Below are 56287 nucleotides of genomic sequence, written 5' to 3'. Positions count from 1 at the left end.
AGACCAGCCTCAAGACCGCCACCGGCGACATCAGCGTCGGCCGCGCCCTCGGCCTGCTCACCGCCCGCACCGCCCACGGCCGCATCCGCGTCGACACCGCCGTCAGCGGCACCCTCCACCTGGAGAACGGCTACGGCAAGGTCGGCATCGGCATCGCCGAGGGCACCGCCGCCTGGCTCGACCTGCACACCAAGAACGGCGTCGTCCGCAACACCCTCGACGCCGCCGACGGCCCCGACACCACCGACACCGTCGTCGAGGTCCACGCCCACACCAACTACGGCGACATCGACGTCCACCGCGCCTGACCCCCCGGACACTCCCGGCACTCCCGACACCCCCCCGCGAGGAGCCCCCATGACCGACGCGATCACCGCCGACCGGCTCGTCAAGAGATACGGCGAGGTCACCGCCCTGGACGAACTGAGCTTCACCGTCCCCACCGGAACCGTCCTCGCCCTCCTCGGCCCCAACGGCGCAGGAAAAACGACCACCGTCCGCGTGCTGACCACGCTGCTGCGCCCCGACGCCGGCCGCGCCACCGTCGCCGGATGCGACACCGCCCGCGACGCCCGCCGCCTGCGCGCCCTCATCGGCCTGTCCGGCCAGTACGCCGCCGTCGACGAACACCTCACCGGCGCCGAGAACCTGGAGATGATCGGCCGCCTCTACCACCTCGGCGCCGCCCGCAGCAGGGCCCGCGCCCGCGAACTCCTCGAACGCTTCGACCTCGCCGGCGCCGCCGACCGCCCCGTCAAGGGCTACTCCGGCGGCATGCGCCGCCGCATCGACCTCGCCGGCGCCCTCGTCGCCGACCCGCCCGTCCTGTTCCTCGACGAACCCACCACCGGCCTGGACCCCCGCGCCCGCGCCGCGCTCTGGGACACCATCGCCGACCTCGTCGCCGCCGGCACCACCCTCCTGCTCACCACCCAGTACATGGACGAGGCCGACCGCCTCGCCGACCAGATCCTCGTCGTCGACCACGGCCGCGCCATCGCCCGCGGCACCGCCGACGAACTCAAGGACCGCGTCGGCGGCAACCGCGTCGAACTCACCCTCGCCCACGCCGCCGACCTCGACACCGCTCGCCAGGCCCTGGCCTGGCACGCCGTCGGCTCCCTGCGCACCGCCCCCGAGTCACTGCGGATCACCGCCCCGGTCAGCGACGGACCCGAGGCGCTCCGCCACGTCCTCGGCGCCCTCGCCGACGCCCGCGTCACGGTCCGGGACGCAGGCGTGCGGCGCCCCACCCTCGACGACGTCTACCTCACCCTCACCGGAAACCCCGCCGCCCCCACCAGCGGCCAGGCCCAGGAGACCACCCGATGAACGCCCTCGCCCTCCCCTTCGCCGACGGCTGGACGATCGCCCGCCGCAACACCCTGAAGATCCGCCGCTCCCCCGACCTCATCGGCTCCGCGATCATGTTCCCGATCGTGTTCGTGCTGATGTTCGCCTACGTCTTCGGCAGCGTCATCGACGTCCCCGGCATGTCCTACCGCGAGTTCCTGCTCCCCGGCATCTTCGTCCAGGCCGTCCTCATGAGCGCCCAGATCACCGGATACGCCCTCACCCTGGACCTGCGCAACGGCATCTTCGACCGGTTCCGCTCCCTGCCCATGGCCCCCTCCGCCGTGCTCATCGGGCAGACCGTCAGCGACCTGCTCATGAACGTCGCCAGCCTCGTCGTCATGACCGGCATGGGCCTGATCGTCGGCTGGCGCGTCCACACCTCACCGCTCGAGGCCGCCGCCGGGTTCGGTCTGCTGCTGCTGTTCGCCTACGCCTTCTCCTGGCTCACCGCGACCGTCGCGCTGGCGCTGCGCACTCCCGAGAGCTTCAACAACATCGCCACCATGGTGTCGTTCCCGCTCATGTTCATCTCCAACGCCTTCATCGACAGCTCCAAGCTGCCCACCCCGCTGCGCGTCATCGCCGACTGGAACCCCGTCTCCACCTTCACCGCCGCCGTCCGCGAACTGTTCGGCAACACCAGCACCGCGATGCACACCTCCGGCGCCTGGCCCATGCAGCACCCCGTCCCGGCGTCGCTGCTGTGGATCGGCGTCATCCTCGCGGTGTTCGTCCCGCTGGCGACCCGCCTCTACGGCAGGACGGTCGGCACCTGACCGCACCCTCCGGCGCCCTCACCCCGCCGCCCCGCGACCGCCCGACGAGGGCGGCGAGGGACAGGTGGGGTGCGAGCGTTTCCGCCCCGACCCGCGCGCCCGCCGCATCCCCCTCAGCGGGCGGTGCTCTCCATCAGCGCCGCGAACTCCTCCAGCGAGATCTTCCCGTCGTGGTTGCGGTCGGCGGCCACGACCACCTCCACCGCCCGCGTCTCGGTGATCCCCTCCCCCAGCGCCCGCATCAGGTTCTTCAGCTCCGCCGTCGAGATGTAGCCGTCGCCGTCCACGTCCACCAGCTCGAACGTCGCCCGGTACTCGTCCGCGTTCGCCATCGCCTGCTCCTCTGGGTGATCAGATGGGAGCGTCGACGGTAACACCGCCACCGGCCTTTACACAGTAAGGTCCAGGTGGGCCGCGGGCTCCGCCATAATCGGACGGGTGCGCCGCTCGTACGCGTTCCTCGACCACCCCGGCCCCATCCCCTTCGCCCACCGCGGCGGGGCGGGCGGGCGGCCCGAGAACTCCATGGCCGCCTTCCAGCGCGCCGCCGACCTCGGCTACCGCTACTTCGAGACCGACGCCCACGCCACCGCCGACGGCGTCGTCGTCGCCTTCCACGACCGCACCCTGGACCGCGTCACCGGCCACACCGGCGCCATCGCCCGCCTCCCCTACGCCGAGGTCGCCAAGGCGCGCATCGGCGGCACCGAGCCCATCCCCCGCCTGGAGGAGATCCTCGGCTCCTTCCCCGCCGCCCGCGTCAACATCGACCTCAAGGACGCCCCCGTCATCGGCCCCCTCGCCGAGGTCCTGCACCGCACCGCCGCCTGGGACCGGGTGTGCATCACCTCCTTCTCCACCCGCCGCCTCGCCCAGATGCGCGCCCGCCTCCCGCTGTTCACCGACCGGGACGTGTGCACCGCGCTCGGCCCCCGCGGCCTCATGGCGCTGCGCGCCCGCTCCTACGGCGGGCCCGCCGCCAAGCTCGTCCGCCTCGCCGCCACCGGCGTCGCCTGCGCCCAGGTCCCCTACGGCCTCGGCCCCGTCCCTTTCGTCACCGAGGCGTTCGTCGAGCACGCCCACGCCCTCGGCCTGAAGGTCCACGCCTGGACGGTCAACGACCCCGCCGCCATGGAACGCCTCCTCGACCTCGGCGTCGACGGCATCATGACCGACGAGCTCGTCACCCTCCGCCACGTCATGGCCGCCCGCGGCCTGTGGCCCCACACCGTCCACCACGACGACTGACCCCCTGCGCCGCCCCGTCCCGGCCGATGCGATGTCGGTGCCGCCTGCTTGGATCGGCCCCATCGGATCACGCCCCCCGGCATGGAACCGGAGGGCGCGCGAGCGTGGAGGAGCGGCGGATGAACGACGAGACGGCGCGGCTGTGGGAGCTGGTGGAGGCGGCGTGGGCGCCGCTCGGCCCGGAGGTCGCCCAGGCGCGGCAGGAGCTCGCGCGGCGGACCCCCGAGCCCGGCGACGAGCTCTACGGCGCGCCGCCCTTCTCCCTCGTCGACGACGCCCTGAAGGGGTTCCTGGACAACCTCGCCGACCTGAGCCGCGACCTGTCATCGGAGGAGCTCACCGCCCTGGACCGGGCGGTCGAGCGGCTGCTGTTCGACATCGACCGCGCCGACGTCCACGCCGTCACCGACGGCTCCGACGACGGCTTCCTGTACGCGCGCGGATTCGTCGTCGCGCTGGGCCGGGAGTACTACACCGCCGTGGTCCGCGATCCCCGCATGGCGATCCTGGACGCCTACTGCGAGAGCATGTGCTACCTCTTCTTCCACGTCCACCACGAGCGGTTCGGGGACTTCCCCGACACCGGATCGGGCATCACCCGCGAATCCTTCTCCAACCCCGAAGGATGGGCCGCCTGACACGGGACCCGCGCGCCGCCCGGCTCACGGCGCGAAGACCGTACTGCACAGCGCCACGTGCACGGCGGTGCCGCCCAGGATCGACAGGACGGCGTCGCGCCGCCACAGGTGCGCCGCCACCGTGAACGCGAGCGCCAGCGCGGCGGGCACCGCCCGGTCCGGGACGCCCGGGTCCAGGTCGCGCAGCGTGTACACGGCGAGGATCACCATCACCCCCACCGGCATCGCCGCGCCCAGGTAGGCGAGCAGGGGGCTGGAGCGCAGCGGCGCGAGCACGGCGAACGGCAGCGCGCGCAGGCTCCACGTCACCGCGACGGCCGTCGCGACGGCGGCCAGCAGGTATCCGGTGTCAGGCACAGGCACGTCCAAGGTCGGTCACGGGCAGATCCAGGATCAGCGCAAGTGGAGCGCGGGCGCACGTCAGGGGCGGGAGGGGTGGGAGGGGCAGGTCCACGGTCAAGACCCGGCGCGGCGCAGGGCGCGGCGGGCCAGCAGAGCCGCGGTGAACAGGGCGAAGGCGGCCGGCAGCATCTGCCCCGGCAGGACGAGCCGCGCCGCCAGCGCGCACGCCCCCGCCAGCACCGCGCCCGCGACGTCGCGGCGGCCCGGCGCGGACGCGCGGAAGGCGTCCAGGGCCAGGACGGTGAACAGCGCCGTCACCGCGAAGTCCAGCCCGGCCACCCGGGCCGGGACGACCGTCCCCAGCAGCGCCCCCGCCGTCGCGCCGCCCGCCCAGTACAGGTGGACGAACGCCTGGAGGCGCAGGACGCGCCCGCCGCCGAACGACGCCGCGTCCGTGCCCGCCGCGACCGCGTACGCCTCGTCCGACAACGCGAAGGTGCTGTAGAGCTTCCCGAGACGCCCCCGGACGCGGTCCAGGGGGAACGACAGCGCGTAGAAGACGTGCCGGAAGTTGACCAGGAACGCCGTCATCGCGACCGTCCCCAGCGGCGCGGACACAAGCACCAGGCCGAGGAACAGGAACTCCAGCGAGCCGGCGTAGATCAGCCCGGAGAACACGCTCGCCCACCACCAGGCCAGCCCCGAGTGGGCGACCAGCACCCCGAACGCCACCCCCATCGGGACGGCGCCCAGCCCCACCGGGCCCGAGTCCGCCAACCCCTGCCGCAACCCACGGCGTAGCGCGGGAACCGGCACCGTCCGCACCGTCACCATGGGAGCAATTCTAGAAAGAATCGCGCCTTATATGATTTCGACCTATGACGCTAGAATCGTCGAATGAGCAATGAATATGAACTTGACGCCATTGACCGCGAAATTTTGTTGCAGCTCCAGCGGGACGGCCGGTTGACCAACGTGGAGCTGGCCCGGCGGGTCGGGCTGACGCCGCCGCCGTGCCTGCGCCGGGTGCGGCGGCTGGAGGAGGCCGGGGTCATCACCGGCTACCGGGCGCGCGTCGACCCCGAGGCGACCGGGCGCGGGCTGGAGGTGCTGGTGTCCATCGAGGTGTCGGTCAGCGACCTGCGGACGCTGGAGGGGCTGGAGGCCGCGATCTCCGCGTGCGAGGAGGTCGTGGAGTTCCGCCGCGTGTTCGGCGCGCCCGACTACCACCTGCGCGTCCTGGTCGCCGACCACACCGCCTACGAGACCTTCCAGACCACGAAGATCATCTGTATCCCGGGGGTCGCCCGGGTGATCTCCCAGCCCACCATGAAGAAGATCAAGGTGACCGACTGACCGCCCCCGGCTCAGGCCAGCCCGGCGTCGTGGGCGAGGAGCGCGATCTGGGTCCGGTTGTCCAGGCCGAGCTTGTCCAGGACGTGGGAGACGTGCGCCTTCACCGTCGCGACCGTCATGAGCAGCTCCGCCGCGATCTCGGCGTTGCTGCTGCCGCGCGCCACCGCCACGGCCACCTCGCCCTCGCGCGGGCTGAGCGCGGCCAGCGCGTCCCGCGCCCGCTCGTAGGCGCCCGCCTGCACCGCCGCGCGCTCCATCAGCCGCCGCGTCACCCGGGGCGACAGGATCGGCTCGCCCTCGGCGACCCGCCGCACCGCCTGGACGATCCGGTCCGGCGGCGTGTCCTTCAGCAGGAACCCGCCGGCGCCCGCCCGCAGCGCCCGCAGGATGTTCTCGTCGGCGTCGAACGTGGTCAGGACGATCACCTCCGGCGGGTCGGGGCGGCGGCGCAGCCGGGCGGTCGCGGTGATCCCGTCCACGCCCGGCATCCGCAGGTCCATCAGCACCACGTCCGGGGCCAGGGCGTCGGCGGCGGCGGGCACCTCCGCGCCGTCGGCGGCCTCCCCCACGACCCGGATGCCGTGGATGCCGTCCAGCATCATCGCCAGCCCCGCCCGCACGAGCGCGTCGTCGTCGACGACCAGCACCCGCAGCGGGCGCGCCGCGCGGTCCTGAGGGGCCTGGCCAGGGGCGGGTTCGGGGGCGTTCACGCGGGCCATGGTAGCCAGGCGCGCACCCGGAACTCCCCCGCCGCCGTCCCGTGGTCCAGCCGCCCGCCGGCCAGCCGCACCCGCTCGGTCAGCCCGACCAGCCCCGTCCCCGAGCCCGGCACCGCCGGTCCGGGCGCCGCCGGGTCCGGCAGCGGGTTGCTGATGTCGATCTCCAGGCGGCCGCCGGGGCGGCCCTCCAGCGCCACCTCCACCGGCTGGCCCGCCGCGTGCTTGCGCGCGTTGGTCAGCCCCTCCTGGACGACCCGGTAGGCGGTGCGCCCCGCCGCGGCCGGCAGCGCGCCCGGGTCCACGACCCGGTCGCTGAGCCGGACGAGCCCGCCCGCGTCGCGGGACTCGGCCACCAGCCGCGGCAGGTCGGCCAGCACCGGCTGCGGCCGCCCGCCGACCCCGCCGTTACCCTCTCCCGCGCCGTCGTCGTCGGAGCGCAGCAGCAGGATCACCTCGCGCAGCTCGTCCAGCGCCTGGTGCGCGCCCGCGCGCACGACGCCCGCCGCGCGCGCCAGCTTCTCCGGCGGCGCGTCCGGGCGGTACTCCAGCGCCCCCGCGTAGGTCGCCAGCAGCGACAGCCGGTGCGCGAGGACGTCGTGCATCTCCCGGGCGATCCGCGTCCGCTCCAGCATCCGCGCCTCGGCCACCCGCCGCCCCTGCTCGGCCTCGGCGCGCGCCGCGCGCTCGCGCAGCGAGGCCAGCAGCGCCCGCCGCGCCCGCGCCAGCGCGCCCCAGCCGACCAGCGCGCCGTAGGCGACCGTGATCAGCCCCAGCCACCAGGCGTAGGAGATGCCGCCGCTCGGCCGCCACAGCCCCTGGACGGCGTGGCCCGCGACGCCCGCCGCCGCCAGCGCCGCCGCGACCGGGAACCGGCGCCGCTCGGCGGCCCACAGCGCGCCGAGCGTCGCGGGCGGGGTCGCCGCCGGGGACAGCGCCGCCAGCACCGCGAGCGCCAGCGCGCCCGGCACCGGACGGCGCGCCACGACCGGCAGCAACGCGCACCCCGCCGCCCCGGCGGCGATGTCGGCCGCCATGACCGCGCCCACGACGCCGGACTGGCTGCGCGCCCCGATCGTCACCGCCACCAGCACGGCCATCGCGGCGACCGCCGCCGCCACCGCGCGGCCCCGCACCCGGTCCGGAGCACTCCCGGGCGGCGCGTCGCCGAAGGTCTCGCTGTTCACGGGGCCAAGCTAGCCGCCGGACGCGCCCGCCCGGCACCTACCAAAGTCGAACCCGCCCCCCGTCCCCGGGCTGACCCGCCGCCGACGGGCGCCCGATGCGCGGGGCGTCCCGTCCCGGCGACGCTGATCCGCATGAGAGACCCCCAGCGTCACCGAAGGAGCGAGACCCCATGCCGTACGGGTATCTGATCACCGTGGCGGTCGCGGGGTGGTTCGTGTTCTTCGCGCTCGTCCCGCTGCACGGCCGGTTCCTCGGCCGGGTCAGCTTCCGCTCCGGCCTGGTCGTCAACGAGCTGCCGTTCGCGGCGCTGGCCTGGCTGTGGCTGTCGACGGCGGTCGCGGCCGCGCAGGGCGACCTCGCCACCCCCGCCGCCCGCGCGGTCACCGCGGCGGCGGTGCTGGCCAGCGTCGCACTGGCCGTCATCGCCCGCCGCTCCGCCCGCGCGCGGCCCGTCATCGACCAGGCGCTCACCACGGGCCTGGGCGTGCCCGCCGCGACCGCGCCGCTCACCTGGCGGCGGCGCGCCGCGCTGCTGCTGGCACCCCTGCCGGTCCGGCCCCGCCACGTCCAGCGCGTCAGGAACATCGCCTACGGCCCCGCCGACAAGCGGAACCTGCTCGACGTCCACCACCACCGGTCCCGCCCCACGGGCGGACCCATCCTCATCCACCTGCACGGCGGCGGGTTCACCGGCGGACGCAAGGGACGCGAGGCGCGGCTTCTGACGCACCGCCTCGCGAGCCGGGGCTGGATGTGCGTCAGCGCCACCTACCGGCTGCGGCCCGGGTCGCGCTACCCCGACCCGCTCGTCGACACCAAGCGGATCATCGCGTGGGCCCGCGCGCACGCGGCCGAGTACGGCGCCGACCCGTCCCGGGTGGTCGTGGCGGGCAGCTCCGCCGGGGCGCACCTGGCCGCCATGGCCGCCTTCACCCAGGGCGATCCCGCCCTCCAGCCCGGCTTCGAGGACGCCGACACCTCCGTCGCCGCCGCCGTCTGCCTGTACGGGTACTACGGCGAGGTGTACGAGGACGGCCCCGCGACCTCGGCACTGGAGCGCGCCCACGACGGCGCGCCGCCGTTCCTCGTCGCGCACGGCGACGCCGACACGTGCATGCCCGCCGAGGAGGCCCGCGCGTTCGCCGCGCGGCTCCGCGCCGTCTCCCGCGCGCCCGTCGTCCACGCGGAACTGCCCGGTGCGCAGCACTGCTTCGACCTGTTCCGCTCCCCGCGCTTCGAGGCGCTGGTGGACGGGATCGAGGTCTTCACCGCCCACGTCCTCGCCGGAGGCGCCGGGACGGGCAGGAAGGACGGGGTCAGCGGCCGAAGCCCGGCGGACGCGGCGGACCGCCGGGACGGTACTCCGCCGCGATCCGCAGCGGCGAGGGCTGGACGCGCTCCGGCGGCGCCCCCGCGGCCGGACCCGTCTGGGTGAGGTCCAGCCGACCGGCGCGCAGGCTCTCCAGCAGCTCCAGGTCCTCCGCGGACACCAGGGCCGCCATGACCTTGCCGCGGCGCGTCAGCGCGACGCGCTCGCCCGTATAGGCGACCCGGTTCACCAGGTCGGCGAACTCCTTGCGTGCCTCGGTCACCGGCTTTTCCACGCTGTTCATCGTATAGCGAACCTCCCTGGTCCTCCCCCTGTGACGGCGGTACGCTCCGTACACGTACAAAGCGTACGTTCTGTACAGTTGATCTTGAGGAGGCTCCGGTGTTCCACACACCCGGCAAGGACCGTCCCGGACACGCCTGGACGGCAGGTCCGGCGGGTCCGCCCCGGCCGGTCGAGGCCGAGCGGCGCGCCGAGACCTACGTCGGCAGGTCGTGGGCGAAGGTCGCCGAGGCGCCGCAGCTCGCCGAGGCGCAGCTCTCGGAGCGGCTGCTCGCGCAGCGGATCGTGTTCCTCGGGTCCGAGATCGACGACCAGGTCGCCAACCGCGTGAACGCGCAGCTGCTGCTGCTCGCCGCGCACGACGCCGACCGCGACATCACGATCTACATCAACTCCCCCGGCGGGGTCGTCGACGCCGGGATGGCGATCTACGACATGATGCAGTTCGTCCCCAACGACGTCTCGACGGTCGCGATGGGGATGGCCGCCTCCATGGGGCAGACGCTGCTGTGCGCGGGCACGGCGGGCAAGCGGTTCGCGCTGCGGCACGCCCGGGTGATGATGCACCAGCCGCACGGCGGGATCGGCGGCACCGCGTCCGACATCAAGATCCAGGCCGAGCAGTCGGTGTACCTCAAGCGGGTCCTCGCCGAGCGGACCGCGTTCCACACCGGGCAGCCGCTGGAGCGCATCGAGGCCGACGCCGACCGCGACCGTTGGTTCACCGCCGAGGCGGCCCGCGAGTACGGCTTCGTCGACCACGTGATCGACAGCACCGACCGGGTGGGGTCGTGACGCGCGGGGCGTACGGCGGGCGCGGGGCGTACGGCGAGCAGGGCCGCTATCTCGTCCCCTCGTTCGTCGAGCGGACGGCCTACGGGGTCAAGGAGATGACCCCCTACAACAAGCTGTTCGAGGACCGCATCGTCTTCCTCGGCGCGCCCGTGGACGACACCAGCGCCAACGACGTCACCGCGCAGCTCCTCGCGCTGGAGGGGATGGACCCCGACCGTCCCATCGCCCTGTACATCAACTCGCCGGGCGGGTCGCTGACGGCGATGCTGGCGATCCACGACACGATGCAGTACATCCGGCCGCCGGTCGAGACGACCTGCGTCGGGCAGGCCGCGTCGGCGGCGGCGGTGCTGCTCGCGGCGGGCGAGCCCGGTAAGCGCGCCGCGCTGGTGCGCTCCCGGATCATGCTGCACGAGCCGTCGATCGAGGTGTCCCGGGGCCAGTCGAGCGACCTGGAGATCCAGGCGCGGGAGGTGCTGCGGCTGCGCGAGCAGACCGACGCGATCGTGGCCGCCGCGACCGGCCGCGACCCGGCGACCGTCCGCCGCGACCTGGACCGCGACCGCTACTTCACCGCCGAGGAGGCCCGCGAGTACGGCCTGATCGACGAGGTCCTCACCACCCGGGCCTAGCGTCCCGGGCGGCCGGGCGCCGCGGCGGTCCGACGGGGGCGCGGGGAGCCGACCGGAAACGGCAGGGTTGGATCGCGCCGGGACCGGGAATCTTGTCACCGCAATCAGCGTTGGTCAGGGCAAGACCGCAAGCCCGTCTGGGAGGCACGTGACGATGGCCGAGCGCGCACTTCGCGGCACCCGGCTCGGAGCGACGAGCTACGAGAACGATCGCAACACCGATCTGGCCCCTCGGCAAGAGGTGGATTATACCTGCACGAAGGGCCACCGGTTCACCGTGACGCTCGCCGCCGAGGCCGAGGTGCCGATGACATGGGAATGCCGCAGCTGCGGCGCCACCGCCCTGCGGGTGGACGGCGAACTGCCCCAGGCCAAGAAGGGGAAGCCGCCGCGCACCCACTGGGACATGCTGATGGAACGCCGGACGCTCGAAGACCTGGAGGAGGTCCTGGCCGAACGCCTGGAGATCCTGCGCGCGGGGCGCAGGAAGTCCGCGTGATCGGCTGAGCGCCTCGCGGGACGGGCCCGCACCGCCGACAGGGGCGGTGCGGGCCCTTCCTGTCCGCCACTAGGTAGGGGTCAGCGACCGCGCTGCCGCCCGCCCAGGCGGGGCAGCACCAGCCCGGTCTCGTAGGCGGCGACCACGGCCTGCACGCGGTCGCGCAGCCCCAGCTTGCGCAGGACGCGGCTGACGTGGGTCTTGACCGTCTCCTCCCCCACCACCAGCCGCGCCGCGATCTCGGCGTTGGTCAGGCCCTCGGCGACCAGCCGCAGCACGTCGGTCTCGCGCGGGGTCAGCGCGTCCAGCGCCGCCGAGGGCGGGCGGGGCCGCAGCCGCGCGAACTCCCCGATGAGCCGGCGGGTGACGGCGGGCGCCAGCAACGCCTCCCCCGCCGCGACGACCCGCACCGCGTCGAACAGCCGCTCGGTGGTCACGTCCTTCAGCAGGAACCCGCTGGCGCCCGCGACCAGCGCGTCGTAGACGTGCTCGTCCAGGTCGAACGTGGTCAGCATCAGCACCCGGGGCGCGCCCTCGGCGGCGGTGATCCGGCGGGTGGCCTCGATGCCGTCCATCACCGGCATCCGCACGTCCATCAGCACCACGTCGGGGCGGTGCTCGCGGCACGCGGCGATCGCGGCGGCGCCGTCGGCGGCGGTCCCGGCGACGGTCAGGTCGGGCTGGGTGCCCAGCAGCGCCCCGAACCCGGCGCGGACGACCTCCTGGTCGTCGGCCACGACGATCCGTATCCGATCGGTCACGGCAGTGTCCCCTCGCGGTCCGGGCCGAGCGGGAGGCGGGCCTGGACGAGGAACCCGCCGACCGGTCCCGGGCCCGTGCGCAGGTCCCCGCCGACCGCCGCCGCCCGCTCCCGCATGCCGAGCAGCCCGTGCCCGCCGCCCTGAGACGCCCTCTGAGGCGCGCCCGGCGGCGGTCCGGGGCCGTTGTCGCGGACGCTGACCAGCAGCTCGTCCCCCGCGTAGTCGATCTCGACGTCGACGGCGGCGCCGGGCGCGTGCCGCCGCGCGTTGGTCAGCGCCTCCTGGACGATCCGGTACGCGGTCAGCTCCACCCCCGGGTCCAGGGCGGCGACCCGGCCCCGGACGATCAGCCGGCCGCCCGCCGCGCCCGCCTCGCGGATCTCGTCGACCAGGTCCAGGAGCTGCTGGATGCCGGGCTGCGGGCGGCGGGTGGGCTCGCCGCCGGCGTCCTCGCGCAGCACGCCGAGCAGCCGCCGCATCTCCGCCAGGGCCGTCCGGGCGGTGTCGCCGATGGCCAGCAGCCGCCGCGCGCCCTCCTCGGGCATGCCGGGGACGGCCAGCCGCGCCGCCTCCGCCTGCACGGGGATCATCGATATGTGGTGCGCGACGACGTCGTGCAGCTCGCGGGCGATGCGGGCGCGCTCGCCGCGCGCGGTGTGCTCCAGCAGCGTGTGCTCGAACTCGCGGCGGGACGCCTCGCGCGCGGCGGCCTCGGCGCGGCGGCGGCCGATCCGGCGGCGGGCCAGCACCGTCCACACGGCGGCCAGCGCGACGAGCCCGGCGACGGCCGGACCGCGCAGCGGCACCGAGGCCGGGACGACCGCCGCGCTGATCATGGCGGCGGCGGCGCCGGCGCGGTCGCGGGCCAGCGCGAGCGGCAGCGTCGCGCACACCGCCAGCAGGATCGCGGGCGGCAGCAGCACACCCGAGTCGCCCGCGCGCGCCACCGCCTCCCCCGTCCCGGCCGCCGCGAGCACCACCCCCGCCACCGGCCACGCGCCGCCCGGCGACCGAAACGACCGGAACGGCCAGAACGACCGGTTCGGCCGCCGTCTCCAAGGTTGTGCGCGCACGCTGCCATTGTGGCGTTTCCCGGGAGGCACGGGCGTCCCTCCGGTGGGGGACGGCGGCGCCGGGGCGTCCCCCGCCCCGGGGACGCCCCCTCCCCCGCCCCCGGCCGCGCGGGACGGCCCTCCCGCGTGACGACCCGGCGGGCCCGGAGTCCGTAGCCTCCGGTGGCATGGAGGCAACCATCGAAGTGCGGGGCCTGCGCAAACGGTACGGGTCAAGGCTCGCCGTGGACGGCCTGTCGTTCACCGCCGCGCCCGGGCTGGTCACCGGGTTCGTCGGCCCGAACGGCGCGGGGAAGTCGACCACGATGCGGATGATCCTCGGCCTGGACCGGCCCGACGAGGGCGCCGCGCTGGTCGGTGGGCGGCCCTACCGGTCGCTGCGGACCCCGCTGTGCCATCTCGGCGCGATGCTGGACGCGTCGGCCGTGCACCCCGCGCGGCGCGCCCGCGACCACCTGCGGTGGCTCGCCCACGCGAACGGGATCCCGCCCCGCCGGGTCGGGGAGGTGATCGAGCTGGCCGGGCTGGGGAGCGCGGCGGACCGTCCCGCCGGGGGGTTCTCGCTCGGGATGCGGCAGCGGCTCGGGATCGCCGCCGCGCTGCTGGGCGACCCGCCCGCGATGATGTTCGACGAGCCGGTGAACGGCCTGGACCCCGAGGGGATCACCTGGATCCGGGGGCTGCTGCGGTCGCTGGCCGCGCAGGGCCGCGCGGTGCTGGTCTCCAGCCACCTGATGAGCGAGCTGGAGGGCGGCGCCGACCACCTCGTGGTGATCGGCCGGGGCCGGGTCGTCGCCGACACCGGCGTCGCCGAGCTGCTGGCGGCCGCGTCCGGCGGGCGGACCGAGCTGCGCACCTCCGACCGGCGGCGCGCGATGACCGTGCTCGCCCGCGCGGGCGCCGAGGTCGCGGCGGGCGGCCCGGACGCGGTGACGGTGTCCGGGCTCCCCGCCGAGCGGATCATCGCGGAGCTCACCGGCGCGGGGGTGCCCTTCACCGGGATCGCCGAGCACCGCGCGACGCTGGAGGAGGCCTACATGGAGCTGACCCGCGACGCGGTGGAGTTCCGGGCCCGCACCGGCGGGGAGGCGTCGTGACCGCGTCCTACCGCAGCACCGTCCTGGAGCACGCCCGCGACGGCTTCGGGCGGCTGCTGGCGGCCGAGTGGACCAAGCTGGCGAGCGTCCCGCGCTGGCGGCTGACGCTCGCGGCGGCGGTGCTGCTGACCGTCGCGGTCGCGGTGCTGACCGCCGCCGGGTCGCAGAGCACCGGCGGCGAAGGCCCGCCCGCACGGCTGGACCCGCTCACCGACCAGGGCCGCATCACCTACCAGACCCTGCCCGGCGACGGCACCCTCACCGCCCGCGTCACCGCGCAGCGGGGCGGGGACGCCTGGGCCAAGGCCGGCCTCATCATCCGGACCGACCTGCGGAGCGGCGCCCGCTACGCCGCGATCGCGGTGACGCCGGGCCACGGCGTCCGGCTGCTGACCGGCTACCGGAACGGCGGCCCCGGCGGCGCGCCCGCGACGCCGCCGACGTGGCTGCGCCTCACCCGCGCCGGGACGACCGTCACCGGATACACCTCCCCCGACGGGCGGTCCTGGCGGCGCGTCGGCGCGGTGGAACTCGACGCGGCGGGCCCGGCCCTGGCGGGGCCGTTCGTCGCGGTGCCCGACCGGATCGAGGTCGAGCGGCGGTTCGGCGGCGAGTCCGTCTCGGGAACCCCCGCCGACACCCGCGCCTCCTTCGACAACGTCGCCCTCACCACCGCCGGGGGCACGCCGGTCGTCGGGCCGTGGCGCGACCGGGGCGGCGCCGGCGGGCCCGCCGCGCCCGACCCCGGGGAGACGACCCGGTCCGGCGGGACCGTCGCCCTCGCCGGGTCCGGCGACATCGGGCCCGACGCGTTCACCGACGACGTCACCCGCACCACCCTCACCGGCGCGCTGGTCGGGCAGGCCGCGGTCGTCGCGCTCGCCGTGCTGTTCGTCACCGCCGAGTACCGGCGCGCGACGATCCGCCTCACGCTCGCCGCCAGCCCGCGCCGGGGCCGGGTGCTGGCCGCCAAGGCGACCGTGATGGGGCTGACGGTGTTCGCCGCCGGGCTCGTGGCCGCGTTCGGGTCGCTGCTGGCGGCCCGGCCGGTGCTGCGCGCGCACGGGACGGCGCCGCCGCCGCTCACCGACCCGGCGGTGCTGCGCGCCGCCGCCGGCACCGCCGCGCTCATGGCCGTCGTCGCGGTGCTCGGGGTCGCGGTGGGCGCGATCCTGCGGCGCGGCGCCCCCGCGATCACCGTGGTCCTGCTGGTGCTGCTCGTCCCGCAGATCGTCGCGACGGGCCTGCCGGTCTCGGCGGCGCGGTGGCTCCAGCGGCTCACGCCCGCCGCCGGGTTCGCCGTGCAGCACACCGTCCGCCGCTACGACACCCCGATCGGGGCGTTCGCCGGGCTCGGCGTCCTGTGCCTGTACACCGCCGCCGCGCTCGCCGCCGCGACCTGGCTGCTCAGGCGGAGGGACGCGTGACGCGGGCCCTGCGCGCCGAGTGGACCAAGCTGCGGACGCTGCCGAGCACCGGATGGCTGCTGGCCGCGCTGGCCGCCGTGACCGTGCTCGGCGGCGCCGCCCTCACCGGCGCCGTCGACACCTCGCACTGCCCCTCCCCCGCCGGATGCGCGGAGGACACCCCGCGCCTGGCGCTGTCGGGGGTCCGGGTCGCGCAGGTCGCCGCCGTCGTCCTCGGGGCGCTGGCGGTCGGCGGGGAGTACGCGACCGGGACGATCGGCGCGACGCTCACCGCCGTCCCCCGCCGGGCCACGGTGCTGGCCGCCAAGGCCGCCGTCGTTTCCGGCGCGGTGGCGGCGTCCGGGGCGGTGGGGGTGCTGGGCGCGGTGGCGGCCGCGCGGCTGATCCTGCCGCGCAACGGGTTCACGCCCGAGCAGGGGTATCCGCTGCTGTCGCCGGCCGACGGCGCCACCGCCCGCGCCGCGCTCGGGACCGTGCTCTACCTGGTGCTGACCGCGCTGCTCGCGCTCGGCGTCGGCGCCGCGCTGCGCGACTCCGCCGCCGCGATCACGGCGGTGCTGGCGCTGCTGTGGATCGTCCCGGCCCTCGCCTCGTTCGTCGCCGACGACGCCTGGCAGCGGCGGCTGGAGCGGTACGCGCCGATGACCGCGGGGCTGGCCGTCCAGTCGACGCGGTCGCTGGAGCGGCTGCCGATCGGCCCGTGGGGCGGCCTCGGCGTCCTGGCCGCCTACGCGGCCGTGGCGCTGCTGGCCGGGGGCGTCCTGTTCGCCGCCCGCGACGCGTGACTCAGGTACGGGACGGGTGGCCGCCGTCAGCGGAGTCGGCGGGCTCGGCCGGTCCGGCCGGTTCGTCGTGGATGACCTCGCCGCGCACGACCGGGCCGCGCGGCGCCGGGCCCGGCTCGCCCCCGCTACCCCGGGGCGGGCCGAACGGGCCGCCCCGCAGGTCGCCCAGGCCCCCCATCCCACCGATTCCGGGCGGGAACGCGGCGGCCCGCGCCTCCATGCGCCGGACCCGCCGCTCGGCGTACCGGTGCAGCGCCCGCCGCACCAGCGGACGGGTGAAGGGCAGCACGAACGCGAACCCGAGCACGTCGGTGACGAAACCGGGGGTCAGCAGCAGCACGCCGCCGATCATCACCAGCGCCGCGTCCGCGAGCTCCCGGTCGGGCATCGCGCCGCGGCCGAAGGTCTCCTGGAGCGCCCGCCACGCGCGGCGGCCCTCCCGCCGCACGATCCAGCCGCCCAGCAGGGTCTCGGCGACCAGCAGCGCGAGCGTCGGCCACGCCCCGATCTCCTGGCCGACCTGGATGATCACGTAGATCTCCACGGCCGGCAGCAGCAGCAACGCCAGGACCAGTACGAGCAGCATGGCTCCATCTTCGGGTAGCGGAACGTCCTCCGCCCTGTTCAACGCCGAAACGGCCCCGAACGTTTCCCGCCCGGGGCAGGGGCCGCGATGGGAGTCGGAGGCGGGGTCAGCCGCGGCGGCGCAGGCGGCCGGTGCGGTCGGTCACGCCCCACTGGGTGATCCGCAGCGCCGCCTCGGCCATCACGTCCCGGCTCATCTTGCTCGTGCCGTGGACGCGTTCGACGAAGGTGATCGGGACCTCCACGACCCGCAGGCCCTGCCGCAGCGCCCGCAGCGCCAGGTCGATCTGGAAGCAGTAGCCGCGCGACTCCACGCCCTCCAGGTCGATCTTCTCCAGCGTCGCGGCGCGGAACGCCCGGTAGCCGCCGGTGGCGTCGTGCAGGGGGAAGCCCAGCATCAGCCGCGCGTAGGTGTTGGCGCCGCGCGACAGCGCCTCGCGGCGCTTGGGCCAGTTCAGCACCTTGCCGCCCGGCACCCAGCGGGCGCCGATCACGAGGTCGGCGTCCTCCAGCGCCGCGAGCAGCCGCGGCAGCTCCTCGGGCTGGTGGGAGCCGTCGGCGTCCATCTCCACCATCACGTCGTAGCCGTGCTCGGCCGCCCAGCCGAACCCGGCGATGTAGGCGGCGCCCAGGCCGTCCTTGCCGGTGCGGTGCAGCACCTTCACCTGGTCGTCGGCGGCGGCCAGGGCGTCGGCGAGCTCGCCGGTGCCGTCGGGGCTGGCGTCGTCGACGACCAGCACGTCCACCGGCGGCACGGCGGCCCGGACCCGGCCGACGATGTCCTCGATGTTGTCCCGCTCGTTGTAGGTCGGGATGATCACGAGTACCCGGCCCAGGTCGGCTGGGATCTCCATCGGCGTCAATTCCCCTCGTTCTTTCTGGACGATGACCACGCGGCCGCGCAGACCGCGCCGAGGCCCAGAGCGGCGAGGACCCACTCGGGCGCCTCGCCCAGCCGGTCCGACGGCGTCCGGGACGTGCGCGCCGGCACCCGGGCGACCTGGATGTCGGGGGCGAACTCGCGCGAGCGGGCGAGCATCCGGCCGTCCGGCGCGACGATCGCGCTGATGCCGCTCGTGGCGGCAACCAAGATCGTACGGCCATGCTCGACGGCGCGCAGCCGCGACATCGCGATCTGCTGCGGCGGCAGGCTGGTGCGGCCGTAGGTGGCGTTGTTGGTCTGCACGACCAGGAGGTCTCCGCGCGCGACGTCGCGGACCTCCTTGTCGTAGGCGACCTCGAAGCAGATCACGTCGCCGATGTCGACGGGCCCGAGCCGCATCACGCCCGACCGCTTCCCGCGGGCGAAGTCGCGCGGGATCCGCTCGAACCGCGTGATCAGTTTGGTGAGGACGTCGCGGAAGGGGATGTACTCCCCGAACGGCACCGGGTGCCGCTTGACGTAGTAGTCGCCGGGGCCGGTGCGCGGGTCCCACACGATGCCGCGGTTCTCGACCTTCTTGCCGTCGGGGGTGTCGGTGAGCGCGCCGACCAGCACCGGCACGCCGATGTCGCGGACGGCGCCGTCGATCGCGGCGTAGGCGTCGGACTCCTTGTAGGGGTCGAGGTCGCTGGCGTTCTCGGGCCACACCACCAGCTCGGGCCTGGCGACCTTCCCGGCGCGGACCCGCTCGGCCAGCTCGTGGGTGCGCTGCACATGGTTGTTCAGGACGGCCTTGCGCTGGCCGAGGAAGTCCAGCCCGAGCCGTGGCACGTTCCCCTGGATCACCGCGACGGTGACGGGGCGTCCGGCGGTGGGCGTCGGGATCAGCGCGCCGCCGCCGACGACCGCCGCGATCCCGGCGAGGGCCAGCGCGACCGGCGCGGCGGCTCGGCGCGCCCACGCGGCCGTTCCCCCCGCGCTCTCCGGCGCGTCCGGGTCGGCGGCGGGGCGGGCGCGCAGGACGGCGACGGCGGCGTAGGCGAGCAGCCCGCCGACCAGCGCGGTCAGGAACGACACCAGCGGCGCGCCGCCGAGGGAGGCGAAGTGCGTCAGCGGGGTCGCGGTCTGGCTGAAGGCCAGCCGCGCCCACGGGAACCCGCCGAAGGGGGCCCGGCCGCGCAGCGCCTCCTCGGCGATCCACAGCCCGGCGGTCCACACCGGCCAGCCGGGGAGGCGGGTGACGACCGCGATCCCGGCGCCGAGCGGGAGGAAGTAGGCGGCCTGGACGAGGCTGAGCAGGATCCACCCGTCCGGGCCGATCTTGGCGATGCCCTCCAGGACGGGCAGGAAGAACGCGGCGCCGCAGACGAACCCGAGCCAGGCGCCGGTGCGGGGCGCCTGCCCGCGCAGCGCGAGCGTGAGCAGCGCGACGCCGACCGGGCCGAGCGGGGTGAGGTCGGCGGGCGGGAACGCCGGCCACATCACCAGGCCGGCGGCCAGGGCGAGGAGGGTGCGGGGCCAGCCCGCGCGGCCGCCACCGCGCACGCGCGCCAGGCGTCCGCGCACACGCGCGAGGCGTCCGCGCAGCCGCGCCAGGCGTCCCGGGGCGGCGCCGTCGCCCGGCACGGCGGCCGGGGGGCGTTCCGGGAGGGTCTCCTGGGCCAACTCGACACCTCGTTCGCTCGGTCTGCTCGCGGGAACGCTACCGGCCCGCGCGCGTCACGGCGACCGGGACCCGGGTTCGCCGCCCCCACCATCATCGCGCGCCGGACGCGGACCCGCGCCGTCCGGCGGCGGGACAGGGCCTCACCAGGGGCGGGAGGAGGAACGGCCTCGTTCGGGACCGGGCGGGAGGCAGCGCGCACGGCGGGCACCCCGGGGGTACGGCGGGTACACGGAAGAGGGCCCGTGACACCCATCGGGCCGGAGTCGCCCCACAGGCGGTGAGAACGAGGCTCCGTTTTCTACTGGATGTCCGGGCCCTTCCCGGGTCCAAGCCCCCGCGCGATCGGGCGGCTCCCCCCGGACGCGTCTTCCGGATCACCGCACTGGCTCGGACGGGCGGGGCGTGATCCGCGTGATCCGTGTCCGTCCCGTCGCGGCGCGGTGCCCGGTGGCGCCTCGGGCGGCCGATCGGTGAGTCCCGTGCTGGACTGCTGCAAAGCTACCGGCTTCCACGGCCTTGTCAACCGCGGCATGTTCTGCGGCGACTCCGTGTTTCCCCAGCTCAACACCATGATCGCGATGTTCGGGCAGTTCGCTCAGCCGCCGGGGGCGGGAACGACGACGGTTCCGGTCGCGGTGACCACGGTGATCGGCTCGGCGAGGACCTCCGCGGCGGAGGGCCCGCGGTCGGGGCGGCCCCGGCACACCACCCGCGCCCGGAACTCCAGCGTGCGGCTGCGGGTGCCGACGCGGGTGACGACGGCGGTGGCCTCCAGCACGTCCCCGGCCCGGACGGGCGCGCGGAACTGGACGTCGGAGTAGGAGGCGAACAGGCCCTCGTCGCCGTCGGTGCGTATGCACACCTCCGTCGCCACGTCCCCGAACAGGCCGAGGACGTAGGCGCCGTCGAGCAGGTCGCCGGCGTAGTGGGCGTGCGCGTAGGGCACGTAGCGGCGGTGGGTGACGGTCAGTCCCTCGCGCGGGTCGCTCATCCTTCGTCCTCCGGTGCCGTGTCGTGCGGGGCGTCGTGCGGGGTCTCGGGCGGGGTGTCGGGCAGGAGGGCGTGGACGAGGTAGCTGGCCACCTCGGCGGGCGTGGTGCCCCTGCCGAAGATCCGGTCGACGCCGAGGTCGCCCTCGGTGACGGTGTCGAAGCGGGGGCCGCCGGCGACCAGCAGCGGGCGCCCCATCCCGGCGGCGACGGCGGTGGGGTACTCGGCGTGGAACGCGGCGGCCATCTGCTTGGTGTTGTGCACGTGCGCGTTGCGCTGGGTGACGACCTGCGAGACCAGGACGGCGTCGGCGTCCACGGCCTTGGCGCGCTCCACCAGTTCGGCGACGGTGACCTGGGCGCCCATGTTCACCACCTGGATCTCCCGGTAGTACTCCAGGCCCTTCTCCCCCGCGAACCCCTTGACGTTGAGGATCGCGTCGATCCCGACGGTGTGCGCGTCGGTGCCGATGCAGGCGCCGACCACCACCAGCCGCCGGTTCAGCGCGCGGCGGATCGCCTGGTTCACCTCCGGCGCGCTCAGCAGCGGGTAGGCGCGCTCCTCCGGGGCCGGGATGGAGGCGTAGTCGATGAGGTGCCGCGTCCTCCCGTACACGATGAAGAAGGTGAAGTCGGGGCCCATCGGCTTGGCGTGCACGACGCTGGCGGGGTCCAGGCCCATCTTCCCGGCGAGTTGCAGGGCGGCGGCGTCGGCGCGCGCTCCGGCGGGGACGGGCAGCGTGAACGACATCTGCACCATGCCGTCGCCGGTGGTGTCGCCGTAGGGGCGGATCACCTGCCGGGTGTCGGCGGGGTCGGCCGGGGCCTGCGCGCCGGGTGTCTGGACGGTCACCACCGCCCCCTTCCCAGTCGTGTGCGTCTCGGTCGCGTGCGTCTCGGTCATGCGGGCACCTCCCGCGCCGGGTCGTGGGGGTCCTCGGTGTCGAGGATCTCGATCGCGGGGTTGAAGTAGCCGTCGGCGTGCGGGACGACGCCCTCCAGGCCCTTGCCGCCGTCCGGTGGGCGCCGGGTGACGCCGAACGTGCCCTCGGCGATGGCGGTGAGCAGCCCGTCGTCGCTGATCCGCTCCAGCAGCTCCACCGACTCGGCCAGCACCCGCCGCGCCCGCTGGACGAGCATCCCGTCCGGGCGGGGCACGAAGTCCTCGGCGAGCCCGCCGCAGGCGTCGCGGACGTAGCGGACGTTCTCCAGCGCCAGGTCGCGGTCCGACAGCCAGGGGGTGTGGATGCCCTCGGTCATCATCCCGATCAGGATGATCGACTGGCCGGTCATGACGCCGGCGAGGTTGAAGAACGCGTCCAGCAGGTAGCCGGCGAAGATGTTGCCGGTCATGTGCTTGGTCGGCGGCATATACTTCAGCGGCGCGTCGGGGAACAGCTCGCGGACGAGCTGGGCGTGCGCCAGCTCCAGCCGGAACGACTCGGGCACGGCGGGGTTGATCTCGAAGGCGTGGCCGAGGCCGAGCTGGGCGTCCGACAAGCCCGCCTCGTGCCCGAACCGCTCGTTGAGGAGCTGGCTGACGACCACGGTGTGCGCGGCGTCGACGGCGTCGGCGGTGGTGAGGTAGTTGTCCTCGCCGGTGTTGATGACGATGCCGGCGCGGGCGTGGACCTGCCGGGAGAACCGCTGGTCGATGAAGGTGCGGCGGGGGTTGATGTCGCGGAAGATGATCCCGTACATGCAGTCGTTGAGCATCATGTCCAGGCGTTCCAGCCCGGCCAGCGCCGCGATCTCGGGCATGCACAGCCCCGAGGCGTAGTTCGTCAGCCGGACGTAGCGGCCGAGCTCGCGGGACACCTCGTCCAGCGCGGCGCGCATCAGCCGGAAGTTCTCCTGGGTCGCGTAGGTGCCGGCGTAGCCCTCGCGGGTGGCGCCCTCGGGGACGAAGTCCAGCAGCGACTGCCCGGTGGAGCGGATCACCGCGACGATGTCGGCGCCCTCGCGGGCGGCGGCCTGCGCCTGCGGGATGTCCTCGTAGATGTCGCCGGTGGCGACGATCAGGTAGATCAGCGGACGCGGCGGCCCGTCCCCGGGCGGGCCGCCGGGGGGCAGCTCGGCCAGCAGCCGGTCGCGTTCGGCGCGGCGGCGGTCGACGCGGGCGATGCCCTCGCGGGCGGCGCGGCGGGCGGCCTCGCGGGCCTTGGCGGCGTCGGCGCCGCCGGGCAGCCGGAAGCGCGCGCGGCCGCCGGCGGCGTCCCGGGCGAGGTCGGCGAGGGAGCCGTAGGGGCCGTTCAGCAGCGCGTCCCACACCGGCAGCGCCAGGCCGTGCTCCAGCCCGGTCTGGGACGCGACGGCGTCGGCGAGGTGGTTGGCCCAGGGCCGCCCGCCGTCGTCGGCGCCGGCCAGGCCCGCCAGCCGCAGCAGCGCCCGCTCGACCGAGACCGTGGTGTGGGAGCGGGCCATGTCGATGATCGGTTCGGCGGCGCGGGCGGCCAGCCGCCGGGCGGTGCGCACCGTCTCCGGGTCCAGGTCGAGCTTGCCCTGCGGCGCCATCGCCGTCTCCCCTCACGCAGCCGCGCCCTCTCGGGCCGGTCCGAACAATCGTCCGTGTCGGCGAGTGTCCTACGAGAGATCTTCCGGCATTCACCCGGCAATCCGCAAGAACTCGCGGTCTCCGCCCGCCGCGGATCGTCGCGGGACGCCCTCGCCCGGCGGCGCATGACCCTGCCCGTCACTTTCCCCTTCCCTGACCGTCGGGTCACCTCACTGCGAGGTGAGGACCCGGCCAGAACATGCCGTATTGGCACACTCTGTGTTATTAGAATCACCTCACGTAGCGGTGGGTAGCCGCGCCCGGCCGCCCACCGCGGGATCCCCCCGGGAGCAACATGATCATTTCCATTGCGGCGGCGGCCTGCGCGGTTGCGGTGGTCCTCGTCGCGAGCCGGCTCGTGCGGCGGCTGCGGCACGGCGTCGAGGACCCCGACCCCGACGGCCCCACCACCGGCCACACCGGCGGGATGCTGTCGGCGCTGTTCCTGCTGGCCTTCGCGATCGCGATCGTCGTGCCCTGGACCACCGCGGACTCGGCCCGCACCAACACCTACACCGAGAGCCAGGCGATCGTCGAGGCGTACTGGGCCGCGAGCCGGCTGCCCGCGCCCACCGGCCCGCACGTCCAGGCGGGCCTGCGCGCCTACACCGCCATGGTCCGCGGCCCCGAGTGGCGCCTCATGCGCGACGGGCGGCTCAGCGCCGACGGCTGGACGCGGCTGGAGAACATCCGCCGCGAGGTCATCGCGCTCAAACCGGCCAACGACGAGGCCAAGGACGCGCGCGCCGCCACGCTGGACCAGCTCGCCCAGGTCTCCGCCGCCCGCCACCAGCGCGCGGCCGACGCCCGCACCAGCCCGCCGGCCGGGCTGCTCGCCGTCACCCTCATCACCGGCGTCGCCGTCATCCTGCTGCCCTTCATCTCCGGTGCGCGACCGCGCGGGATGACGCTGATCCCGCTCGGGATCATGGCCGCGCTCCTGACCATCGGCGCCTACCTCACCATCGACATCTCGCACGTGTTCGACGGTGCCCTGGCCGTGAAGCCCGACGCGTTCACGAGCCTGCAAGACGAACTGCAACGCATCTCGGGAGGTGGATGATCATGCGCCGACTGCCCGTCCTGGTCCTGCCCGCCGCCGTCGCGGGAACGCTGGTGTTCCCGCAGGCCGCGCTCGCCGCGGGTCCCGCGACCGGCCACCCCGCACCCGCCCGCACCACACCGGACGACCCCGCACGCGACGCCCCGGAACGCGAGAGCCCCCCGGCCCGGACGCCCGCTTTAAGCACCCCGAAGCAGACGGCCCCCAAGCACAAGGCCCCCAAGCACAGGGCCCCGAAGCACAAGGCCCCGAGCCGCACGGCACCTAACCGCACCGCACCTAACCGCACCGCGCCGGAACGCGATCGACCGGAAAACGGTCGGCCAGGAAACGGCCATCCCGGACGACTCGGCACCGAAACCGGCGTTTCCGGAACCGGCCACTCCCCGCACAGCCGCCCCGGCACCGGTCACTCCGAAGGCGAGGGCTCCCCGGCACCGCTCCCCCGCCGCAGCACCCCCCGCACCGCACCCCGCCAGGAACCCGGGCCCGGCCTCCCCCTGCTCCCCGGCGCCGGAGACGACCGGTCCGAAGGCGACGGGATCGGCCTCGGCCTCGGGCTCGGGTTGGGGCGCGGTCTGGGCCTCGGGCTGCGCCTCGACCTCGGGCTGGGGCTGAACGTCTGCCTCGACGTCCACCTCATCCTGCACCTCAGGGTCGGCATCGGCTCGCGGGGATGCGCGCAGCCGCCCAAGCCCCCCGAACCCGAGCCGCCCGCGCCCGAACCTCCCGTCCCGCCGGAGCCCGAGCCGCCGGTCCCGCCGTCACCGGAACCGCCCTCGCCGGAACCGCCGGTGCCGCCCACTCCCACGCCGCCGACGCCGGTCCCGCCCACACCGGCACCGCCGTCACCGCGGCCGCCCGTGCCGCCGGTCACCGCGCCGCCCGCCGCGCCGCCCCGGATCGCCCCCGTCGTCCCCGTGGCGGTGCCCGCCGCGCCGACGCCGCCGGCCGCGCGGCCCAAGCCGAAGCCCCCGGCGCGCGCCACCGTCCAGCACGTCACGCCGCGGGCGATGAAGGTCCCGCCGCGCCGCCAGGCCCCGCTGGACGCCCCGCTGGTGCTGATCGTCATCGCCGTCATCGTCAGCGCCGGCGCCGCGATCGCGTTCTCACGCTGAGCCCGGCCCCCCGCGTCCCTCCCAGGGGCGCGGGGGTCAGGCTCCCTCTGACCAAGGAGGGACCGGCGGTGACGTGCGCGCCGCCGCCGACCGGTCCCGGCCGCACCCTCGTCGCGCCGACGGTCACACCGCCGTGGGCGGACAGACCGGAGCCGCTGAGCAAGGCGGACCGCCGCATCGGCGCCAGCCCGACCTCGGCGCCCCCGCCCGCGAGGTCGTCGCGGTCGTGCGGCGGCTCGCGGCCGCCTTCGCCGCCGAGGACCCGCGCGCGTTCCCCGTCAACGAGGTCATCGTCCGTCTGCCGTCCGTCCCCTGTGCCCGCTGCCTCGCCATGCTCGCGATGGTCGAGTCCGGCGGCGACGCCGTCCAGGACACGCTCGCCTCGGTCACCGGCCGCGTCCTGGAGAGCGTGTCGCTGCCAGCGGGGCCGCTGACCGTCCGCAGCCGCGCGCTCGGGTTCGCGGTGTTCAGCCACAAACGCGGTCGGCCGCCGGCAACGCCCCCGCCGCCGAACCGGCCGGACGCGCCGCCTGCATCGACAACGCGTGCGCATTCCGCCGCGAGCGCCGCGTCTCGCCCCCGTTGCAGGCCGACCCGCCGCCGTCACCGCGCCGCCGGGCCTGTCGATCGCGCACCGCTATCTGCCCGTCCGCGCCGGCGTCGGCGGCGACTCGGGGGCCCACGGCGGGGCACCCGCCGCCGCTGCTGGCGCGGGCCGATGGCGCCGCCCGGCACCTCGGCGTCCCGCACGGGTCCGCTCGGGGTGTCCGACGTCGGGCGTCCCGCCGCTTACGAGCAGGTCGCCGCGACCTTCCCGGCCGACGCGATCCTCGCCTGTGCACCGGCGGTCTCGTCGAGAGCGGCCACCGCCCGGCTCACCTCGCGGGCGCCGTTGCTGGGGGGCACCGGCGACGGCGTCCTGGCTCTGCTGGGCGGGCAGCGGGGCCAGGACGACATCGCACTGCTGCTGGTGCGCTCCGGCTGAAGTGGCCGCGCTACGCGCGGGTCACAGGCCCGGGATCTGGTGGTTGCGGAAGGCATCCACGAAAAGGGCGTGGTCGGTGCGGACGACCTCGGCGTAGCCGGTGCCGAACGCCACCATCGCCTCGACGAACGCCGACTCGTCCGGGCCGATCACCGAGTCGATCGCGTCCTCGACCTGGAACCCGACCAGCGTGTGGTCGGAGTCGCTGTCGGACACGCAGTGGATCTTGGCGGTGGCGCGGCCCAGGTCGTCCAGCACCGAGAGCATCTCCTCCGGCTCGGTGAGGCCGCCCCAGTCCAGGTCCTCCTCGTAGGGCGACAGCTCCTGGACCACGTACCCGACCCCGTCGATGCGGGTGTGGCCGAGCCAGGGGTCGGTGTTGGCCTGCAACGCGCGCCGCGACACGGCCGTGCGGTGCCCGTGGTGCTGGAAGTACTCGCGGATGCGGGCGTCGTCGACGACGCGGCTCGGCGCGGCGACGTTGCCCTGCTTCATCGACAGCACCACGTCGTTCTCCAACGCCTGCGTGCTGCCCTCCACGAGGATGTTGTAGGCCGACAGGCCCGCCGAGCCGATCCCGAACCCGGACGCGCCGACGATGTCCTTGATCTCGTAGGTGAGGCTGCCGAACCGCTTCTCCGCCGGGATCGTGTTCAGGTAGTCCTGGTAGGCGGCCTCGACCTTGGCGCGCTCGGCCGCCTCCAGCCGCCGCACGCCGGGCCGGTCCCGGAACCGGCGCTCGTGCCCGTCGATCACCGTCATGCCCTCCAGCAGCCCGATCCGGGTGCCCGACATCGCGGCGACCAGCACGTCCCGGACGTAGCCGTCGGCGGTGTCGAGGGTCAGCGCGAACCGGTGGTCGCCCTCGTGCGCCGCGAACCCGCGCACCTGGTCGACGTAGGCGCGCACGTAGGTCTCGATCAACCGGCGGATGTCGGCGTCGGAGATCGCCTTCTGCCAGGCCAGCAGCGCCAGGCTCGCGACCAGCCGCTTGACGTCCCAGGTGAAGTGCCCGACGTAGGCCTCGTCGAAGTCGTTGACGTCGAACACGAACACGCCGTCGTCGTTCATGTAGGTGCCGAAGTTCTGCGCGTGCAGGTCGCCCTGGATCCAGACGCGCCCGGTGCGGTCGTCGGCCCACGGGTCCTCGTCGTGGACGATGTCGGCGTAGAACAGGCACGCGCTGCCCCGGTAGAACGCGAACGGGTCCGAGGCCATCTTGCGGAAGCGGCGGCGGAACTCGGCGGGGCTGCGCTCCATCAGGTCCGAGAACGCCTCGACCAGGACGTCCACGATCTGCGCCTGCCGCTGCTTGCGGTCCCGGCCGCGCAGATCCTCGGTGATGCTCGCCATCAGCCTGACTCCTCGAATGCTCGGATGACCCCCCGCCGGGGCGTTCCGGTCATTGTGCCCGAACGTCGTCGCCTGCCGTTGACGAACGCCGACTGGCGCGGCCCGACCAGCGACAACCCCGCGGGCAGGGGGCCGGCCGCGTGTTTAGGGCCGGGGAGGGGGGAAACGTGCGGATGCAAGGTCGGCCGTCGTCAGCAGGGCGCGGTAGGGAGTCGAGCGGGTGGGGGCACCGACCGCGTGCTGCTGAGTTGGACGCGCCGCTGAAGTTCGACGAGGGAGCACCATGGGCAAAGCCGCCGCACCCACCGATCTGCCGGCCCGCTCCTGGGGGCAGGCGGCCAAGCGCGCCGCCGGCGAGTACCAGCGCGACAACCTCTCGGACTGGGCCGCCGCCCTCACCTACTACTCGGTGCTGTCGATCTTCCCGGCGATGCTGGTGGTGGTGTCGGTGATCGGGCTGGCGGGCACCTCGGTCACCAACGACCTGATCGACAACCTCGGCTCGATCGCGCCCGGCGCGGTGAAGAACCTGCTGACCAGCGCGCTCACTCAGCTGCAGGGCAGCCGGGGCGGGGCCGGGATCGTCGCGCTGATCGGCCTGCTCGCCGCCCTCTGGTCGGCATCGGGATACGTCGGGGCGTTCATGCGCGCCGCCAACGCCATCTACGACGTCCCCGAAGGACGCCCGTTCTGGAAGACGCTGCCGACCCGGCTGGCCATCACGGCGGTGTCGCTGGTGCTGCTGTCGGCCTCGGCGATCGCGGTGGTGGTGTCGGGGCCGATCGCCCGCAAGTTCGGCGACATGCTCGGCGTCGGCTCAACCGCCGTCACGATCTGGAACATCGCCAAATGGCCGGTCATGCTGATCGTGGTCAGCCTCCTGTTCTCGCTGCTGTACTGGGCGGCGCCCAACGCCAAACGCTCCTTCCGCTGGGTCACCCCCGGCGGGGTGCTGGCGCTGGTGGTGTGGCTGGCGGCGTCCGCGCTGTTCGCGCTGTACGTGGCGAACTTCGCCAACTACAACAAGACCTACGGCAGCCTCGCCGCCGTGATCATCTTCCTGGTGTGGTTGTGGATCACCAATCTGGCGATCCTGCTGGGCGCGGAGATGAACGCCGAACTGGAACGCGGCCGGGCGATCGCCGAAGGGCAGCCCGCCGACCGCGAACCGTATGTGCGGTTCCGCGACACCCGCGGGTTCAGCGAGGAGGAACGCCGCGAGGCCGGCCTGGACGGCACGTCCCGGGGACGGCACGGCGCCACCCGCCCCTAGCCGCCGGACGCCCGGGTGCAGTTCATCGCGCGTCCCCGGACGGCTCGCCAAGGAGAGGTTCGAGACGTGCGGCGGTCTGGCGGTACCGGCCGACCGGGACGAGGTGAACGCCGTCGAAGGCACCGCTGTCCCGAATGGCCATGACGTGGTCACAGGCGGCGGCGACCCCGGCGTCGCGGTCGCTCTCCACGGCCTGGACGAGCGCGTCGGGGATGGCGATGTCGGGGATGACGCCCGCGAGGTTGCGGGCCATGGCCGCGCTGGCGAGGACCATCACGCCGGCGTAGACGGGCGTGTCGATGGTGACGGTCTCACGCCATCGCAGCAGGTCGTCCAGGCTGTAGCTGACCTGGGCGAACACGAAGTCCGCCTGCTGCTTCCACGGGGGCAGGGGCCGCAGGCCGGAGGCGACACCGATCTGGAACTCGGGCCGCCCGGCGAAGACGGGGTCGGAGGCGGCGGCACGGGCCTGGTCGAGCATGGCGCGAACGGTGAGTTGGCCGGTGCGGTCGCCGGAGGTGGGCTTGTCGCCGTAGACGAACAGGAAGCGCTGGACGCCGTAGGCGGCCGCGGTCAGCAGGTCCCGCTGGAAGCCGAGCAGATTGCGGTCGCGGGCGTTCAGGCACGCGATCCCGGTGGCGCCCATCGACTGCACCTCGTGCGCGACGGCGACGCTCGACACCGTCGCCCGCCCGATGTGGTTGTCGGGGATCAGGAACGCGTCCGCGACGCCGTCCAGGACCCCGATCTGGTGCCGTACCCGCCGAAGATCCGGCCGGGTCGGCGGCTCGATCTCGCACACCACCTCGAACGCACGTGTCATGCCCACACCTTAGGAGGCTCGATGGTCACCGCCAGCCGGACGACGCGGGTCCGGCGAAGAGCAGGGCGGTCAGGGCGATGGCGGCGCCCGCGGCCGCGATGGCGGGTGCGGGGCCGCTGAAGGTCGCGAGCGTTCCGCAGAGCAACGGGGTGAGTCCCTGACCGGTGGTCAGGCCCGTGCCGCGGAGCACGAACAGGCTGCCGCGAAGCCCCTCCTCGACCGAGTCGATGAACACGGCCTGGACGCCGACGGGCGCGCCCAGTCCGATGGAGGCCGTTCCGAAGGCCAGCGCCGCCCCCCACAGCGGCGGGTGCACGATGAACACGAGCAGCGGTAACCCGGTGAGCGCGCAGAGCGGGAGCACCAGGCGTTCCTGGGCGCGGGCCGAGAACAACCGCCCCACCGTGGCGTTGCTGATGAGCATGCCGATCGGAAGGGCCATGAGGACCCAGCCGACGGTGCCGCCGCGGCCGCCGCGGTCCCTGGCATAGGGGATGACGAGGCTCTCCGCGCCGACCAGGAGCCAGACGGGAATCCACTGCACGAGCAGGAGGGAGCGGACCCGCCGGTCCCGCAGCAGCGCGACGTTGTTCCGCCAGCTCCGCCCCAGCAGGGAACGCGCGGGTATCGACACGGCCCGGGGAGGATGGTCCCTGAGCCCGATCCGGATCACCAGCGCGCCCAGCAGGTAGGAGACCAGAGTGCAGGTCAGCACCCCGCGCGGCCCGGTCGCTTCGAGCATGACGCCGCCCAGGCCGAGCGCCGTGAGCTGCGCGCCCGGCGAGGCGAGGTTGAAGATGCTGCGTCCCAGCACGTACCGGTCGGCCGTCAGCAGGTCGGGAAGGAGCGCCTCCCTCCCGGCCCTGAAGACGGGCTGCAAGGACGCGGCGGCGGCGACCACGGCGATGTCTCCCGCCGGGGGCAGGCCCGCCACGACGAGGACGGCGGCCACCGCCGCCTGGGTGAGGTCCCCCGCCACGATCAGCACGCGCGGGCGGAGGAGGTCGGCGAGGCTCCCGAAGGCCGCCCCGCCCATCACCTGCGAGAGGAAGCCCGCTCCGAAGGCGATCGACGACATCAGCGCGGAGTGGGTGCGGTCGTAGACGAAGACGGAGAGCGCGAGGATTTGCAGCGCCAGCCCGGCCGAGCCGAAGACCGAGTCCAGGAACAGAAGCCGGAACTCCCCGATCGCGAAAACGTCGCGGTACCGGGCCTGGACGCTGGAGTCGTCGGCGGTCAAGGCGGTCAGGCCTCGATGCGGTCAAGGGAGCGCGTGAGTTCGTCCGCCAGGCCGGCGATCTCGGAAGGGCACTTCAGAATCGCGGGCTGGTAGACCAGGGCGCCCTCGAAGGTGTTCGCCGACTCGAAGACCGAGACATGGACGGGGCGTTTGATCGTGCTGAGCGCGAGTTCCACCCGGGCCGCCCTGATCTCTCCGAACCGCAGGGATTCGTCCAGCGCCGGATGAAGGGCGAGGCTGACCTCGTACGGTGAAATTCGCGCGCCGTCCGGACAGAGCGCGTCGCGGACGAGTTCGAACGGGCATTCCTGGTGCTCGTAGGCGGCGAAGGCGGCGGCCCGTATCTTCCTGACGCCTTCCTCCATCGATGCCGGGACGCCCCCTTCGGGCTTCAGCAGCAGCGTGTTCCGGAAAAGGCCGACCACCTGGTCGGATCCGGGTGCGACCCGGTTGGCGACCGGGCCTCCGATGACGATGTCCTCCCCTTCCGAGAGTTCCGCCAGAGCCGTCCGGAGATGCGCGGCCACCACCATATAAGGGGTCGCCCGCTCCCGCCGGGCGTACCTCCGCAGCCGCGACGTCGACTCGGGGCCGAGCCGGAACGGGACGACGACCGGCGGCGACGCCGTGAGTCGATCGTGTGTCGCGTCCTCGGCCAGCAGGCCATGGGTGCATACACCGCCGAGCCGCTGTTTCCAGAAGTCGAGGGCCGCGGCGAACTCCCCCGCGGCGATCCGCCGGGCCTGCCCGGCGGCGAACTCGCCGTACTGGAAGGGAACCGGCGCCAGCCCCGGTTCCTCGCCCCTCGACAGGGCGCCGTAGACGGCGCCGAGCTCCCGGTGGACGAGGGTGATCGACTGGCCGTCGACCGCGATGTGGTGGTAGACGAAGACCAGGTGGTCCCGGGCTCCGCCGCGCAGCAGCCAGACCCGCATCGGAGCCTCGTCGGCCAGCGCGAACGGCACCTCGTTCCGCCGTTCGGCGAATTGCCGCGCACCGGTCGCGTCGCCCTCCAGGATTTCGACGACCGGCGCGCCGTCGAATACCGCCATGTCGAGAACCCGTCGGACGACCTTCTCGCCGGCGCGGTGGTAAACGGTCCGCAGCGCGTGATGCCGGTCCAGAAGGAACCTCATGCTCCGTTCGAGAAGCCCGGCGTCGACCCGGTCGGAGAGCTCGAAGCAGAAGGTGGCGTTGTTGGCCACGGTTTCCGGATACCGCTCCTGCAACCGCCAGAGCGCCTTTTCCTGGACCGACGCCTCCAGTGTGTCTGCCGATACCGCCGGCTCGGCTCGCCGCTGCCCGCTGCGCACCAGGTCCACATAGTCGGCAAAGGTCGAGGCGTCGAAGAACGCCTTCAGTGAGATGGTGACCTCGGTGGCCGCCCTGGTCCGCCCGATGAGTTTCAGTGCGGCCAGGGAGTCCCCGCCGCACCGGAAGAAGTCCTGCGCCGCGACGGCGTCCTCGAGGTCCAGGACCCCCGTCCAGATGCCGGCGAGCGTCGCCCCGAGCTGGTCCATTCCTGTCCCCTTCCCGTTCCCCTTCACATTCCTTTTCACAGCGTGCACGGCATCCGTGTGACCCGCCGGTTCCGGTCCGTCGGGTTGAGGTTGAGGTCGGAGAGCACCTGCGCCGCGCCGACCTCGAAGTCCGGCGCCCGCGTGAGCAGTTCCGTGACGAGGGCGCGCACCTGCACCCGGGCCACGTTCGCGCCGAGGCAGTGGTGCGGGCCCCCACCGCCGAACGCGACATGGGGGTTGGGGCTCCGGAGGATGTCGAACCGGTCGGGGTGGTCGAAGACGGTCTCGTCGCGGTTGGCGGACCGGTAGAACAGCGCCACCCGGTCACCGGCCTTGATCTCCTGCCCGGCGAGGGCGGTGTCGGCGGTCGCAGTGCGGCAGAAGGCGCTGACCGGGGAGGCCCAGCGGATGCTCTCCTCCACCGCGCCCTCGATGCGCCCCTCCAGGTCGGCGAGCAGCAGCCTCCGCTGGTCCCGGAACTCGGTGAGCGCCCGCACCGTCTCGGTCGTCGTCCGGCGGGTGGTCTCGTAGCCGGCGACGACCAGGAGGACGAAGAAGGCCTGGATCTCCGCGTCGTCCAGCCCGCGCCCGTCGAGTTCGGCCTGGACGAGCGCCGTCATCACGTCGTCGCGGGGCCGGCGGCGGCGCTGCGCGGCGGTGTCGGCGGCGACCTCGGCCAGCCCGCCGATGGCGTGGGCGAGGGCCTGCATCGGCGTGCGGTCGCCCGCGACGAAGGGGTCGGTCAGCCCGAACATGACCTCGATGAGGCCGCCGACCACCGGCCGGTCGCCCTCCGCGACGCCCATCATGTCGCAGATGGTCGCCAGGGGCATCGTCGAGGCGACCCGTTCGACGAAGTCGAACTCCTCCCCCGGCTCCAACCCGGCGATCACCCGGTGGGCGTTCGCCCTGATCCTCCCCTCGATCATCCCGACCCGGCGCGGGGTGAAGGCGGCGCTGATCAGCCTCCGCATGCGGGTGTGCTCGGGCGGGTCCATGCCGAGGATCGACTGCGAGGCCGCGAGCAGCTCGGGGTGGCCGCCCTCGAACATCACCCCCTCGGCGGAGCGGAACAGCCGGGCGTCCCGGCTCACCGCCTGCACCTCGGCGTGGCGAACCAGCGCCCAGTAGCCGGTCGTCCACTGGTACTCCAGCGGCATCCCACTGGGCGGCGGCCCCTGCCAGGAGACCGGCCGCTCCCGCCGGAGGGTCGCGAAGGCCGCGTCGCGGTCGGCCGGGCCGGCGGCCCAGAACTCGGGGGCGGACAGGTCGATCATGCCGGGACGTCCCCTTCCGCGGCGAGGCCGCCGATCGCCTCCAGGACGTGCGCGAGCAGCGCCGCGGCGTACCCCTCGGGGTACCGGTCGGCGTCGGCGCGGACGTCGACGGCGAGGCTGTCGTCCTCCTCGTGGAACTCGACGAGGATCGGGAGGCTGGTCCGGTCGTAGACGTCGTCGCGCGTCACCCGCACCCCCAGGTCGCGCAACCCGTCGGCGAGGCGGAACCTCAGGTAGTTGAAGGAGATCTCCATCGGGACGTCGCCGACCAGCTCCTTCAGGTCGGTGAAGGGGAAGCGGCGGGCGGCCAGCAGCCCGGCCTCGCCGTCGAAGGCGGCGCGGGCCAGCCGGCGCCACGGGCCGTCGCGCAGCTCGACCGGCAGCCAGTTCAGGAACAGCCCGACCATCCGGTCGGCGGACGGCAGCTCGGGCCGCCCGCTGACGCTCATCCACAGCAGGCTCCGGTCGCCGCCCCGCAGGGCGGTGACGGCCCGGCCGGTCACCGCGAACAGCAGGCTCTTCATCGGCAGCTTCCACCGGGCGCCGTGGCCGCGCAGCCGCTCGAGCATGGCGGCGGGCACGATCGCGCGTTCCAGCTGCGGAGTTCCGGTACCCGCGCGGTGGGCGGCGCCGGCGCTCGGCAGCCGTCCCGCGAGGCCGGTGAGCAGGTCCCGGACGGCCGGGTCGTGCAGGGCCTGCCGCTCCAGCCGCGCGTACTCGGCGAAGGACGGCACCGGCGGCAGGTCGAGCGTGCGGGACTCCAGCGCCGCCGCGTAGGCCTGGATCAGCTCCAGGGCCAGCACCGACTCGCTCCAGCCGTCCATCACGGCGTGGTGGAAGGCGTAGGCGAGCCGGAACCCGCCGCTCGGGAGCGGGTGCGCGTGGAAACGGATCAGCGGCGCCGTCTCGACGTCGAACGGGGCGCGCAGCTCGGCGGCGCTCGCGGCCGTCCCGATCGTCAGCAGCGGCGACACCTCGGGCAGGACGACCACCAGCGGGTCGGGGACGGCGGCCAGGTCGACTCGGGCGCGCAGGAGTTCGTGCCGGCCGGTCACGAACGCGATCGCCGACCGCAGCGCCCGCTCCTCGAAGGGCAGGTCGATCTCGCGCGAGACGACGTCGACGTAGTGCGCGCCGGAGCTCATGAGGCTCTCGTAGATCAGCCCGAGCTGCATCCGGGTCGCCGGCCAGGCCGTCGTCGCGTGCAGGGCGGTAGACTCGGCGGCGACGCGCGCCGCGGTGAGCTCCACGCACAGGTTCCGGATGGTCCGATGCCCGAACAGGAGCTCGATGGTGAGCGGGACGCCGAGGTCCTCGGCCGCGCCGACGATGCCGATCGCCGAGATCGAGTCGCCGCCGAGCGCGAAGAAGTCGTCCTCGGGCCTGATGCCCGGCCGTCCGAGGACGCCCTCCCAGATCTCGATGAGGGTCTTCTCATGCGGCGAGACGGATTCTCGCGCGGCGGGCCCGTCCGGCGGCGCGGACGGCTCCGGCGCGCTGAGCGACAGGGACGCCCTGTCGATCTTGCCCGTGGGGCCCAGCGGAAGGCGGTCGTGCGCGAGGTAGCGGGCGGGCGCCATGTAGGAGGGCAGCGCGGCCTCGGCGGTCTTCCTGACGGCCTCGAGGTCGGCGGTGGTCACCACGTGGGCGACCAGGGCGCCCTCGGCGAGGACGACGCAGGCCTCGGTGACGTCCGGGTGCTGCTCCAGGACGGCCTCGACCTCGCCGAGCTCCACCCGGTGCCCGCGCACCTTCACCTGGTTGTCGGCCCGGCCGATGAACCTGATGATCCCGTCGGCTCCCAGCTCGCCGAGGTCCCCGGTCGCGAACATGCGGCCGCCGGGTTCGCCGGCGAACGGGTCCGGCCGGAAGCGGTCCGCGGTCAGCTCCGGACGGCCGTGGTAGCCGCGGGCCAGCACGTCCCCGCCGATGTGGATCTCTCCGGTCCCGCCGGGCCCGACCGGGGACAGCGCGGCGTCCAGGAGGTAGAGGCGGGCACCGGGGATCGCCCTGCCGATGGGGAGGCGGACCGTGCCCGCCGCCACCTCCTCCATCGGGTGGGCGCTCACCAGAGTGCTGGCCTCGGTGGGCCCGTAGGCGTTGCGCAGTAACCGGCCGCTGCCCTCGGCTCGCCGGGTGTACTCCGCGGCGCGCTCGGCCGACATCGCGTCGCCGCCCACCACCAGCTGCCGGACGCCGTCGAGGGCCTCGGGGCGGCTGGTCACCATCGCGTGGAACAGCGCGGGCGTGAGCAGCATCGTCGTGACGCCGTGCTCCCGCAGGGTCCTCGGGAGGCCGTCGATGGCGCGGTAGGACGTCGCCGGGGCGAGGACGAGGCGGGCGCCGTTGGCGAGGGCGCCCCAGATCTCGAAGGCGGACGCGTCGAACGCGAGCGGGGCGAGCTGGAGGACCACCTCCTCGGCCCCGAACCGCACATAGGTCTGCGCCGGGTCGACCAGATTGGCGACCCCCCGATGGGTGACGTCGACGCCCTTGGGCGTGCCCGAGCTGCCCGAGGTGTAGATCACGTAGGCGATGGAGTCGGGATGCGCCGGACCCGGAAGCTCCACGGCGGAGGGCATCTCGGCGGCGGGATCGGCGGCGAACTCGGCGCCGCTCACCCGCAGCTCCTTCGCCCTGTGCGGGAAGGCCGCGCCGCCCGGGGCGGTGACGAGGTGCGCGGCGCCGGAGTCGTCGAGCATGTACCGCAGCCGGTCCGGCGGGTAGTCGACGGGCAGCGGGACGTAGGCGGCGCCGGCCAGCCAGGTGGCGATCATCGCCATGACCGCCTCGGGCGACCGTTCGAGGTGGAGCCCGACGCGGTCGCCGGGCCGCACCCCCTCCTCGCGCAGCCGCGTGGCGAACCCGCGCGCGGCGGCGAGGAGGGTCCGGTAGTCCAGGCTCTGCTCCCCCTGGACGAGCGCGGCTGCCTGGGGACGGGCGGCGGCCGCCGCGGTGATGCGGTCCAGCACCAGCGGGGGCCGAGCCGAGATGCTCACTGTGCTCCTCCTGAGGTGAACGTGATGGGCAGGCGCGAGTATCCGTGCAGGAAATTGGAGTAGACGGGCAGGGCGGGCCCCGCCGGGTGGATCCGCCCGGCATGGCGGACCAGCGCCCGGAGCAGGCCCTTGAGCTCGATCCGCGCGAGCCGGGCGCCCAGGCAGGTGTGCGGGCCGAACGCGAAGGTGAGGTGGAGGTTGGGGGCGCGCCCGAGGTCGAGGGCGGCCGGGTTCGCGAAGCGGGCCGGGTCGAAGTTCGCGGCGATGTTCCACACGGTGACGATCTGGCCGGCCGCGATGGAGTACCCGCCGAGTTCGCGGTCGCGGGTGGCGACGCGTCCGCCGTGCATCGCCGGTGACGTCCAGCGCAGCAGTTCGTCGACGGCCGAGTCCACTCCCACCTCGCCCGAGACGAGCCGCCGCCATTGGTCGGGCCATTCCATCAGCGCTTTCACCGAACCGGTCATGGCGAGCCTGGTCGTCTCGTCGCCGCCGAGCAGCAGCGAATAGCAATTAAGCAGCAGTTCCCCCTGGGTCAGGCGGAGGGGCGGCCTCATCATCTCCTGGAGAAGGCCGAGAAGGCTGTCCGGCGACCGCGCCTGGTTCTGTTTCGTCAGGCGCTGGAAATAGAGCAGGATCTGGTTGCGCGCCACCTTGGCCTGGAGTTCGGTGGCGTCCGGCCGGTCGGAGGAGAGCGCCGAACTGGTGTACTGGAGCAGCTCCGCCCGATCCGATTCGGCGATGCCGAACATGTCGCAGACCGCCGCCATCGGGATCCGCGCCGCGACGTCCGCGACGAAGTCGCCGCCGCCGCGAGCTGCGCACTCCCCCACCAGGCGGTCGATCTCACCGGTGATCCGCGCCTCGATCGAGGCCAGCGCGGCGGGGGTGAACGCCCGCATCAGCCGCTGCCGGATCTCGCGGTGCCGCGCGCCATCGGAGATCGCGAGCATCTGCCCGCCGGCCGAGTCGCCTCCGTTCAGAAGGGTCGCGAGCACATTGCCGCGTTCCGAGGTGAAGGCGGCCGAATCCCGGTAGACGGAGGTCGCCTGTTCATATCCGCTGACCACCCAGAAACCCGATTTTCCCTGCGGGTGCCAGGAGACCGGACTTTCACGGCAGGCCCTCTCCCAGTACGCCGCCATGAACTCGCGATCGGCATGAGTGCGCGGATCGGCCAGATCGAGGTTCTCTCGCTGAGCTAGAGTGTGTTTCATGTCGCGTATACCTGTCTCCCACGCTCAAGAACGCCTTTGGTTCCTGCAACAGCTGACTCCCGGGAGTCCGGCCTATAACGAGCCTTTGTGCCTGCGCATTTCCGGTTCCGTCGACGTCGCGGCCCTCGACCGGGCCCTGCGGCTGCTGACGGAGCGTCACGAGATCCTGCGGACGACGTTCGCCCCCGACCGCGCCGGTGTGCGCCAGGTGGTGCACGACACCGGCGAGGTCGCCCCAGTCGAGGTGGTGGACCTGCCGGGGCGGGAGGCCGCCGACCGGGACGCGGTCGCCGCCGCCGAGTGCGCCCGCATGGCCGAGGACCGCTTCGTGCTGACCCGGCTGCCGCTGCTGCGCGCCCGGCTGATCCGGTTCGACGCGCACGACCACGCGCTGCTGATCGTCACCCACCACCTGCTGATGGACGGCTGGTCGGAGGAGACCCTGCTCGCCGACCTGGGGCGGCTCTACTCCGGCGGCCCGGCCGCGCTGCCCCCGGTGAGCGGCCGTTTCGCCGACCACGCCGCCGCCGAACGCGGCGCCTCCGCCGACGCCGAGGCCGAGCGGTTCTGGCTGGAGCACCTCGCCGACGCGCCGCTCGACTCCGCCGTCCCCCTGGTCGCCGAGCCGTGCGCGGAGCGGGACGCGACCCTGCGCCGCACGGCCGTCGCGATCGAGAACGGCGCGGCCGTCGCCGCCCTGGCGCGCAGGCTCGGCACCTCGCCGTTCGCGGTCCTGCGCACCGTCTACGAGGCGGCCTTCCAGGAGGTGACCGGGCACGCCGACACGCTGATCGGCTGCCCCTTCGCCAACCGCGGGGCCGCCCCCGACGACCTCGTCGGCTTCTTCATCAACCTGGTGCCGATCAGGACCTCCGCCGCCGGTGCGGGCGACTTCCGTGACGCCGCGCGGCGGGTGTCGCTCACCGTCGCCGAGGCCCTCAGCTACGCAACCCTGTCGTTCGCGCAGATCGTCCGCGCGCTGCGCGCCCACCGGGAGGTGACGGGGGCGGCGGTCCACCAGGTCTTCGCCTTCGATGTCGCCCGCCCCCTCGACGGATTCGGGGGCCTCCCGGCGCGGAGGCTGCCGATGCCGCCGCCGCGCCCGCGGTTCGACCTCGTCGCCACCGTCACCCAGATCGGCGGCTCGCTCACCCTGGCCGTGGACGTCGCGGACGGCCGCGTCGACCCCGGCTTCGCCGGGGCGCTCGGCGGCGCGTTCCTCTCTCGGCTGGATCATGCGGCTGCTCAGACGAGCGTCACCGCGTAGCGGCGCATCCACTGGTCGACGTCGAGCAGGTAGCCCATCCCGAAGTGGGTGTTCGGCCCGGGGGTCGGGCCGGGCAGCCGCCCGCCGTCCCGGACGATCCCGGCGAGGCGGTCCCGGTCGACGAGCTGGAAGAGCGGCGCGTCGGGCTCGGCGAGCAGGCCGGCCAGCCGCCGCTCCAGGACGAGCGTGTAGGCGCCGTCGCGGCAGGCGGGCGGCGCGCACTTCCTGCGGTTCAGGATCTCGTCGGGCAGCAGGCCGGCGGCCGCTTCGCGCAGCAGCCCCTTCTCCACCCCGCCGAGGCTCTTCACCTCCCACGGGACGTTCCAGGTGTACTCCACCAGCCGGTGGTCGCAGTAGGGGACCCGGACCTCCAGGCCGGTCCGCATGCTCAGCCTGTCCTTCCGGTCGAGCAGCAGGGGCAGCCAGCGGGTCAGCCCGAGGTAGAACGCGCGGCGGATCCGCCGGTCGGCGGCGGACTCGCCGGCGAGCCCCGGAACCTCGGCGACGGCCTCGGCGTAGCGGTCCCGCGCGTACTCCTCCGGCCGCACCCAGTCGCGCACGTCGTCGCGGAGCAGCAGCGCGGGCAGCGCCGAGGCGTCCAGCCACGGGAAGAACCCGCCGTCGTGGGCGGCGGCCCGCGCGTACCAGGGGTAGCCGCCGAACATCTCGTCGGCCGACTCGCCCGACAGCGCGACGGTCGACCCCTCCCGCACCGCCGCGAACAGCAGGCCGAGCGAGGCGTCGAGATCCCCCCACCCGGGGAGGTCGCGGGAGGACAGCGAGTACTCCCCCGCGGCCAGGATCGTCTCGCTGCTGAGGACGAGGCCCGTGTGCGGAATGCCCAGCTTCGCCGCCGCCAGTTCGGCGAACGGCCCGTCGCGGGTGGGCCGCCACGCGTCGGGCACGAACTCGCCGCCGGGACCGTAGTCCATCGAGAACGCCGGGACCTGGGGCAGCCCCTCCCGCAGCCTCGCCTGCGCCGCGAGCGCGGTGATCGTGCCGGAGTCGACGCCTCCCGAGAGCAGCGCGGCGACCGGCACGTCGCTGACCAGCTGCTGCTCCACGATCTCCGACAGCAGTTCCCGTACCGTCGCCACGGTCGCCGGGACGTCGTCGGGGTGCTCCCGGCTGTCGAGCTGCCAGTAGCGGCGAACGCGCGGGCCGGACCGGCCGAACGTGAGGGTGTGGCCGGGCCGCAGCTCCTCCAGCCCGCGGAAGACCCCGTGGCCGGGGGTGCGCGCCCCCGGCACGGCGAACAGCTCGCCGACGCCGTCGGCGGACAGCTCCGCCGCCAAGTGCGGGCCGGCCAGCAGCGCCTTGGGCTCGGACCCGAACAGCAGGCCGCCGGGGTAGCGGTGGAAGTAGAGCGGTTTGACGCCGAGCCGGTCGCGGCAGAGGAACAGCTCCTGGGTCCGCTCGTCCCAGACGGCGAAGGCGAACATGCCCGTGAGCCGCTCCGCGCACGACGGCCCCCACTGCTGGTAGGAGCGGAGCAGGACCTCGGTGTCGGACGCGGTGGTGAAGCGGTGGCCGAGGCCGCCCAGCTCGGCTCGGAGCTCACGGAAGTTGTAGATCTCCCCGGTGAAGACGAGCACCTGGTCGCCGATCGCCATCGGCTGGGCTCCGCCCGCCAGGTCGATGACGCTGAGCCGGGTGTGGCCGAGGGCCACGTGCCGCGACGCCCAGACGCCGGTGCCGTCCGGGCCGCGGAGCGCGAGGGTCCGGGTCATGGCCTCCACCGTCGCGCGGTGGAGGCGCAGGTCGAGCGTCCAGTCGAGCCATCCCGTCAGGCCGCACATGTCAGCGCCGCTCCGCCGCGACGACGCTCAGCGGGCGCAGGTCGGTCCAGACCTCGCCGATGTGCTCCAGGCAATGTTCGCGCGGTCCCTCGAACCCGGTGGCGTCCCACCCGGACGGCACGTCGCGGCCGAGCGGCCACACCGAGTACTGGCCCTCGATGTTGCGCACCACGGCGAACTGCTCAGACATTCTCGCTCCTGTCCTTTATCCACGCGGCCAGTCCGGCCACGGTCGCGTTCCGGAAGAAGTCGATATAGCGCATGGTCACGCCGAACTCCTCCGCCAGCAGGCCGACGACCTTGACGGCCGTCAGGGACTGGCCGCCGAGTTCGAAGAACGACCGGGGCGTCCCGGGGTCGACGGGGTTTTCGAGGACCCGCGTCCAGGCGTCCGCGATCCGGGCCTCCAGCGACGCGCCGTCCTCCCGCGCCGGAAGCCGGTCGCGGAGCGCCGCCTGACGTGCGAGTTCGATCCGGTCGACCTTCCCGGTCGAGGCGATCGGCAGGGCGTCGGCGAACCGGATCTCCTGCGGGAGGTACGCGCGCGGCAGCGCGTCGCCGATCGCCCGCCGGAGGCGGTCGGCGGTCCCGCCGTCGGCGGCGGCCTCGTCGTGGGGGACGGCGAAGGCGACCAGGCGGACGTCCGCGCCCTCGCCGGCGGCCACAACCGCCGCCTCCCGCAGCTCTCCCGTGCCGAGCAGGACCGTCTCGATCTCCGCCGGGTGGATGCGGACGCCGCGCACCTTGAGCTCGTCGTCGCACCGCCCGTGGAAGGCGATCGTCCCGTCCGGACGCCAGGAGCCGAGGTCGCCGGACCGGTACAGGCGGGCGCCCGGTTCCGCGCCGAAGGGGTCGGGGACGAACCTGGCGGCGGTGAGCGGCGGGTCGTCCAGGTAGCCGCGGGCGACGCCGGGCCCCCCGATGAGGATCTCGCCGGGACGGCCGTCGGCCACGGGCTCGCCGCGGTCGTCGACGATGTGCACCCGCACGCCGGGGAGGGGGGCGCCGACATGGTTCTGCGGCATGCCCGGCTCGTAGGTGCCGAACGTCGCCGCCACGGTCGCCTCGGTCGGCCCGTAGCTGTTGTGGAAGGCCTCCACCCGGGCGCTCCACTCGGCGGCGAGGGCGGCGGGGATGCGGTCGCCGGCGGTGAGGATGCCGCGCAGGGCCGGATACGGGCGGCGGGGCAGCAGCGCCAGGGCCGCCGGGGGGAGGGTCGCGAACGTGATCGCCCGCGCCGTCAGGGTGGCGGCGAGATCGGGGCCGGGCATGATGTCGTGCCTGGGGAGCATCACGGCGCAGGCGCCGGCGGCGAGCGGGACGAAGGTGTCCACGAGGAACCCGTCGAAGTGCGGCGGCGCGAAGACCAGGTACCGGTCGCCGGGGCGCAGGCCCATCGGCTCGTGGGCCGCGAGCATCGCGTCCAGGGAGCCCCGCTCGACCATGACGCCCTTCGGCTCGCCCGTGGAACCGGAGGTGAAGATGACGTAGGCGAGCCGCCCGGGCGGGTGGTCGACGCGCCGGTGGGACGCGTCCGGATCGATCTCCTCCAGCAGCCCCGTATCGATGACGACGCGGGCCGCGGCACGGCGCAGCAGGTCGTGCCGCCGGGTCGCGGGCGCCTCGCGGTTCAGCGGCAGGAACGCCAGCCCCGCCCGGAGCACGCCGACCATCGCGGCGACGAGGTCGGGGCCCGCGGGCAGGTCGAGCGCCACGACGGACTCCGCGGGCAGGTCCTCCCGCTGGAGCGCCGCGGCGATCGCGCTGGAGCGGCGGGCGACCTCGGCGAAGGTCGCCGTCCGCGCGCCGCCGTCGACGGCGGGCGCGTCGGGGGTGCGCTCGGCGTGCCGGTCGAGCAGATCCTCCAGCCGGGGGATCAACGAGGCATGCCTTCGATGACCACGGCGCGGCACGGCGCCGCCTCCACCCCCGTGATCTTGAGCGGGGCGGCGAAGAGCCACACGACGGTGTCGGACACCGCGTGCAGGTTCGCCAGGTTCTCCAGGATCGGGATCTCGTGCCTGAGCAGCGCGCGGTGGATCGGGAACGCCCGGTCGCCCGGCTTCTCGGTGATGCAGTCCATGCCGACGACCGAGACCTGCCGCTCGACGATCCAGGCGGCCGCCGACTCCTCCAGGTAGGGCGGGGTGTCCCAGTAGTCGTGGTTGTCGAGGTGCCGGACGGGGTGGTCGGTCCTGATCAGCAGCCGCATGCCCGGCCGGAGCGAGGAGCCGACGGCCTTGTCCAGCATGTCGCCGGTGACCGGGTCCAGATCGCCGCGGTGCGACAGGTCGGCGACGCAGGCCGGCCCGATGAACCGGTCGAGCGGGAAGCTCCCGATTTCGGCGCCCCCGGGATAGAAGTGCAGGCCCGATTCCACATGCGACCCGTTGTGGGCGAACAGGTGGAGATAGGTGAAGGTGCGGTCGACGCCCGCCGGATCGGTCCGCGGCGTCATCACGTGGTCGACGGAGAACTCGGGATACCAGTCCGCGTTGTACTTGGGCATGCCTACGCGCCAGCCTTGGCTGATGTCGATGATCCGCATGGGCGGACGTCCTTTCACGGGTGGGCGGAGGGATTGACGACGACCTTGCCGGCGGTCTTTTCCGCGGCGAGGGGGAGAAGCCCGCCGGATTCCAGTTCGGGCAGGCCGATGACCGGCGCGAGCAGCACGTCCGCGAGTTCGGGGCGCCGCCGCAGCAGGTCGATGGCCTCGGGGAGGTCCCGGTCGCAGACGTGGACCTTCGAGGTGACCAGCCGGATCTCGTCGAGGACGAGCCGGGTGAGGTCCAGGGGCGCCGGGTCCCGGTGCAGCCCGACCAGCTGGATCAGACCGCCGCGCTGGACCGCGCCCACCGCGGCCGCCAGCCCGGACGGCGTGCCCGACGCCTCGATGACGACCTCCGCGCCCGCCCCGCCGGTGTACTCGCGGACGGCGGACACCGCGTCGGTCCTGGCCGCGTCGATGGTCGCGGCACCGAGGCGCTCGGCGGCGCGCAGCCGCGCCGCGGCGACGTCGACCACCAGGGGGACCGCGCCGAGCGCGGCGACGGCGGCGATCGCCGGCGCCCCGATGCCGCCGGCCCCGATCACCGCGACGACCGCGCCCGGCCGGAGGTCGCAGCCGCGGGCCGCGTGCATCGCCACGGCCAGGGGCTGGGCCAGCACGGCCACCTCGTCGGCCAGGCCGTCCACCGACCGGCAGATCTTCCCGGGGACGTTGACGAACTGCGCGAGGCCCCCGTCGGCGTGCAGGCCGATCGTGTAGTAGCGGGCGCAGAGGTTGGTGCGGCCGGCCGCGCACCAGCGGCAGGCGCCGCACCACACGCCCGATCCGGGGACGACGCGGTCGCCGGTCGCCCAGCCCGATTCCGAGCCCGCGTCGACGACCGTCCCGACCATCTCGTGGCCCAGGACGAGCGGGCCGCCGCGGCCGCTGCCGGGATGGCGGCCGTTCATCGGGATCAGGTGCGGACCGGTCAGGTACTCGTCGAGGTCGGTCCCGCAGATCCCGGCGAGCGAGATCGCGAGCTGGACCTCCGCCGCGCCCGGCCGCGGCGGATCGGGCCGCCGTTGAATCCGGATATCGCGTCTTCCGTGGTAAACCGCTGCGAGCACGCTGAAAAGCATGTGCGGGCCGGGCCCGGCGCACCAGAATACTTCGGCTGCATGAAGCTGCAATTCCGGTTGCTGCGAGCGGCGGCCACCTCCGCGGGCCCTCCCCCGTCCTGCAAAATCACAAAACAGCGGGCCCCCTCGAATACGGGAATCCGGGAGGATGAGGAATTGGCAGCCTTGGACGCGGAAACGCTGACCGAGATGTTCGCCGAGCAGGCCGAAAGGCGTGCGAAGGCCATCGCCGTGTGCGACCGGAACGTGCGTCTGACCTATGCCGAGCTCGACGCCCTCAGCCGCCGGGCGGCCGCCCTGATCGCGAGCGGGGCGCCTTCAGCAGGCGACGCGCGGCCGGTGGGACTGCTCCTGAACCGCTCGTGCGGGCTCGTCGCCGGAGCACTCGGCATCATGCGGGCCGGGCGCCCCTACCTGCCGCTCGACCCGGCCCAGCCCGACGAGCGGCTCCGCACGATCCTCTCCGACGCCGCCTGCACCGCCGTCCTCACCTCCGCGGAGAGCGCGGACCGGGTCTCCGGGCTGGGCGTCCAGGCGGTCCTCCTGGAGGACGCCGACGGGTTCCCCCCGGGCGACCTCCCGCCGATCTCCCCGGCCGACCCCGCCTACGTCGTCTACACCTCCGGGTCGACGGGCGAGCCCAAGGGCGTGCTGGTCGAGCACCGCCAGGTGGCCAGGCTCATCACGACCACCGACCGCCTGTTCGACCTCCGACCCGACGACGTGTGGGCGTTCTTCCACTCCCCCGCGTTCGACGCCTCGGTCTGGGAGATCTGGGGCGCGCTCACCCGCGGCGCGCGGCTCGTCGTCGTCCCCTACTGGACGAGCCGCTCCCCGGTCGACTACCTCGCGCTCCTGGAACGCGAGCGGGTGACGGTGACGGCGCAGACCCAGTCGGCCTTCCAGGCGCTGATCCGCGCCGACCTCGTCGAGGAGGCGCGTGCCGCGCTCAGCCTCCGCTACGTCTTCCTGGGCGGCGAGAAGCTCGACTTCAAGGTCCTGCGGCCCTGGTTCGCCGGCCGCGGCGACAGCGCCCCCGAGGTCTTCAACATGTACGGCCCCACCGAGACCACCGTGTACGCCACCTACCGGCGCGTCCGCTCGGAGGACACCGGCGGCGAGGCCAGCCTCATCGGCCGTCCGCTGCCCGACCTCGACGTGGCGGTCCTCGGCCCGCACGGCGACCCGGTCGCCGACGGCGCCGTCGGCGACCTCCACATCAGCGGGCCCGGCCTCGCCCGCGGCTATCTCGGCCGGGAGCGGCTGACCGCGGAGCGGTACCCGGTGCACCGCGGCCGCCGCTGGTACCGGACGGGCGACCTGGTGCGGCGCACACCCGAGGGGGAGCTGGAGTACCTCGGCCGCATCGACGACCAGGTCCAGGTCCGGGGGTTCCGCGTGGAACTCGGCGAGGTCGAGGTGAAACTGCGGCTGCATCCCGACGTCGCCGACTGCGCCGTCGCCGCCAGGACGGACGCGGCGAACACCACCGCCCTGGCCGCCTACGTCGTGACGTCCCGCACGGACCCTGGCCTGGCCGGCGAGCTGCGCGACCAACTGGCTCTGCACCTCCCCGGCTACATGGTGCCGAGCACCTTCACCCGCGTGGAGTCGCTCCCGCTGAACCAGAACGGCAAGCTGGACCGCGCGGCGCTCCCCGACCCCGCACCGGCGGCGCACGACTCCCCCTCCGACAGCCCGCCCGACAGCCCGCCCGACAAACCGGTCGGTGAACTCGAAGCCCTCCTCTGCCGGTTATGGGCCGAGGCGCTGGACGTGGCGGCGGTGGGCCCGAAGGACGACGTCTTCCTCATGGGCGGCCATTCGGTGATGGCGGCCCGGGTGGCGATGCGGGCGAGGGAGGCGGGCCACCAGGTTCCGCTGCGCGTCCTGCTGAGCCAGACGTCGCCGCGCGCGGCCGCCGAGCAGCTGGCGCAGACGGCCGGGCTCTCATGAGGAGGCTGCTCCAGCCGCTCAACCGGAGGAAGGACGGCCCGGCCCTGGTAGCCGTCGACTTCCGGGGGGCGCGGCCCGGCGCCGACATCCGGGGGCTCGCGGACACGGCGGAGCGTCCGGTCTGGGAGTTCACCGCCGCCCGGTGGGCCGGGGTGAAGGTGGATCCCGACGCCCGGGCCTATGCCGCCGCCTATGCCGACGCCCTCGCGGAATCGCCCTGCGAGGACGTCCGGCTGCTCGGCTTCTGCGCCGGGTCGATGCTGGCGCTCGAGCTCGCCCGGGAGCTGCGGGCCCGCGGCCGCGCGGTGGCCCTGACGCTGATCGACCCGCTGCCCATCGGGGTCGAGTTCCTCGCCGTCGTCCACGCGCAGATCACCCGCGCGCCCTCGGCGGAGGTCCGCGCCGGGCTCGGCCGACTCGCCGGTGACGGACCGGCCACCTTCGCCTACCTGGCGGGCCTCGCCCAGGAGCACCATGAACGGCAGTGCGCGTCGCTCGGCATCCCCGCCGACGACGAGATCGCCCTCGACCTGATCGACCGCTACCTCAGCTGGATCGAGTTCGCCGTCGCCGCTTCCACGGCCCGCCGCACCCCCTACCCGGGCCCGGCCGCGGTGCTGCTCTCGGCGGACTACGGGGACCGGGCCGCCGTCGAGGACCACTGGGAGGTGGACCGCTTCGCCGCCGACCAGGCCGACATGCTGCGCGACCCCGCCGTCCTGGAGGCGATCCTGCGGAGGGTCTCGTGACCGGGCCCGGCTGGACGGGCACGGTCGGCCTGTGGGCCGAGGTCTTCGACGACGTCTACCGGGAGCGGCCCGCCGACCCCGAGTTCGACGTCGCCGGCTGGCACAGCAAGATCACCGGCCTGCCGTTCTCCCCGGCCGAGATGCGGGAGTGGGTCGACGCGACGGTCGCGCGGATCGCCGGGCTCCGGCCGCGCCGCGTCGTGGAGATCGGGTGCGGGAGCGGACTGCTGATGTGGCGGCTGCTGCACGACTGCGAGTCCTACACCGGGACGGACATCTCGGGCGTCGCCGTGAGCCGGTTGCGGAAGGCGGTGGCCGAGCGCGGTGCCGCCCACGTCCACCTGGCCTGCGAGGAGGCCACGGCCGCCGCAGCCCGCCACGGCAGCGGAGCCGACCTGGTCATCCTCAACTCCGTCGCACAGTACTTCCCGTCCGCGGCCTATCTGGGCGCGGTTCTCGACGGCGCGACGGCCGTGCTGCCGGACGACGGGAGCGTGTTCGTCGGCGACGTCCGCAACGCCGACCTGCTCGACGCCCTGCACCTGGCGGCGCTGGACGGCTGCACCCCCGGCGAGCAGCGCGAGCGGCGCGAACGCCTGCGCAAATCGGTGGCGAGCGAACCGGAACTGCTCGTCTCCCCGCACTGGTTCGCGCGTTACGCGGCCGAGCGCGGCCTGTCGGTCCGGGCGATGCCGAAACTCGGACGGTTCGACAACGAACTCAACGGGTTCCGCTACGACGTCGTCCTCCGGCGCACACCGCCGCCCGGGAGGGTGGTCGCCCCACGCGACTGGGCGGGGGCCGGCGCGCTGCGATCCGCCCTGGACGCCGGGGTGCTCACGGGCTTCCGAGGGGTGCCGCACCAGGGCGTCCACGACCTGGTCGAGCGGGCCTCCCTCCTCCTGCACGGGGGCGGGCCGGCACCGGCACGCGACGCGCTCCGGCCCGGCGACCTGACCGGTGCGCTCCAGGCTGACGACCTCCAGGTGAGCCTGCTCACCGAGGACGGGCCCGGCACGTTCGGCCTCGCCGTCGGGCCCGGCGCGGGCGGGGCCGCGCTGCCGGTCGCGGCCGCGGCGCCGCGCCTCCTCACCACGGTCCCGTGGGGGACCGTCCCATGAGCCGATCGGAGAGCAGAACCGTGAAGTTGCGAGACCTCTGCCGGCGGGCCGCGGAGTCGGCCGCGGCGGGCGGCGGCGCCGTGCTGGTCAGCTGGCATCCGGGCGACACCCGCGACGACCTTCGCGAGCTGCGCCGGTCGGCCGCGGACACGGCCGGCCGATCCTTCTTCTGGTCCTCGCCGCACACCAAACGGAGCCTCCTCGCGCTGGGCGTGGCTCACGAGCTGCCGGGCGGGCAGGCCGGCTCCCGATGGGCGGGTGCGCGCGACGCGTGGGCCCGGCTGCCGATCGCGGCGGACGGGACCGGCGTGCCGCTGCTGATCGGCGGGGGCTCCTACGCGGAGGGCTCCGGGATGCCTCCGGTGGCGTTCTGGGTGCCGGAGATCCAGTTCGAGGCCCGCGCGGGCGAGCCGGCCCGCCTCACCGTCAACGCGGTCTGCCGTCCCGGCCAGACCGCGGCCGACCTGGCCGCCGCGCTGGAGGCGGCACGGGCACGGGCCCGGCTCCGCACCGGGGCCCTACCGCCGCCCTCGGGCGGCCTCGCCCGCTTCGTCCAGGTCCCCGGGCGGGCCGAGTGGACGCGGAACGTCACCGCGATCCTCGCGGAGATCCAGCGCGGCGCCCTGGAGAAGGTGGTCCTCGCCCGCACCTTCGAGGTGGACGTCGAGGGCGCGTTCGACATCGACCGGATCCTCCGCGCGCTGGAAGCGTCCCAGAACGGCGCGACCGTCTTCGCCGTCGGCTGGGACGGCCTGCACTTCGTCGGCGCCACCCCGGAACTGCTGGTGCGGGTCGAGGGACCGGTCCTGCGGACGATGGCGCTGGCCGGGTCCGCGCCGCGCGGCGCCGACGCCGCGCACGACGCCGACCTGGGACGGTGGCTGCGCGACAGCGCGAAGGAACGCCACGAGCACGCACTGGTCCTCGACTTCATCCGCGCGGCCCTCGCCGAGCTCGGCGCCGACGTGACCGCGGGCGTCGAACCCGAGCTCGTCCGGCACCCGACCGTCCAGCACCTCGGCACCTCCATCGAGGGGCTGCTCGCCGAACGGAGCCGCACCGCCGTCTTCGACGTCATCGCGGCCCTGCACCCGACACCGGCCATGGGCGGCGTCCCGCGGGCGGCCGCCACCGGCTGGCAGCGCGCCCACGAGGGCATCGACCGCGGCTGGTACGCGGCCCCGCTCGGCTGGATCGACCCGTCCGGCGACGCGGAGATCGCGGTCGGCATCCGGTCGGCGCTGATCCGCGGCGGCCGGGCCGTCGTCTACGCCGGGTGCGGCATCGTCGCCGGATCCGATCCCGCGGCCGAGTTCGCCGAGACCCGGCACAAGGCCGACCACATGCTCGCGGCGCTGCTCCCCTGACGAGGCGAGAGGACCCAGCCGATGCCCTTTCCTGCAGAGATCTCCCTCAACGACCTCATCGACGACCCGTACCCGGTCTACGCCCGGCTCCGGCGGGAGGCGCCCGTCGCCCGGGTACCCGCGGCCGGCCTCTGGCTGGTCACCAGGTTCGACGACTGCGCCGCCGTCCTCGGCGACCGGGAGGCCTTCTCCGGCCCGCAGGGCCACCCCACCCTCGACCGGGCGTTCGGCGCGCCGAACGTCATCAGCGCGACCGGCGAGGTCCATGCCGACCTGCGGCGGGGCATCGATCCGGGGCTCTGCCCCGCCCAGGCGCGGCGCCTGACGGAGGAACGGGTCAGGCCGTTCGCGCGCGCCCTGGCGCGGGCGCTGCCGAGCCGCGACGGCGTCGACCTCATGAGCGGCTACTTCGCCCCCATCAGCACCGAGGCGCTCCGCGCCGCGCTCGGCATCACCGAACTGGTCACGGCCGAGACCATGCAGGACTGGTTCGACCGGTTCACCGTCGGCTCCCGCAACCGGGAACAGGCCGCGGAGAGGTACGCGGTCTCCGACGCCGTCCACGAGGAGATCAGGGAGACCTTCGGCCCGCTGATGGCACGGCTGCGGAAACGGCCCGACGGCTCCGTGCTCTCCCACCTCCTGCACAGCGGACGCGCGCCGGACGACCTGCGCGAGGCGGACCTCGTCCTGCCCTCGATCACCCTCATGCTGGTGAGCGGCCTCCAGGGAGCCGGCGGCCCGGCGGCCAACACCCTCGCCGGCCTGCTGTCCCGCCCCGACCAGCTCGCACGCGTCATCGAGGACCCGCAGCGGTTCCTGCCCGCCGCGATCAGCGAGGCCCTGCGCTGGGCGCCGCTGTTCGGCACCACCCAGCGCGAAGCGGTCCACGACACCCGCGTCGCCGGCGTCGAGCTCCCGGCGCGCGCCCAGATCGGCGTGATGATCGCCTCGGCCAACCGCGACGAACGCCGCTACCACGACCCGGACGTCTTCGACCTCGACCGGGGCTCCGCCGCGCACCAGGCGTTCGGCGGCGGCGCCCACTTCTGCGCCGGCCACCAGCTCGGCCGCCAGGTCATGCGCGTGTCGCTGGCGGAGCTGTTCGCGGCCCGGCCCGGCCTCCGCCCCGACCCCGACCGGCCCGTCCGGTTCAAGGGCTGGTCGGTACGGGTCCCGGAGACCCTGCCAGTCCTCTGGTTCCCGCCGGGACGTCCGGCGCCGCAAGCCGAGCGCGCGCCGGGGGCCTCCGGAAACGGACCCCTACCCGACGCGCCCATCACCGTCGTGCTCCGGCGCACGGGTCTGACCATCGACGTCCCGCCCGACGTGTCGATCCTGGAGGCGGTCGAGGACTGCGGCGTGCCGGTGCCCAGCGCCTGCCGCGAGGGCAGCTGCGGGTCGTGCGAGACCCGCCTTCTCACCGGCAGGGCCGATCACCGCGACCTGCTCCTCACCCCCGAGGAGCGCGAGCGCCACGACCGCCTCATGATCTGCGTCTCCCGCGCGGAGACCACCACCCTGGAATTGGATCTCTAAGCCTTGCTTCTCGAACGCGCCGAGGTGCCCGGAAAACACCCTGCAACCATTGTGGAGGTTTCGGAACGGGGCGAATGTTTCGGCACGGAGCGAATCGATATGACGCGGATCGTCCGCCTTCGCGATGAGGTTCTCCCGGTAGCTTACAGCGGGCCCGGTGGCCTTGCCTGAGGCCCGGGCGTCGTCGCCCCCACCACCTTCTTCACGAGTCTGGAACGCTCTACCGCCCGGATCGATCTCGCCGGGAAAACCGCCGATACACGACGGCGGCCTTGCAAACAGCGAGATCGACTTGCTCCTGCCGCATCCCCTTCCGTTCCATCGGGCCGCACCGGCAACAGAGCCCACCCGGTGCGTGTCCTGGACCGTTTATGTCGGACGATCCCGTCCTCTTGACATGAGCACCGCCCACGGGTAATTCTCAACCGTTCCCGCCGCTGGTTGCGATTGGAGTCAGACCGTGAAAGAGACGGAGCGACCGGCACCCGTCGACGACGGAGCGTTCATTCCCGGATCAGAGCCGCTGGTCAAGGATTTCGCGGAACTCGCCTCGCTTTACCGATGGTTTGTGACCTGCGGCAGCGTCAAACTCGAGAATATTTCGAGAGGCGAGGATCACGAGAAGCAGAGCGAACTGGTCGCACAACTCGTGAAGTTGCGGCTGCTCCGGTTCGACGGGCACGGACGGGACTCCCTCATCCCGGTCCACGCCCGAACGGCGTCGAAGGAGTTCCTCGCCCCCTACGAACTGGAGCTGATCCGCCAGAGCCGCAACCTCGACATCGTCCGCCGGAGGTTCCACGAGCTCGCCGACCTCTACGAAGCGACGGTGAACATCCCCCAGGTGAAGCCGCTCCTGGAGATCTTGACCAACGGCGAATCGATCAGGGCGTCCATCGCCGAGACGTATGCGGACTGCCGCAGATCAGTCTGGAGCGCGCAGCCGCAGCAGCAGCCGTTCGCCTGGAGCGCCGATCCGGCCGAGAGCGATTCGTCGCTGGAGGGCGTCCGCGCCTCGATCTCCGGTGACTTCAGGACGGTGCGACCGGACATCGACATCAAGCTCCTGTTCCAGCACTCCGCGCGGAACAACCCCGCGGTCTTCGCCCACCTCCGGACGATCCATGACGCCGGCGGCCAGGTGCGCACCGCGTGCGAGGTGGACGCGAAGACCCTCATCTTCGACAGCGAGGTCGTCTACATCATTTCCGAGGACGAGCCCTCGATCCGCGCGACCGTCGTCCGGGAACCGCACATGGTGAACATCATGTGCGCCCGCTTCGAGCAGAACTGGAATCAGGCACTGCCGCTGGTCGACAACGACCCGCGATACAAGGAACTCACCACGCACGACCAGAAGAAGACAATCTTAAAGCTGCTGGCGAACGGACTGAAGGACGAGGCCATCGCACGGCAACTCGGCATATCCGTGCGGACCTGCCGGAAGTACATCGCCGAGATCTTCGCCGCGCTGGACGTCGGAAGCCGGTTCCAGGCGGGTGTGGTGGCCAAGGCGTCCGGCCTCCTGGACACCTGAGAACTCCCAGCTTCGCTTCGAAGCCTTCCGACGCGGCAACCGCTCCGAGGAAACACCGTGGCGTGTCGAAGCCGGTCCGTGTAACCCGGATGCCTATTACCGGGAGAGGTCCCGTCGTCAGTCGAAGGAGGCACGGAATGAGGCGGAAGCTCATCGGTGTTGCCGTGACGCTCGCCATGACCGTCACGGCCACGGCCGGTCCGGCCCAGGCGGCCACCCCCAAAGAGGCGCACCCCGCGGTGGCGCCCAGCGTCGACCCCGTCGCCGTCGCCCAGGCGATCAAGGCCGCGTACGACGCGTACAAGACCTTCCTCGGCGGTGGCTCGTCGGCGGTGGCCACCGCCCAGATCATCGCCGCGATCCAGGCCGCCGAGCGCGACATCATCAACCACATCGACGCCGTCGCCGCCGCCAACGCGCGCGCCTGCGCGCGCAGCGCCGTTCTCGACTTCCCCGACTTCGACAATCTGACGCCGGACAACAAGCAGTATTTCGCGCTGAACGCGACCTCCTGCATCACCGAGATCGACAGTCTGCTGTCCACCGTCACCAGCAAGGCGGCCCAGGACCAGCTCGGCTTCTCGATCAACGCCGTCGGCCCCATCGCGCTCATGGCGCGCAGCAAGGCGGGCCTGCACAACGACACCCTCGTGCCGGTCCTCCGCGAGGCCAACCAGAAGGTCAGCACCAGCCTGACGCCCAGGTGCGTCAACCTCTATGACGCCGACTCCCACCTCAGGCGCTGGTTCTGCACGGCCTACAACGGTTACCGGATGGACGCGGCCACCCAGGCCGACGCACAAAGCCTGGCGATGGTGGACACAAGTTGGGAGATCGCCAAGAACACGCTGACCCAGCTCGCGTCCATGTGAAGACGCCTGCTTGCATGAGCGCCCACGCCCGCGGATGCGCCATTCCGCTGGTCAGGCGCGCGGCGGTGTATGGAGGTTTGCTCTCAAGAAGGCAGGGCATACGTGAACGCGTTATAAAATAGCAGCGAGTGCGTCTAGGGAGCGATCTTGCTGACGCGATCTGAGATGCAGTCCCCGCCCTCGACCGGGACGAGGCGGTGGTATGTGATGCCGTTGCGCATCCTCGCCGTCGCCGTGACGCTCGGCATGCTGTCAGTGTTCTTCTATTACGTGTTCCAGTTGACGCTCAGTTCCGTCCACGACCAGGGACAGGCGGGCGGCAACACCGACCCCGGCCGTTCGCTCCGCTTCTACCTCGATCGCCCCACCCGAGAGGCGCTGGTCCAGATCGGCGGCAACGTGGCCCTGCTCATGCCGCTGGGTGCCCTGCTGCCCACGGTGTTCACCAGTGTGCGGGGGCCGATTCGAATTGCCCTGGCCGGCGCCCTGGTGTCACTGGCCATCGAAATGACGCAGGGCCTGACGGTCACGGGCCGCGCCTTCGACATCGACGATGTCATCCTCAATACGACCGGCGTGGTGATGGCCTATCTCCTGATCGGCCGTAAGGTCTCACTCCTCATCCGCGGAAGAAAGTGAGCCCATCGACTTCCGCACCCCACCTGGAAACGTGACCCGGGCACGATTCGCAGGGGGGCGCAGGTGGTCATTGTGCTGGGTCGTCGGCGTTTCGGGCGGTGAACAGGGTGCGGACCGCCGGTTCCGCGCGGAGCAGGTCCAGGGCCATCGCCGCGTGGCCGGGGACGTAGCCGTTCCCGATGAGCATCGTCACGTCGGCGGCCAGGCCCTCGGCGCCGAGGGCCGCCGCGGGGAACGACGTCGCCATCGAGAAGAACACCACCGTGCCGCCGGGCGCGGTCGCCAGGATCGCGCCGTGCTCGCAGCCCGGCACGTCCACGCACACGACCGTCACGTCGGCGGGCTCCCCGAGCGCGGCGGCCACCGCCACCGGGTCGCGCGCGTCGGCGCGCACCACCGCGTCCGCCAGGCCGGTCGCCGACAGCAGCGCCTCCTCCCGCTCCGTCGGGACCAGGCCGATCACCCGGGACGCGCCCGCGCGGCGCGCCGCGGCCAGCGACAGCGACCCGCTCTTGCCCGCCGCGCCCAGCACCGCCACCACCGGGGGCTTCTCCCGCGCCGCGACGACGCGGTGGGTCAGCGCGGGCGCGCCGCACACGTCCATGACCGACAGCGCCAGCGGCACCGGCAGGTCGTCGGGCAGGACGGCGGCGATCGACCGGGCGAACAGGATCGCGTGCCCCTCCGCCGGGATCTGCTCGGACCGCCCGTCCCAGCGCGCGAGCCCGTCGGTGACCGCCAGCGGCGTCAGCGTCAGTGAGACCAGGGTCGCGACGCGGTCGCCTTTCCGCAGCCCGAGCGGCGAGTCGGGTCCGGCCTCGTCCACGACGCCGACGAGCATGCCGCCCGACCCGGTGACCGGGTTGTGCATCTTGCCGCGCTCCCCGATGATCCGCAGCACCTCGGCGCGGATCGCGTCCGGGTCGCCGCCGTGCGCGGTGCGCAGCTGCCGGTAGGACGCGGCGTCCAGGTTGAGCCGCTCCACCCGGACGCGGACCTCGTCGGGACGGATCCGCGGGTCGGTGTCCAGCATCCGCGCCGCCTGGGGCAGCACCCCCGGCGGATCCAGCACGCGGCGCAGCCCCGCCGCGGCGCCCATGTCGCCCCCATCGCGCACGGCCACCTCCACGCCCTCCCCGCCCGGAAGATATACCGAGCAGCACTGGTTTCATCGAAAGTCTTCCCGTAACGTCGGCTTCAGACAAGACTTTTACGCGATCAATGTGACGCGAGGAGGCGGCCGACGATGACCACCGCCCTGCATTCGGACCGCGACGCCGTCCCGGCGCCGCCCCCCGGCCGGGATGCTTCCGCCCAGCCCTACGTCTACCGGCGCCGGCCGCTGGAGGAACCCGACTGGCGGCGCCTGCCCGGCTGGCGGGACGTCACGCGCGCCGAATGGGAGTCCGCGCAGTGGCAGCGCGCCCACTGCGTCAAGAACCCGCGCCAGCTCCGCCAGGTCATGGGCGACCTGCTCGACGAGGGCCTCTACGCCGAGCTGGACCGCGACCGCGCCGAACGCGCGACGATGTCGATGCTGCTGCCGCCCCAGATGCTCAACACCATGGACACCTCCTCCAGCGAGGCGTTCCGCGCCGACCCCGTCCGCCGCTACATGCTCCCGCTGCACGGCGACCGGCGCACCGACTGGCCCTCCCACCCCCTCGCCGCCCGCGACTCCCTGCACGAGGCCGAGATGTGGGCCGTCGAGGGCCTCACCCACCGCTACCCCACCAAGGTCCTCGCCGAACTGCTGCCCACCTGCCCCCAGTACTGCGGCCACTGCACCCGCATGGACCTCGTCGGCAACTCCACCCCCACCGTCGACAAGCACCGCTTCCTCGTCAAACCCCCCGACCGGCTCGCCGCCATGCTCGACTACCTCCGCCGCACCCCCGGCGTCCGCGACGTGGTCGTCTCCGGCGGCGACGTCGCCAACCTCCCCTGGCCCCGCCTGGAGTC

General features: G+C 73.8%; 54 protein-coding genes (2 of these 54 running past the window's edge). 27 read left to right on the top strand and 27 right to left on the bottom strand.

Translation table 11 applies throughout. From position 1 onward, the window contains the following. The 3 genes in view from K2F47_RS34890 to K2F47_RS34880 are tightly spaced (at most 49 nt apart) and all read left to right on the top strand, a layout consistent with a single transcriptional unit that may run on beyond the window. Positions 1 to 308, top strand: the final stretch of a protein-coding gene (locus K2F47_RS34890) for a DUF4097 family beta strand repeat-containing protein (protein WP_242910432.1). 538 nt of this gene lie to the left of the window's left edge; 308 of the gene's 846 nt are visible here — the last part of the coding sequence; the start codon falls outside the window, past its left edge; its stop codon occupies positions 306 to 308. Positions 309 to 357: 49 nt separating this feature from the next. Continuing rightward, a complete protein-coding gene (locus tag K2F47_RS34885) occupies positions 358 to 1332 on the top strand; it encodes an ATP-binding cassette domain-containing protein (protein ID WP_242910431.1) in 975 nt (324 codons plus the stop codon). Beyond that, a complete protein-coding gene (locus K2F47_RS34880; RefSeq protein WP_242910430.1) occupies positions 1329 to 2132 on the top strand; it encodes an ABC transporter permease in 804 nt (267 codons plus the stop codon). The genes K2F47_RS34885 and K2F47_RS34880 overlap by 4 nt, the downstream gene beginning before the upstream one ends. Positions 2133 to 2245: 113 nt before the next feature. On the opposite strand, the gene K2F47_RS34875 is transcribed toward K2F47_RS34880, so the two are convergent. Continuing rightward, positions 2246 to 2464, bottom strand: coding sequence for an EF-hand domain-containing protein (locus K2F47_RS34875; RefSeq protein ID WP_242910429.1), 219 nt, complete (start codon positions 2462 to 2464; stop codon positions 2246 to 2248). A 106-nt stretch (positions 2465 to 2570) separates the two neighbouring features. On the opposite strand from K2F47_RS34875, the gene K2F47_RS34870 reads away from it, so the two are divergent. Next, on the top strand, positions 2571 to 3380 hold the full coding sequence (locus K2F47_RS34870; protein ID WP_242910428.1) for a glycerophosphodiester phosphodiesterase family protein: 810 nt from the start codon (positions 2571 to 2573) through the stop codon (positions 3378 to 3380). A gap of 119 nt (positions 3381 to 3499) precedes the next feature. Continuing rightward, the gene (locus K2F47_RS34865; protein WP_242910427.1) at positions 3500 to 4018 is read left to right on the top strand and encodes a DUF4240 domain-containing protein; all 519 of its coding nucleotides are present in this window, start codon (positions 3500 to 3502) and stop codon (positions 4016 to 4018) included. A 24-nt stretch (positions 4019 to 4042) separates the two neighbouring features. Here the strand turns inward: K2F47_RS34865 and K2F47_RS34860 are convergent, their stop codons facing one another. Continuing rightward, positions 4043 to 4375, bottom strand: a complete 333-nt coding sequence (locus tag K2F47_RS34860) for a branched-chain amino acid transporter permease (protein ID WP_242910426.1) — start codon at positions 4373 to 4375, stop codon at positions 4043 to 4045. Between the two features lie 99 nt (positions 4376 to 4474). After that, positions 4475 to 5194 carry an AzlC family ABC transporter permease gene (locus K2F47_RS34855; RefSeq protein ID WP_242910425.1) on the bottom strand — a complete coding sequence of 240 codons (720 nt, stop codon included), beginning with the start codon at positions 5192 to 5194 and terminating at the stop codon, positions 4475 to 4477. 63 nt (positions 5195 to 5257) lie between these two features. Between K2F47_RS34855 and K2F47_RS34850 the strand changes: the two genes are divergently transcribed. Then, entirely contained in the window at positions 5258 to 5716 is a 459-nt protein-coding gene (locus K2F47_RS34850; RefSeq protein ID WP_242910424.1) for an Lrp/AsnC family transcriptional regulator, read from the top strand. 11 nt (positions 5717 to 5727) lie between these two features. Here K2F47_RS34850 and K2F47_RS34845 read toward each other — a convergent pair whose 3' ends face one another. Together K2F47_RS34845 and K2F47_RS41600 are read right to left on the bottom strand one after the other, a co-directional pair. Further along, a complete protein-coding gene (locus K2F47_RS34845; RefSeq protein WP_272497901.1) occupies positions 5728 to 6435 on the bottom strand; it encodes a response regulator in 708 nt (235 codons plus the stop codon). Further along, a complete protein-coding gene (locus K2F47_RS41600) occupies positions 6423 to 7619 on the bottom strand; it encodes a sensor histidine kinase (protein ID WP_242910423.1) in 1197 nt (398 codons plus the stop codon). Before K2F47_RS41600 ends, K2F47_RS34845 begins: the two co-directional genes overlap by 13 nt. A gap of 170 nt (positions 7620 to 7789) precedes the next feature. On the opposite strand from K2F47_RS41600, the gene K2F47_RS34835 reads away from it, so the two are divergent. Then, the gene (locus K2F47_RS34835) at positions 7790 to 9055 is read left to right on the top strand and encodes an alpha/beta hydrolase (protein WP_242910422.1); all 1266 of its coding nucleotides are present in this window, start codon (positions 7790 to 7792) and stop codon (positions 9053 to 9055) included. On the opposite strand, the gene K2F47_RS34830 is transcribed toward K2F47_RS34835, so the two are convergent. Next, positions 8937 to 9233, bottom strand: coding sequence for a type II toxin-antitoxin system Phd/YefM family antitoxin (locus K2F47_RS34830; RefSeq protein WP_242910421.1), 297 nt, complete (start codon positions 9231 to 9233; stop codon positions 8937 to 8939). The genes K2F47_RS34835 and K2F47_RS34830 overlap by 119 nt on opposite strands. A 98-nt stretch (positions 9234 to 9331) precedes the next feature. On the opposite strand from K2F47_RS34830, the gene K2F47_RS34825 reads away from it, so the two are divergent. The 3 genes from K2F47_RS34825 to K2F47_RS34815 all read left to right on the top strand — a co-directional run bounded on the left by K2F47_RS34825 (position 9332) and on the right by K2F47_RS34815 (position 11158). Continuing rightward, positions 9332 to 10027: a ClpP family protease gene (locus K2F47_RS34825; protein ID WP_308198518.1), complete on the top strand. Its 696-nt coding sequence runs from the start codon at positions 9332 to 9334 to the stop codon at positions 10025 to 10027. Then, on the top strand, positions 10024 to 10659 hold the full coding sequence (locus K2F47_RS34820; RefSeq protein ID WP_308198517.1) for an ATP-dependent Clp protease proteolytic subunit: 636 nt from the start codon (positions 10024 to 10026) through the stop codon (positions 10657 to 10659). Before K2F47_RS34825 ends, K2F47_RS34820 begins: the two co-directional genes overlap by 4 nt. A gap of 154 nt (positions 10660 to 10813) precedes the next feature. Continuing rightward, positions 10814 to 11158, top strand: a complete 345-nt coding sequence (locus tag K2F47_RS34815; RefSeq protein ID WP_131740249.1) for an RNA polymerase-binding protein RbpA — start codon at positions 10814 to 10816, stop codon at positions 11156 to 11158. An 80-nt stretch (positions 11159 to 11238) separates the two neighbouring features. Here the strand turns inward: K2F47_RS34815 and K2F47_RS34810 are convergent, their stop codons facing one another. Further along, on the bottom strand, positions 11239 to 11919 hold the full coding sequence (locus K2F47_RS34810) for a response regulator (RefSeq protein ID WP_242910420.1): 681 nt from the start codon (positions 11917 to 11919) through the stop codon (positions 11239 to 11241). Further along, a complete protein-coding gene (locus K2F47_RS34805; RefSeq protein ID WP_242910419.1) occupies positions 11916 to 12992 on the bottom strand; it encodes a sensor histidine kinase in 1077 nt (358 codons plus the stop codon). Before K2F47_RS34805 ends, K2F47_RS34810 begins: the two co-directional genes overlap by 4 nt. Before the next feature lie 167 nt (positions 12993 to 13159). Here K2F47_RS34805 and K2F47_RS34800 point away from each other — a divergent pair, with 167 nt between their 5' ends. From K2F47_RS34800 to K2F47_RS34790, 3 genes are read left to right on the top strand one after another with little or no spacing between them, the layout of a single operon-like run. Further along, positions 13160 to 14089 carry an ABC transporter ATP-binding protein gene (locus tag K2F47_RS34800; protein ID WP_242910418.1) on the top strand — a complete coding sequence of 310 codons (930 nt, stop codon included), beginning with the start codon at positions 13160 to 13162 and terminating at the stop codon, positions 14087 to 14089. Then, the gene (locus tag K2F47_RS34795) at positions 14086 to 15516 is read left to right on the top strand and encodes an ABC transporter permease subunit (protein ID WP_242910417.1); all 1431 of its coding nucleotides are present in this window, start codon (positions 14086 to 14088) and stop codon (positions 15514 to 15516) included. The genes K2F47_RS34800 and K2F47_RS34795 overlap by 4 nt, the downstream gene beginning before the upstream one ends. Then, entirely contained in the window at positions 15513 to 16301 is a 789-nt protein-coding gene (locus K2F47_RS34790; RefSeq protein WP_242910416.1) for an ABC transporter permease, read from the top strand. Before K2F47_RS34795 ends, K2F47_RS34790 begins: the two co-directional genes overlap by 4 nt. Before the next feature lies 1 nt (position 16302). On the opposite strand, the gene K2F47_RS34785 is transcribed toward K2F47_RS34790, so the two are convergent. The 6 genes from K2F47_RS34785 to kamD form a co-directional block, all read right to left on the bottom strand. Then, on the bottom strand, positions 16303 to 16887 hold the full coding sequence (locus tag K2F47_RS34785) for an FxsA family protein (protein ID WP_242910415.1): 585 nt from the start codon (positions 16885 to 16887) through the stop codon (positions 16303 to 16305). Positions 16888 to 16993: 106 nt separating this feature from the next. Then, positions 16994 to 17740, bottom strand: a complete 747-nt coding sequence (locus K2F47_RS34780; RefSeq protein ID WP_242910414.1) for a polyprenol monophosphomannose synthase — start codon at positions 17738 to 17740, stop codon at positions 16994 to 16996. Between the two features lie 5 nt (positions 17741 to 17745). Then, the gene (lnt, locus tag K2F47_RS34775) at positions 17746 to 19434 is read right to left on the bottom strand and encodes an apolipoprotein N-acyltransferase (protein WP_242910413.1); all 1689 of its coding nucleotides are present in this window, start codon (positions 19432 to 19434) and stop codon (positions 17746 to 17748) included. A 596-nt stretch (positions 19435 to 20030) separates the two neighbouring features. Next, the gene (gene kal, locus K2F47_RS34770; protein ID WP_242910412.1) at positions 20031 to 20426 is read right to left on the bottom strand and encodes a 3-aminobutyryl-CoA ammonia lyase; all 396 of its coding nucleotides are present in this window, start codon (positions 20424 to 20426) and stop codon (positions 20031 to 20033) included. Further along, a complete protein-coding gene (gene kamE / locus K2F47_RS34765) occupies positions 20423 to 21328 on the bottom strand; it encodes a lysine 5,6-aminomutase subunit beta (RefSeq protein ID WP_242910411.1) in 906 nt (301 codons plus the stop codon). The genes kal and kamE overlap by 4 nt, the downstream gene beginning before the upstream one ends. Continuing rightward, positions 21325 to 22938, bottom strand: coding sequence for a lysine 5,6-aminomutase subunit alpha (gene kamD, locus K2F47_RS34760; RefSeq protein WP_242910410.1), 1614 nt, complete (start codon positions 22936 to 22938; stop codon positions 21325 to 21327). The genes kamE and kamD overlap by 4 nt, the downstream gene beginning before the upstream one ends. Before the next feature lie 335 nt (positions 22939 to 23273). On the opposite strand from kamD, the gene K2F47_RS34755 reads away from it, so the two are divergent. The 3 genes from K2F47_RS34755 to K2F47_RS34745 all read left to right on the top strand — a co-directional run bounded on the left by K2F47_RS34755 (position 23274) and on the right by K2F47_RS34745 (position 26144). After that, a complete protein-coding gene (locus K2F47_RS34755) occupies positions 23274 to 24041 on the top strand; it encodes a bestrophin-like domain (protein ID WP_242910409.1) in 768 nt (255 codons plus the stop codon). 2 nt (positions 24042 to 24043) lie between these two features. Further along, positions 24044 to 25159: a hypothetical protein gene (locus K2F47_RS34750; protein WP_242910708.1), complete on the top strand. Its 1116-nt coding sequence runs from the start codon at positions 24044 to 24046 to the stop codon at positions 25157 to 25159. A 133-nt stretch (positions 25160 to 25292) separates the two neighbouring features. Then, positions 25293 to 26144, top strand: a complete 852-nt coding sequence (locus K2F47_RS34745; protein WP_242910408.1) for a hypothetical protein — start codon at positions 25293 to 25295, stop codon at positions 26142 to 26144. 21 nt (positions 26145 to 26165) lie between these two features. Here K2F47_RS34745 and K2F47_RS34740 read toward each other — a convergent pair whose 3' ends face one another. Beyond that, entirely contained in the window at positions 26166 to 27497 is a 1332-nt protein-coding gene (locus K2F47_RS34740) for a DUF2252 domain-containing protein (protein ID WP_242910407.1), read from the bottom strand. 283 nt (positions 27498 to 27780) lie between these two features. On the opposite strand from K2F47_RS34740, the gene K2F47_RS34735 reads away from it, so the two are divergent. After that, on the top strand, positions 27781 to 28770 hold the full coding sequence (locus tag K2F47_RS34735; RefSeq protein ID WP_242910406.1) for a YihY/virulence factor BrkB family protein: 990 nt from the start codon (positions 27781 to 27783) through the stop codon (positions 28768 to 28770). Positions 28771 to 28792: 22 nt separating this feature from the next. On the opposite strand, the gene K2F47_RS34730 is transcribed toward K2F47_RS34735, so the two are convergent. The 6 genes from K2F47_RS34730 to K2F47_RS34705 are packed head-to-tail and all read right to left on the bottom strand — an operon-like array spanning position 28793 to position 37774. Continuing rightward, positions 28793 to 29593, bottom strand: a complete 801-nt coding sequence (locus K2F47_RS34730; protein ID WP_242910405.1) for a methylenetetrahydrofolate reductase — start codon at positions 29591 to 29593, stop codon at positions 28793 to 28795. Positions 29594 to 29618: 25 nt separating this feature from the next. Beyond that, positions 29619 to 30833, bottom strand: a complete 1215-nt coding sequence (locus tag K2F47_RS34725; protein WP_242910404.1) for an MFS transporter — start codon at positions 30831 to 30833, stop codon at positions 29619 to 29621. A gap of 5 nt (positions 30834 to 30838) precedes the next feature. Next, positions 30839 to 32353, bottom strand: a complete 1515-nt coding sequence (locus K2F47_RS34720) for a condensation domain-containing protein (RefSeq protein WP_242910403.1) — start codon at positions 32351 to 32353, stop codon at positions 30839 to 30841. A gap of 35 nt (positions 32354 to 32388) precedes the next feature. Further along, a complete protein-coding gene (locus K2F47_RS34715; RefSeq protein WP_242910402.1) occupies positions 32389 to 33630 on the bottom strand; it encodes a cytochrome P450 in 1242 nt (413 codons plus the stop codon). Continuing rightward, complete coding sequence (locus tag K2F47_RS34710) at positions 33627 to 36629, bottom strand: non-ribosomal peptide synthetase (protein WP_242910401.1); 3003 nt, start codon at positions 36627 to 36629, stop codon at positions 33627 to 33629. The genes K2F47_RS34715 and K2F47_RS34710 overlap by 4 nt, the downstream gene beginning before the upstream one ends. Beyond that, entirely contained in the window at positions 36626 to 37774 is a 1149-nt protein-coding gene (locus K2F47_RS34705; protein ID WP_242910693.1) for a cytochrome P450, read from the bottom strand. The genes K2F47_RS34710 and K2F47_RS34705 overlap by 4 nt, the downstream gene beginning before the upstream one ends. A 70-nt stretch (positions 37775 to 37844) precedes the next feature. Between K2F47_RS34705 and K2F47_RS34700 the strand changes: the two genes are divergently transcribed. Further along, a complete protein-coding gene (locus K2F47_RS34700) occupies positions 37845 to 39113 on the top strand; it encodes a condensation domain-containing protein (protein WP_242910400.1) in 1269 nt (422 codons plus the stop codon). Here the strand turns inward: K2F47_RS34700 and asnB are convergent. The 5 genes from asnB to K2F47_RS34675 are packed head-to-tail and all read right to left on the bottom strand — an operon-like array spanning position 39092 to position 44533. Then, positions 39092 to 40912 carry an asparagine synthase (glutamine-hydrolyzing) gene (gene asnB / locus K2F47_RS34695; protein ID WP_242910399.1) on the bottom strand — a complete coding sequence of 607 codons (1821 nt, stop codon included), beginning with the start codon at positions 40910 to 40912 and terminating at the stop codon, positions 39092 to 39094. The genes K2F47_RS34700 and asnB overlap by 22 nt on opposite strands. A gap of 1 nt (position 40913) precedes the next feature. Beyond that, a complete protein-coding gene (locus K2F47_RS34690) occupies positions 40914 to 41102 on the bottom strand; it encodes an MbtH family protein (RefSeq protein WP_242910398.1) in 189 nt (62 codons plus the stop codon). Then, on the bottom strand, positions 41095 to 42792 hold the full coding sequence (locus K2F47_RS34685) for a non-ribosomal peptide synthetase (RefSeq protein WP_242910397.1): 1698 nt from the start codon (positions 42790 to 42792) through the stop codon (positions 41095 to 41097). The genes K2F47_RS34690 and K2F47_RS34685 overlap by 8 nt, the downstream gene beginning before the upstream one ends. Beyond that, the gene (locus K2F47_RS34680; protein WP_242910396.1) at positions 42789 to 43460 is read right to left on the bottom strand and encodes a cyclase family protein; all 672 of its coding nucleotides are present in this window, start codon (positions 43458 to 43460) and stop codon (positions 42789 to 42791) included. Before K2F47_RS34680 ends, K2F47_RS34685 begins: the two co-directional genes overlap by 4 nt. 14 nt (positions 43461 to 43474) lie before the next feature. Beyond that, positions 43475 to 44533, bottom strand: a complete 1059-nt coding sequence (locus K2F47_RS34675; protein WP_242910395.1) for a zinc-dependent alcohol dehydrogenase — start codon at positions 44531 to 44533, stop codon at positions 43475 to 43477. A 168-nt stretch (positions 44534 to 44701) separates the two neighbouring features. Here K2F47_RS34675 and K2F47_RS34670 point away from each other — a divergent pair, with 168 nt between their 5' ends. The 8 genes from K2F47_RS34670 (at position 44702) to K2F47_RS34635 (ending at position 54325) form a co-directional block, all read left to right on the top strand. After that, positions 44702 to 46501 (top strand): non-ribosomal peptide synthetase, encoded by a 1800-nt coding sequence (locus K2F47_RS34670; RefSeq protein WP_242910394.1) that lies wholly within the window; start codon positions 44702 to 44704, stop codon positions 46499 to 46501. Continuing rightward, entirely contained in the window at positions 46498 to 47250 is a 753-nt protein-coding gene (locus K2F47_RS34665) for a thioesterase domain-containing protein (protein WP_242910393.1), read from the top strand. Before K2F47_RS34670 ends, K2F47_RS34665 begins: the two co-directional genes overlap by 4 nt. Continuing rightward, a complete protein-coding gene (locus K2F47_RS34660) occupies positions 47247 to 48371 on the top strand; it encodes a class I SAM-dependent methyltransferase (RefSeq protein ID WP_242910392.1) in 1125 nt (374 codons plus the stop codon). Before K2F47_RS34665 ends, K2F47_RS34660 begins: the two co-directional genes overlap by 4 nt. A 20-nt stretch (positions 48372 to 48391) precedes the next feature. Beyond that, positions 48392 to 49738, top strand: a complete 1347-nt coding sequence (locus K2F47_RS34655; RefSeq protein WP_242910390.1) for an isochorismate synthase — start codon at positions 48392 to 48394, stop codon at positions 49736 to 49738. Between the two features lie 21 nt (positions 49739 to 49759). Continuing rightward, the gene (locus tag K2F47_RS34650) at positions 49760 to 51277 is read left to right on the top strand and encodes a cytochrome P450 (protein WP_242910388.1); all 1518 of its coding nucleotides are present in this window, start codon (positions 49760 to 49762) and stop codon (positions 51275 to 51277) included. A gap of 649 nt (positions 51278 to 51926) precedes the next feature. Next, a complete protein-coding gene (locus K2F47_RS34645; protein ID WP_242910387.1) occupies positions 51927 to 52814 on the top strand; it encodes a helix-turn-helix transcriptional regulator in 888 nt (295 codons plus the stop codon). A gap of 137 nt (positions 52815 to 52951) precedes the next feature. After that, positions 52952 to 53686, top strand: coding sequence for a hypothetical protein (locus tag K2F47_RS34640; RefSeq protein WP_242910386.1), 735 nt, complete (start codon positions 52952 to 52954; stop codon positions 53684 to 53686). Positions 53687 to 53893: 207 nt separating this feature from the next. Next, the gene (locus K2F47_RS34635) at positions 53894 to 54325 is read left to right on the top strand and encodes a VanZ family protein (protein WP_242910385.1); all 432 of its coding nucleotides are present in this window, start codon (positions 53894 to 53896) and stop codon (positions 54323 to 54325) included. Positions 54326 to 54392: 67 nt separating this feature from the next. Here K2F47_RS34635 and kdd read toward each other — a convergent pair whose 3' ends face one another. After that, complete coding sequence (gene kdd, locus K2F47_RS34630) at positions 54393 to 55442, bottom strand: L-erythro-3,5-diaminohexanoate dehydrogenase (protein ID WP_242910384.1); 1050 nt, start codon at positions 55440 to 55442, stop codon at positions 54393 to 54395. A 129-nt stretch (positions 55443 to 55571) separates the two neighbouring features. On the opposite strand from kdd, the gene K2F47_RS34625 reads away from it, so the two are divergent. Continuing rightward, positions 55572 to 56287: the 5' portion of a KamA family radical SAM protein gene (locus K2F47_RS34625; protein ID WP_242910383.1), read on the top strand. The gene runs 682 nt beyond the window's last position; the window shows 716 of its 1398 coding nt (coding positions 1–716); the start codon lies at positions 55572 to 55574; its stop codon lies off the right edge, out of view.

The organism is Actinomadura terrae (assembly GCF_022751215.1).
Taxonomy (GTDB): domain Bacteria; phylum Actinomycetota; class Actinomycetes; order Streptosporangiales; family Streptosporangiaceae; genus Spirillospora; species Spirillospora terrae.
Note: the sequence above shows the minus strand (reverse complement) of the source record. Positions and strands in the feature narration are given on the sequence as shown.

What these genes read in the sequence shown, in the direction of transcription:
- asnB (WP_242910399.1), bottom strand. Translation starts at nt 40,912, where the DNA reads ATGTGCGGCCTGACGGGATGGCTCGACTGGACGCTCGACCTGCGCCTC.
- K2F47_RS34730 (WP_242910405.1), bottom strand. Translation starts at nt 29,593, where the DNA reads ATGACACGTGCGTTCGAGGTGGTGTGCGAGATCGAGCCGCCGACCCGG.
- K2F47_RS34635 (WP_242910385.1), top strand. Translation starts at nt 53,894, where the DNA reads ATGCCGTTGCGCATCCTCGCCGTCGCCGTGACGCTCGGCATGCTGTCA.
- K2F47_RS34735 (WP_242910406.1), top strand. Translation starts at nt 27,781, where the DNA reads ATGGGCAAAGCCGCCGCACCCACCGATCTGCCGGCCCGCTCCTGGGGG.
- K2F47_RS34740 (WP_242910407.1), bottom strand. Translation starts at nt 27,497, where the DNA reads ATGGCGAGCATCACCGAGGATCTGCGCGGCCGGGACCGCAAGCAGCGG.
- K2F47_RS34700 (WP_242910400.1), top strand. Translation starts at nt 37,845, where the DNA reads ATGTCGCGTATACCTGTCTCCCACGCTCAAGAACGCCTTTGGTTCCTG.
- K2F47_RS34720 (WP_242910403.1), bottom strand. Translation starts at nt 32,353, where the DNA reads ATGGACCAGCTCGGGGCGACGCTCGCCGGCATCTGGACGGGGGTCCTG.
- K2F47_RS34640 (WP_242910386.1), top strand. Translation starts at nt 52,952, where the DNA reads ATGAGGCGGAAGCTCATCGGTGTTGCCGTGACGCTCGCCATGACCGTC.
- K2F47_RS34875 (WP_242910429.1), bottom strand. Translation starts at nt 2,464, where the DNA reads ATGGCGAACGCGGACGAGTACCGGGCGACGTTCGAGCTGGTGGACGTG.
- K2F47_RS34780 (WP_242910414.1), bottom strand. Translation starts at nt 17,740, where the DNA reads ATGGAGATCCCAGCCGACCTGGGCCGGGTACTCGTGATCATCCCGACC.
- kamE (WP_242910411.1), bottom strand. Translation starts at nt 21,328, where the DNA reads ATGACCGAGACGCACGCGACCGAGACGCACACGACTGGGAAGGGGGCG.
- kal (WP_242910412.1), bottom strand. Translation starts at nt 20,426, where the DNA reads ATGAGCGACCCGCGCGAGGGACTGACCGTCACCCACCGCCGCTACGTG.
- K2F47_RS34690 (WP_242910398.1), bottom strand. Translation starts at nt 41,102, where the DNA reads ATGTCTGAGCAGTTCGCCGTGGTGCGCAACATCGAGGGCCAGTACTCG.
- K2F47_RS34855 (WP_242910425.1), bottom strand. Translation starts at nt 5,194, where the DNA reads ATGGTGACGGTGCGGACGGTGCCGGTTCCCGCGCTACGCCGTGGGTTG.
- K2F47_RS34715 (WP_242910402.1), bottom strand. Translation starts at nt 33,630, where the DNA reads ATGATCGACCTGTCCGCCCCCGAGTTCTGGGCCGCCGGCCCGGCCGAC.
- K2F47_RS34845 (WP_272497901.1), bottom strand. Translation starts at nt 6,435, where the DNA reads ATGGCCCGCGTGAACGCCCCCGAACCCGCCCCTGGCCAGGCCCCTCAG.
- kamD (WP_242910410.1), bottom strand. Translation starts at nt 22,938, where the DNA reads ATGGCGCCGCAGGGCAAGCTCGACCTGGACCCGGAGACGGTGCGCACC.
- K2F47_RS34680 (WP_242910396.1), bottom strand. Translation starts at nt 43,460, where the DNA reads ATGCGGATCATCGACATCAGCCAAGGCTGGCGCGTAGGCATGCCCAAG.
- K2F47_RS34800 (WP_242910418.1), top strand. Translation starts at nt 13,160, where the DNA reads ATGGAGGCAACCATCGAAGTGCGGGGCCTGCGCAAACGGTACGGGTCA.
- K2F47_RS34865 (WP_242910427.1), top strand. Translation starts at nt 3,500, where the DNA reads ATGAACGACGAGACGGCGCGGCTGTGGGAGCTGGTGGAGGCGGCGTGG.
- K2F47_RS34750 (WP_242910708.1), top strand. Translation starts at nt 24,044, where the DNA reads ATGCGCCGACTGCCCGTCCTGGTCCTGCCCGCCGCCGTCGCGGGAACG.
- K2F47_RS34885 (WP_242910431.1), top strand. Translation starts at nt 358, where the DNA reads ATGACCGACGCGATCACCGCCGACCGGCTCGTCAAGAGATACGGCGAG.
- K2F47_RS34815 (WP_131740249.1), top strand. Translation starts at nt 10,814, where the DNA reads ATGGCCGAGCGCGCACTTCGCGGCACCCGGCTCGGAGCGACGAGCTAC.
- K2F47_RS34835 (WP_242910422.1), top strand. Translation starts at nt 7,790, where the DNA reads ATGCCGTACGGGTATCTGATCACCGTGGCGGTCGCGGGGTGGTTCGTG.
- K2F47_RS34650 (WP_242910388.1), top strand. Translation starts at nt 49,760, where the DNA reads ATGCCCTTTCCTGCAGAGATCTCCCTCAACGACCTCATCGACGACCCG.
- K2F47_RS34850 (WP_242910424.1), top strand. Translation starts at nt 5,258, where the DNA reads ATGAGCAATGAATATGAACTTGACGCCATTGACCGCGAAATTTTGTTG.
- K2F47_RS34880 (WP_242910430.1), top strand. Translation starts at nt 1,329, where the DNA reads ATGAACGCCCTCGCCCTCCCCTTCGCCGACGGCTGGACGATCGCCCGC.
- K2F47_RS34755 (WP_242910409.1), top strand. Translation starts at nt 23,274, where the DNA reads ATGATCATTTCCATTGCGGCGGCGGCCTGCGCGGTTGCGGTGGTCCTC.
- K2F47_RS34785 (WP_242910415.1), bottom strand. Translation starts at nt 16,887, where the DNA reads ATGCTGCTCGTACTGGTCCTGGCGTTGCTGCTGCTGCCGGCCGTGGAG.
- K2F47_RS34830 (WP_242910421.1), bottom strand. Translation starts at nt 9,233, where the DNA reads ATGAACAGCGTGGAAAAGCCGGTGACCGAGGCACGCAAGGAGTTCGCC.
- K2F47_RS34705 (WP_242910693.1), bottom strand. Translation starts at nt 37,774, where the DNA reads ATGGCGGCGTACTGGGAGAGGGCCTGCCGTGAAAGTCCGGTCTCCTGG.
- K2F47_RS34665 (WP_242910393.1), top strand. Translation starts at nt 46,498, where the DNA reads ATGAGGAGGCTGCTCCAGCCGCTCAACCGGAGGAAGGACGGCCCGGCC.